At 63.9% G+C, this 56,255-nt stretch carries 53 protein-coding genes and 1 pseudogene; 38 read left to right on the top strand and 16 right to left on the bottom strand.

The features are described 5' to 3' along the window. Nucleotides 1–49: 49 nt before the first annotated feature. The 6 genes from FYB76_RS11700 to FYB76_RS11675 all read right to left on the bottom strand — a co-directional run bounded on the left by FYB76_RS11700 (nt 50) and on the right by FYB76_RS11675 (nt 7,920). Nucleotides 50–1,258 carry a CaiB/BaiF CoA-transferase family protein gene (locus FYB76_RS11700; protein ID WP_154133747.1) on the bottom strand — a complete coding sequence of 403 codons (1,209 nt, stop codon included), beginning with the start codon at nt 1,256–1,258 and terminating at the stop codon, nt 50–52. A 72-nt stretch (nt 1,259–1,330) separates the two neighbouring features. Then, entirely contained in the window at nt 1,331–2,131 is an 801-nt protein-coding gene (locus FYB76_RS11695; protein WP_154133746.1) for an oxepin-CoA hydrolase, alternative type, read from the bottom strand. After that, entirely contained in the window at nt 2,128–3,273 is a 1,146-nt protein-coding gene (locus tag FYB76_RS11690) for an acyl-CoA dehydrogenase family protein (RefSeq protein ID WP_154133745.1), read from the bottom strand. Before FYB76_RS11690 ends, FYB76_RS11695 begins: the two co-directional genes overlap by 4 nt. A 10-nt stretch (nt 3,274–3,283) precedes the next feature. Then, on the bottom strand, nt 3,284–4,480 hold the full coding sequence (locus FYB76_RS11685) for an acyl-CoA dehydrogenase family protein (RefSeq protein ID WP_154133744.1): 1,197 nt from the start codon (nt 4,478–4,480) through the stop codon (nt 3,284–3,286). A gap of 39 nt (nt 4,481–4,519) precedes the next feature. Beyond that, the gene (locus FYB76_RS11680; RefSeq protein WP_154133851.1) at nt 4,520–5,701 is read right to left on the bottom strand and encodes an acetyl-CoA C-acyltransferase; all 1,182 of its coding nucleotides are present in this window, start codon (nt 5,699–5,701) and stop codon (nt 4,520–4,522) included. A 77-nt stretch (nt 5,702–5,778) separates the two neighbouring features. After that, a complete protein-coding gene (locus FYB76_RS11675; protein ID WP_154133743.1) occupies nt 5,779–7,920 on the bottom strand; it encodes a 3-hydroxyacyl-CoA dehydrogenase NAD-binding domain-containing protein in 2,142 nt (713 codons plus the stop codon). 361 nt (nt 7,921–8,281) lie between these two features. On the opposite strand from FYB76_RS11675, the gene FYB76_RS11670 reads away from it, so the two are divergent. From FYB76_RS11670 to FYB76_RS11645, 6 genes are all read left to right on the top strand, one after another. Next, entirely contained in the window at nt 8,282–9,082 is an 801-nt protein-coding gene (locus tag FYB76_RS11670; RefSeq protein ID WP_008326330.1) for an IclR family transcriptional regulator, read from the top strand. Nucleotides 9,083–9,392: 310 nt separating this feature from the next. Beyond that, complete coding sequence (locus FYB76_RS11665) at nt 9,393–10,577, top strand: ABC transporter substrate-binding protein (RefSeq protein WP_154133742.1); 1,185 nt, start codon at nt 9,393–9,395, stop codon at nt 10,575–10,577. A gap of 64 nt (nt 10,578–10,641) precedes the next feature. After that, nucleotides 10,642–11,514, top strand: a complete 873-nt coding sequence (locus FYB76_RS11660; RefSeq protein WP_034340218.1) for a branched-chain amino acid ABC transporter permease — start codon at nt 10,642–10,644, stop codon at nt 11,512–11,514. A 10-nt stretch (nt 11,515–11,524) separates the two neighbouring features. Next, nucleotides 11,525–12,493, top strand: a complete 969-nt coding sequence (locus tag FYB76_RS11655; RefSeq protein ID WP_370516345.1) for a branched-chain amino acid ABC transporter permease — start codon at nt 11,525–11,527, stop codon at nt 12,491–12,493. Continuing rightward, on the top strand, nt 12,480–13,184 hold the full coding sequence (locus FYB76_RS11650) for an ABC transporter ATP-binding protein (protein WP_154133740.1): 705 nt from the start codon (nt 12,480–12,482) through the stop codon (nt 13,182–13,184). Before FYB76_RS11655 ends, FYB76_RS11650 begins: the two co-directional genes overlap by 14 nt. After that, entirely contained in the window at nt 13,185–13,886 is a 702-nt protein-coding gene (locus FYB76_RS11645) for an ABC transporter ATP-binding protein (protein ID WP_154133739.1), read from the top strand. It abuts the gene before it with no gap. A 111-nt stretch (nt 13,887–13,997) separates the two neighbouring features. Here FYB76_RS11645 and FYB76_RS11640 read toward each other — a convergent pair whose 3' ends face one another. Further along, a complete protein-coding gene (locus FYB76_RS11640; protein WP_039786011.1) occupies nt 13,998–16,274 on the bottom strand; it encodes an NADP-dependent malic enzyme in 2,277 nt (758 codons plus the stop codon). A gap of 524 nt (nt 16,275–16,798) precedes the next feature. Between FYB76_RS11640 and FYB76_RS11635 the strand changes: the two genes are divergently transcribed. Further along, the gene (locus FYB76_RS11635) at nt 16,799–17,536 is read left to right on the top strand and encodes a DUF2076 domain-containing protein (RefSeq protein ID WP_154133738.1); all 738 of its coding nucleotides are present in this window, start codon (nt 16,799–16,801) and stop codon (nt 17,534–17,536) included. 81 nt (nt 17,537–17,617) lie between these two features. Here FYB76_RS11635 and FYB76_RS11630 read toward each other — a convergent pair whose 3' ends face one another. Continuing rightward, complete coding sequence (locus FYB76_RS11630; protein ID WP_154133737.1) at nt 17,618–18,319, bottom strand: M24 family metallopeptidase; 702 nt, start codon at nt 18,317–18,319, stop codon at nt 17,618–17,620. A 243-nt stretch (nt 18,320–18,562) separates the two neighbouring features. On the opposite strand from FYB76_RS11630, the gene FYB76_RS11625 reads away from it, so the two are divergent. The 4 genes from FYB76_RS11625 (at nt 18,563) to FYB76_RS11610 (ending at nt 23,092) form a co-directional block, all read left to right on the top strand. Further along, nucleotides 18,563–19,543, top strand: a complete 981-nt coding sequence (locus FYB76_RS11625) for a GlxA family transcriptional regulator (RefSeq protein ID WP_154133736.1) — start codon at nt 18,563–18,565, stop codon at nt 19,541–19,543. A 134-nt stretch (nt 19,544–19,677) separates the two neighbouring features. After that, nucleotides 19,678–20,115: a MarR family winged helix-turn-helix transcriptional regulator gene (locus FYB76_RS11620; protein WP_088755235.1), complete on the top strand. Its 438-nt coding sequence runs from the start codon at nt 19,678–19,680 to the stop codon at nt 20,113–20,115. A gap of 103 nt (nt 20,116–20,218) precedes the next feature. Beyond that, nucleotides 20,219–21,520, top strand: a complete 1,302-nt coding sequence (locus FYB76_RS11615) for an MFS transporter (RefSeq protein WP_088755234.1) — start codon at nt 20,219–20,221, stop codon at nt 21,518–21,520. Between the two features lie 159 nt (nt 21,521–21,679). Further along, nucleotides 21,680–23,092 (top strand): S1C family serine protease, encoded by a 1,413-nt coding sequence (locus tag FYB76_RS11610; RefSeq protein WP_229296952.1) that lies wholly within the window; start codon nt 21,680–21,682, stop codon nt 23,090–23,092. A 43-nt stretch (nt 23,093–23,135) separates the two neighbouring features. On the opposite strand, the gene dkgB is transcribed toward FYB76_RS11610, so the two are convergent. Then, entirely contained in the window at nt 23,136–23,945 is an 810-nt protein-coding gene (dkgB, locus tag FYB76_RS11605; RefSeq protein WP_154133734.1) for a 2,5-didehydrogluconate reductase DkgB, read from the bottom strand. 284 nt (nt 23,946–24,229) lie between these two features. Here dkgB and FYB76_RS11600 point away from each other — a divergent pair, with 284 nt between their 5' ends. The 4 genes from FYB76_RS11600 (at nt 24,230) to FYB76_RS11585 (ending at nt 29,462) form a co-directional block, all read left to right on the top strand. Next, nucleotides 24,230–25,300: a LacI family DNA-binding transcriptional regulator gene (locus tag FYB76_RS11600; protein WP_154133733.1), complete on the top strand. Its 1,071-nt coding sequence runs from the start codon at nt 24,230–24,232 to the stop codon at nt 25,298–25,300. A gap of 163 nt (nt 25,301–25,463) precedes the next feature. Continuing rightward, nucleotides 25,464–26,843 (top strand): glucarate dehydratase, encoded by a 1,380-nt coding sequence (gudD, locus tag FYB76_RS11595; protein WP_154133732.1) that lies wholly within the window; start codon nt 25,464–25,466, stop codon nt 26,841–26,843. Nucleotides 26,844–26,956: 113 nt separating this feature from the next. Further along, a complete protein-coding gene (locus FYB76_RS11590) occupies nt 26,957–28,312 on the top strand; it encodes an MFS transporter (RefSeq protein ID WP_370516342.1) in 1,356 nt (451 codons plus the stop codon). A gap of 226 nt (nt 28,313–28,538) precedes the next feature. Then, nucleotides 28,539–29,462: a DedA family protein/thiosulfate sulfurtransferase GlpE gene (locus FYB76_RS11585; protein ID WP_088755226.1), complete on the top strand. Its 924-nt coding sequence runs from the start codon at nt 28,539–28,541 to the stop codon at nt 29,460–29,462. Here FYB76_RS11585 and FYB76_RS11580 read toward each other — a convergent pair. Both FYB76_RS11580 and FYB76_RS11575 read right to left on the bottom strand, forming a co-directional pair. Then, a complete protein-coding gene (locus tag FYB76_RS11580) occupies nt 29,444–29,830 on the bottom strand; it encodes an OsmC family protein (protein WP_088755225.1) in 387 nt (128 codons plus the stop codon). The two genes, FYB76_RS11585 and FYB76_RS11580, sit on opposite strands and share 19 nt — an antisense overlap. Before the next feature lie 54 nt (nt 29,831–29,884). Next, nucleotides 29,885–30,676: an IclR family transcriptional regulator gene (locus FYB76_RS11575; protein ID WP_088755224.1), complete on the bottom strand. Its 792-nt coding sequence runs from the start codon at nt 30,674–30,676 to the stop codon at nt 29,885–29,887. Nucleotides 30,677–31,021: 345 nt separating this feature from the next. Here FYB76_RS11575 and FYB76_RS11570 point away from each other — a divergent pair, with 345 nt between their 5' ends. The 4 genes from FYB76_RS11570 (at nt 31,022) to FYB76_RS11555 (ending at nt 34,574) form a co-directional block, all read left to right on the top strand. Beyond that, a complete protein-coding gene (locus FYB76_RS11570; RefSeq protein ID WP_154133731.1) occupies nt 31,022–31,789 on the top strand; it encodes an ABC transporter substrate-binding protein in 768 nt (255 codons plus the stop codon). A 94-nt stretch (nt 31,790–31,883) separates the two neighbouring features. Then, a complete protein-coding gene (locus FYB76_RS11565) occupies nt 31,884–32,540 on the top strand; it encodes an amino acid ABC transporter permease (RefSeq protein WP_088755222.1) in 657 nt (218 codons plus the stop codon). Further along, entirely contained in the window at nt 32,537–33,265 is a 729-nt protein-coding gene (locus FYB76_RS11560) for an amino acid ABC transporter ATP-binding protein (RefSeq protein ID WP_154133730.1), read from the top strand. The genes FYB76_RS11565 and FYB76_RS11560 overlap by 4 nt, the downstream gene beginning before the upstream one ends. A 16-nt stretch (nt 33,266–33,281) precedes the next feature. Then, a complete protein-coding gene (locus tag FYB76_RS11555; RefSeq protein WP_154133729.1) occupies nt 33,282–34,574 on the top strand; it encodes an FAD-binding oxidoreductase in 1,293 nt (430 codons plus the stop codon). A 100-nt stretch (nt 34,575–34,674) separates the two neighbouring features. Here the strand turns inward: FYB76_RS11555 and sodB are convergent, their stop codons facing one another. Both sodB and xseA read right to left on the bottom strand, forming a co-directional pair. Beyond that, nucleotides 34,675–35,253, bottom strand: a complete 579-nt coding sequence (gene sodB / locus FYB76_RS11550) for a superoxide dismutase [Fe] (RefSeq protein WP_088755219.1) — start codon at nt 35,251–35,253, stop codon at nt 34,675–34,677. 337 nt (nt 35,254–35,590) lie between these two features. Further along, nucleotides 35,591–36,997, bottom strand: a complete 1,407-nt coding sequence (gene xseA, locus FYB76_RS11545; RefSeq protein ID WP_154133728.1) for an exodeoxyribonuclease VII large subunit — start codon at nt 36,995–36,997, stop codon at nt 35,591–35,593. A 171-nt stretch (nt 36,998–37,168) separates the two neighbouring features. On the opposite strand from xseA, the gene FYB76_RS11540 reads away from it, so the two are divergent. The 16 genes from FYB76_RS11540 (at nt 37,169) to FYB76_RS11465 (ending at nt 52,217) form a co-directional block, all read left to right on the top strand. Further along, nucleotides 37,169–37,774 carry a MotA/TolQ/ExbB proton channel family protein gene (locus FYB76_RS11540; protein ID WP_154133727.1) on the top strand — a complete coding sequence of 202 codons (606 nt, stop codon included), beginning with the start codon at nt 37,169–37,171 and terminating at the stop codon, nt 37,772–37,774. 21 nt (nt 37,775–37,795) lie between these two features. Beyond that, entirely contained in the window at nt 37,796–38,224 is a 429-nt protein-coding gene (locus tag FYB76_RS11535; protein WP_034339343.1) for a biopolymer transporter ExbD, read from the top strand. Between the two features lie 113 nt (nt 38,225–38,337). Further along, the gene (lpxK, locus tag FYB76_RS11530) at nt 38,338–39,366 is read left to right on the top strand and encodes a tetraacyldisaccharide 4'-kinase (RefSeq protein WP_088755217.1); all 1,029 of its coding nucleotides are present in this window, start codon (nt 38,338–38,340) and stop codon (nt 39,364–39,366) included. Further along, nucleotides 39,347–39,535: a Trm112 family protein gene (locus FYB76_RS11525; RefSeq protein ID WP_088755216.1), complete on the top strand. Its 189-nt coding sequence runs from the start codon at nt 39,347–39,349 to the stop codon at nt 39,533–39,535. The genes lpxK and FYB76_RS11525 overlap by 20 nt, the downstream gene beginning before the upstream one ends. A gap of 56 nt (nt 39,536–39,591) precedes the next feature. Continuing rightward, nucleotides 39,592–40,407 (top strand): 3-deoxy-manno-octulosonate cytidylyltransferase, encoded by an 816-nt coding sequence (kdsB, locus tag FYB76_RS11520; RefSeq protein ID WP_154133726.1) that lies wholly within the window; start codon nt 39,592–39,594, stop codon nt 40,405–40,407. 283 nt (nt 40,408–40,690) lie between these two features. Beyond that, nucleotides 40,691–41,347 (top strand): adenylate kinase, encoded by a 657-nt coding sequence (gene adk, locus FYB76_RS11515; protein ID WP_008326404.1) that lies wholly within the window; start codon nt 40,691–40,693, stop codon nt 41,345–41,347. A 276-nt stretch (nt 41,348–41,623) separates the two neighbouring features. After that, a complete protein-coding gene (locus tag FYB76_RS11510; RefSeq protein ID WP_154133725.1) occupies nt 41,624–43,663 on the top strand; it encodes a sodium-translocating pyrophosphatase in 2,040 nt (679 codons plus the stop codon). Nucleotides 43,664–43,867: 204 nt separating this feature from the next. Beyond that, nucleotides 43,868–44,626 carry an SDR family NAD(P)-dependent oxidoreductase gene (locus FYB76_RS11505; protein ID WP_154133724.1) on the top strand — a complete coding sequence of 253 codons (759 nt, stop codon included), beginning with the start codon at nt 43,868–43,870 and terminating at the stop codon, nt 44,624–44,626. Nucleotides 44,627–44,687: 61 nt separating this feature from the next. Next, the gene (locus tag FYB76_RS11500; protein ID WP_088755212.1) at nt 44,688–45,893 is read left to right on the top strand and encodes a patatin-like phospholipase family protein; all 1,206 of its coding nucleotides are present in this window, start codon (nt 44,688–44,690) and stop codon (nt 45,891–45,893) included. Between the two features lie 125 nt (nt 45,894–46,018). Then, complete coding sequence (locus tag FYB76_RS11495) at nt 46,019–46,414, top strand: ribonuclease domain-containing protein (RefSeq protein WP_154133849.1); 396 nt, start codon at nt 46,019–46,021, stop codon at nt 46,412–46,414. 2 nt (nt 46,415–46,416) lie between these two features. Next, nucleotides 46,417–46,944 carry a barstar family protein gene (locus FYB76_RS11490; protein WP_370516341.1) on the top strand — a complete coding sequence of 176 codons (528 nt, stop codon included), beginning with the start codon at nt 46,417–46,419 and terminating at the stop codon, nt 46,942–46,944. Nucleotides 46,945–47,044: 100 nt separating this feature from the next. Further along, entirely contained in the window at nt 47,045–47,656 is a 612-nt protein-coding gene (purN, locus tag FYB76_RS11485; protein ID WP_154133723.1) for a phosphoribosylglycinamide formyltransferase, read from the top strand. A 66-nt stretch (nt 47,657–47,722) separates the two neighbouring features. Next, on the top strand, nt 47,723–48,982 hold the full coding sequence (locus FYB76_RS11480; RefSeq protein WP_154133722.1) for an RsmB/NOP family class I SAM-dependent RNA methyltransferase: 1,260 nt from the start codon (nt 47,723–47,725) through the stop codon (nt 48,980–48,982). Then, a complete protein-coding gene (locus FYB76_RS11475) occupies nt 48,979–49,551 on the top strand; it encodes a phospholipase D family protein (protein ID WP_154133721.1) in 573 nt (190 codons plus the stop codon). Before FYB76_RS11480 ends, FYB76_RS11475 begins: the two co-directional genes overlap by 4 nt. A gap of 28 nt (nt 49,552–49,579) precedes the next feature. Then, nucleotides 49,580–50,938: a mechanosensitive ion channel family protein gene (locus FYB76_RS11470; RefSeq protein ID WP_088755209.1), complete on the top strand. Its 1,359-nt coding sequence runs from the start codon at nt 49,580–49,582 to the stop codon at nt 50,936–50,938. Nucleotides 50,939–51,020: 82 nt separating this feature from the next. Beyond that, the gene (locus FYB76_RS11465; RefSeq protein WP_088755208.1) at nt 51,021–52,217 is read left to right on the top strand and encodes an acyl-CoA desaturase; all 1,197 of its coding nucleotides are present in this window, start codon (nt 51,021–51,023) and stop codon (nt 52,215–52,217) included. Between the two features lie 236 nt (nt 52,218–52,453). Here the strand turns inward: FYB76_RS11465 and rpmG are convergent, their stop codons facing one another. From rpmG to radC, 3 genes are all read right to left on the bottom strand, one after another. After that, nucleotides 52,454–52,621, bottom strand: a complete 168-nt coding sequence (gene rpmG / locus FYB76_RS11460) for a 50S ribosomal protein L33 (RefSeq protein WP_006463731.1) — start codon at nt 52,619–52,621, stop codon at nt 52,454–52,456. Nucleotides 52,622–52,645: 24 nt separating this feature from the next. Further along, nucleotides 52,646–52,882: a 50S ribosomal protein L28 gene (rpmB, locus tag FYB76_RS11455; RefSeq protein WP_006463730.1), complete on the bottom strand. Its 237-nt coding sequence runs from the start codon at nt 52,880–52,882 to the stop codon at nt 52,646–52,648. A gap of 206 nt (nt 52,883–53,088) precedes the next feature. After that, nucleotides 53,089–53,763, bottom strand: a complete 675-nt coding sequence (gene radC / locus FYB76_RS11450) for a DNA repair protein RadC (RefSeq protein ID WP_195724629.1) — start codon at nt 53,761–53,763, stop codon at nt 53,089–53,091. Between the two features lie 269 nt (nt 53,764–54,032). Here radC and FYB76_RS11445 point away from each other — a divergent pair, with 269 nt between their 5' ends. The 3 genes and pseudogenes from FYB76_RS11445 to FYB76_RS11435 all read left to right on the top strand — a co-directional run. Beyond that, nucleotides 54,033–54,488 (top strand): peptidylprolyl isomerase, encoded by a 456-nt coding sequence (locus FYB76_RS11445; protein WP_088755206.1) that lies wholly within the window; start codon nt 54,033–54,035, stop codon nt 54,486–54,488. Between the two features lie 59 nt (nt 54,489–54,547). After that, entirely contained in the window at nt 54,548–55,516 is a 969-nt protein-coding gene (ispH, locus tag FYB76_RS11440) for a 4-hydroxy-3-methylbut-2-enyl diphosphate reductase (RefSeq protein WP_088755205.1), read from the top strand. 615 nt (nt 55,517–56,131) lie between these two features. Beyond that, nucleotides 56,132–56,255, top strand: a pseudogene (locus tag FYB76_RS11435) (branched-chain amino acid ABC transporter permease); the annotation flags it as partial.

Here is a 56,255-nt window from a genome sequence, read left to right as displayed (position 1 = left end):
CTCTACGGTGGCTTGCAGGCGATGTATTTCCTCTCCCGCTCTTTTCTCGCTACAGCACGCCCCGTTCGCGCAACGCGGCGATCTGTGCTTCTTCCATCCCCAGCAGCGACTGCAAGACTTCTCCCGTGCCTTCACCCAGGGAGGGCGGTGCCTTGCGCACCGGCAGGCGTTCGCCATCGAAACGATAGGGCGGTGCCAGCACCTGCACACTGCCCGCTTCCGCATGTGGATGCGTGCTGACCAGGCCGGCAGAGGTGGCGCGCGGACTGGTCAGCGCCTCATGCAGGCCCAGCACTTCACCGCAGGGAATGCCGGCCTGGTGCAGCTTGGCCAGCAGGTCGGCACGTTTGCGGGCCTTGAGTTCGCGGTTGATTTCCGGCACCAGCACATCGCGATGCTGGCCACGGCTGACATTGGTCTTGAAGCGCGCATCCTCGGCCAGGTCGGGACGGTCGATGACGCTGTGGCAGAAACGCTGGTACTGGCTGTTGGTGCCTACCGTGATGACCAGCCGCCCATCGGCCGCATCGAAGACGCCATAGGGAATGATGGAGGGATGCGCATTGCCATAGCGCGGCGGATCGTCGCCCAGGATCAGCGCTTCCAGACCGTAATACGAGGTGATCATGACGCCGCAATCGAACAGCGCCATTTCCACATGCCGGCCCTGTCCGGTCTGCTGGCGCTGGTACAGCGCGGCCAGCACGCCCTGGGCGGAATACATGCCGGTGAACAGGTCCACCGCCGCCACGCCCAGTTTCAGCGGGGGCTGGGTGGCCTCGCCATTGAGCGACATCAGGCCGGATTCGCCCTGGATCACCAGGTCATAGCCGGGCCGCGTGGCTTCCGGCCCGCTGCTGTCGTAACCGGTGATGGAGCAATACACCAGGCCGGGATTGTCGCGGCGCAGGGTCTCGTAATCGAGGCCAAATTTCTGCACGCCGCCGAACTTGAAATTCTGGATCACCACATCGCTCTTGCGGGCCAGCTGGCGCACGATGTCCTGGCCTTCTTCGGTCTGCAGGTCGACGCTGATGGAGCGTTTGTTGCGGTTGACGCTGTTGAAATACGCGGTCTCGGTCGAGCCGATGCGGGTCCCCCAGTCGCGCGTGTCGTCGCCGCGTTCGGGGTGCTCGACCTTGATCACTTCGGCACCCAGGTCGCCCAGCACCATCGCACACCACGGGCCGGCCAGCACGCGCGAGAGGTCCAGTACGCGCACGCCGGCCAGCGGCAGGGATGCAGTTTGTTCAGTCATCTTGTCTCCTCATGGACGGGATGCGTGCTGCGCTTGTTGTTCTGTATGACGTCGTTGCGCATCCCGGTACCGCTATTGTTCCGGTGCCTGCCGCAGCCGCCGGAAATCGGCAGGCCGTTTTTCAAGGAAGGCGTGAATGCCCTCGGCCGCTTCGTCTTCGCCCTGCGAGAGCACCATGTGTTGCGCTTCCAGTTCCAGCTGTTCTTCCAGCGTGGCGCCGTAGGCATGCTGGCACAGGTGCTTGATGCGGGCCATCGCCTGCGCCGGTCCGTCGGCCAGGGTGGCGGCCAGTTGCACGGCGGCTTGGAGTGCCTGTCCCTCCTCGACCAGTTGATTGACTGCGCCCATGGCGTGCAGGCGTTCGCCATTGAATCGCTCACCGGACAGGCACAACTGGGTCAGCACCTGGCGCGACAGGAATTGCGCCAGGAAGGCTGTCACGCCGCCATCGGGCGTGAGCCCGACCTTGACGTAGGCTACCGAGAACTGCGCTTGGCGCGTCGTCACCAGCAGATCGCAGGCCAAGGCCAGCGACAGCCCGGCTCCGGCCGCGCCACCTTCGACAGCGGCGATCACCGGCTTGCTGCAGCGGCCGATATGGCGGATCAGGTCGTGCAAGCCTTCCAGTTTTGCACGCCGTTGCTGGGGGGCCATGCTGCGCCGCTGGGCCAGCAGGCGCAGGTCGCCGCCGGAGCAGAAGAAGTTGCCGCCCCCGGCCAGCACGATGGCGCCCACTTGTGGATCGGCCTGGGCCTCGTCGAGCGCGGCCGCCAGCGCCGCGTACAGGTCGGCGTTGAGGGCATTGCGCGTGGTCGGATCATGGTTGATGAGCACGCGCACCGCGCCGCGCTGCTCGCACAGGACTTCGCTCATGCCGATACTTCGCGGCCCAGCGCGATGTAGCGTTGCAGGTGATGGTCTTCGTCGCCGAGCTGGTGGTCGATCATCACCAGGCGCTTGGCGTAGTGCGACAGCGGCAGTTCCCAGGTCATGCCGATGCCGCCGTGCAGCTGGATGGATTCTTCGGCCACCAGCGTGCCGATGCGGCCGATGCTGAACTTGGCCGCCGACAAGGCACGCTCGCGCGTGATGCGGTCGGCGTCCAATGCAGCAGCGGCATTGATGACCGCCGAGCGCGCCTGTTCCACTTCCAGTAGCAGGTCGGCCATGCGATGCTGCAGGGCCTGGAAGCTGCCGATGGGCAGGCCGAACTGCTTGCGGGTGCGCAGGTAATCGAGCGTGGCCTCCTTGGCCACTTCCATCGCGCCCAGCGCTTCGGCACACAGCGCCAGCACGCCGCGTCCGAGGATGCGCTCCAGCAGCGCAGCGCCTTGGTCCGCGCTGCCCAGCAGGGCGTCGGCGGGCAGGGCAACCTCTTGCAGCAGCAGGTCGGCTACGCGGCCACCGTCGATGGCGTCGCTGCCTTGCAATTGCAGGCCCGCCGTATTGGCCGGGATCAGGAACAGCGAGATGCCGTCAGCGTCATCGCTCGCGCCGCTGGTACGGGCTGAGACCAGCAACACATCCGCCGCTTCCGCTTGCACCACGACCGCCTTGTGGCCTTGCAGGCGCCAGCTTCCGTCGGCTTCTTGCGTGGCGCGCGTGGTCACATGCGTGGGTGCATAGTGGCTGTCGGCTTCTTCATGGGCCAAGGCGGCCAGGGTCTGGCCGGCGATGATCGGTTCCAGCAAGGCCTTCTGTGCGGGCGTGCCAGCGGCCGCGATGGCCTCGCCGACCAGGATGGCACTGCCCAGCAAGGGCTCCAGCAGCAGGCCGCGGCCGATCTCTTCAAACACCACGGCGATATCGAAACCCCCACCGCCGTAGCCGCCGTCTTCCTCACGGAAGAGTGCGCCGATCACGCCCATTTCGGCCAGTTGCGACCACATGTCGCGGCTCATGCCGGGCTTGGATTGCAGCAGGTGCTTGCGGGCTTCAAAACCATACTGTTCGGTAATGAGACGGCGCAGGCTGTCGGCCAGCATGCGCCGTTCTTCGGTGTGCTCGAAATTCATGGGCGTTTCCTCACAGGCCAAGGATCATCTTGGAGATGATGTTCTTCTGGATTTCATTGGAGCCGCCGAAGATCGACAGCTTGCGATTGTTGAAGTAATGCGCGGCCGCACCGGCAGCGGCCTCCGGGCCGAGCGTGTGGCCATCTTGGCCTTCATCCTGCGCCTGCCACTGATAGGGGCGCGCGTAAGGGCCCATGGCGCGGCGGGTGAGGGCGGTGATTTCCTGGCGGATCTCGGTGCCGCGTATCTTGAGCATGGAGCTTTCCGCACCGGGCGCACCACCGCCGGCCACCGCCGAGATGACGCGCAGGTTGGTGGTCTTCATGTTCTCCAGATCGATTTCCACGCGGGCCATGCGGGCCGCGAAGAGCGGGTCTTCGGCCAGCGGACGGCCATGGCTGCGTTGCGTGGCGGCGATTTTCTTGAGCCGTTGCAGTGCGGCTACCGAGAAGCCGATGCCGGCGATGTTGGTGCGCTCATAGGTCAGCAGGTACTTGGCGCAACTCCAGCCGCGATCTTCCTCGCCGACCAGGTTTTGTACCGGCACGCGCACATCGGTGAAGAAGACCTCGTTGACTTCGTGCTCGCCGTCCAGCGTGATGATGGGACGTACTTCCACGCCCGGTGCATTCATGTCGATCAACAGGAAGCTGATGCCTTCCTGCTTCTTGGCTTCGCGATTGGTGCGCACCAGGCAGAAGATCATGTTGGCGTAGTGGCCCAGCGTGGTCCAGGTCTTCTGGCCATTGACGATGTAATGGTCGCCGTCGCGGACCGCATGCGTCTTTACGGCAGCCAGGTCGGAGCCTGCGCCCGGTTCCGAATAGCCCTGGCACCACCAGTCCTCGCCACTGAGGATGCGCGGCAGCCAGTATCGCTTCTGCGCTTCATTGCCGTACTTGATCAGCACCGGTCCCAGCATGTTGACCCCGAACGGCACCACGCGCGGCGCATGCGCCAGGCAGCATTCGTGTTCGAAGATGAATTTCTCGATTACGGTCCAGCCGGTGCCGCCATATTCGCGGGGCCAGTGATTGGCCAGCCAGCCGCGTTCGTTGAGGATGGCGTGCCATTGTTCCATCTCGTCGCGGCTCAGGTGCTTGCCGCTGGCCACCTTGTCCGACAAGGCCTTGGGCAGCTTCTCGGCGAGGAAGGCGCGCACGCTGTCGCGGAAGGCTTCTTCTGCCGGGGTGAAATTCAGATCCATTCCAGTCTCCTTGGGGATGCAGTGCAGCGATGCTGCGCTTCAATAGATTTCAAACAGGCCGGCCGCACCCATGCCGCCGGCGATGCACATGGTCACCACGGCGTAGCGCACACCGCGCCGCTTGCCCTCGATGAGCACGTGCCCGGCCAGGCGCGCGCCGGTCATGCCGAAGGGATGGCCGATGGAAATGGCTCCGCCGTTGACGTTGAGCAGTTCGTCCGGAATGCCCAGGCGGCGCTGGCAGTAGAGGGCTTGCGAAGCGAAGGCTTCGTTGAGTTCCCACAGGCCGATGTCTTCCATGCGCAGCCCGTGACGCTGCAGCAGGCGCGGCACCGCGAAGACCGGGCCGATGCCCATTTCATCGGGCTCGCAGCCAGCCACGGCAAGGCCACGGAAAGCGCCCAGCACCGGCAGTCCCGCCCGTTCAGCAGCGCGGGCTTCCATCATCACGCAGGCCGAGGCCCCGTCGGAAAGTTGCGAGGAATTGCCGGCCGTGATGAACTTGTCCGCGCCCATCACCGGGGCCAGCTTGGCCAGCGCCTCATCAGTGGTGCCTGGGCGATTGCAGTTGTCGGCCTCCACCGTTACCTCGCGCAGGCTGGTCTGGCCGCTGGCCTTGTCGGTGACTTGCATGGTGGTGGTGCAGGCCACGATCTCGTCACGGTAGCGTCCGGCTTCCTGTGCCTCGGCGGTCTTGCGCTGGCTGGCTGCGGAGAAGCGGTCCTGGTCTTCGCGCGAAATGCCGTAGCGTGCGGCCACGATGTCGGCGGTCTCGATCATGGGCAGGTAGAGGTCGGGCCTGTGCTCGACGATCCACGGGTCCATGCCGCTGTCGGTGGCGCTGCGGCTGCGGATCTGCGAGATGCTTTCCACACCGCCTGCGATCATGGCGTCAGCACCATCGACCACGATGCGGCCGGCCGCCATCGCAATGGCTTGCAGGCCCGAGGCACAGAAGCGGTTGACGGTGGTGCCGGCGATGCTGATGGGCAGCCCCGCGCGCACGATGGCCTGGCGCGCGATGTTGCGCCCGGTAGTGCCTTCCGGATAGCCGCAGCCGAGGATGGCATCCTCGATCTGGCCCGGATCGATGCGCGCACGCTCGACGGCCGCGCGCACCGCAAAGGCCGCCAGGGTCGGACCGGGCGTGACGTTGAATTCGCCGCGATGGGCCTTGGTCAAGGGGGTACGCGCAGTGGATACGATGACGGCTTCCCGCATCATGGAATTCTCCTGGAAGGATGGTGCAAGGTGGAGACCGGCGATGCGCGCGGTCTCCGGCGATTCCGGTTTGGCGATCAGCCGGCCTGGTTCAGCGATTCAAAATTGGCACCGCGTTCGACCAGCTCCACCAGCAGCGGCGAGGGTGTCCAGAACAGCGGATCTTCGGCGGCGAAGGCGCGGATGTCGGCCAGCACATTGGGCAGGCCCACCATGTCGGCATATTTCATGGGCCCCCCGCGATGGCGCGGGAAACCGTAGCCGTACAGGAAGGTGACATCCACATCCAGCGGACGCAGGGCAATGCGCTGATGGACCACATTGGCACCTTCATTGATCATCGCGGCCAGGTAGCGGCGCTGGATGTCTTCCTTGCTGAAGCTGCGCGGCGTGATGCCGGCGCGTGCACGTTCCTCGTCGATGAGCGCCAGCACTTCCGGATCGGGTGCGCCGCTGCGCGGACCATCGGGATAGCGATAGAAGCCGCGTCCGCTCTTCTGTCCAAACCAGCCGCGCTCGCACAGGCGGTCGGCAATGTGGACGTAGCGCGCACGCGGATCGCGGGTGGCGGCGCGGCGCTTGCGGGTGGCCCAGCCGATGTCGCCACCGGCCAGGTCCACTACCTGGTACGGCCCCATGGCAAAACCGAAGTCACGCACGGCGGCATCGATCTCATAGGGTGAAGCGCCATCTTCCATCAAGTAATCGGCTGCCTGGCGATACACGGCCAGGATGCGGTTGCCGATGAAGCCATCACAGACCCCGGCGCGCACCGGCACCTTGCGCAGGCGCTTGGCCAGTTCGAAGGCGGTGGCCACAACCTCGCTGGCGACCTGGCGCGGTACCACGATTTCCAGCAGCTTCATCACATTGGCGGGGGAGAAGAAGTGCAGGCCGATCACGTCCGCAGGACGGGAGATGCTGGCGGCAATCGCATCGATGTCGAGGTAGGAAGTGTTGGTCGCCAGCACGGCACCAGGTTTGCAGACGCGGTCCAGTTCAGCGAAGACGGCTTGCTTCACGTTCAGATCTTCGAACACGGCTTCGATCACCACATCGGCGGCGGACAAGTCTTCATAACGGGTGCTGCCGTGCAAGCGCGCCAGCACGGCATCGCGGGCCTCTTGCGTGAGGCGGCCCTTGGCCACCTGGGCGTCGTAAGTTTTTTCCACATGGCTGCGTCCGCGTGTCAAGGCTTCGTCGTCGCGTTCAATCATGGTTACCGGCAAGCCGGCATCGAGCACCGCCACGGCGATGCCCGCACCCATGGTGCCACCGCCGACCACGCCGATCTGCTCGATGCGGCGCGGCTGGGCGTTGCGGGTCTCGGGGGCTTTCTGCACTTCGCGTTCGGCGAAGAATGCGTGGATCAGGCCGGCGCGTTGCGGGCTGTCCAGGCATTGCAGGAAGAACTGGCGTTCCAGTGCGAGTCCTTCCTCGAAGGGCAGGGTGGTGGCGGCTTCCACGGCATCGATGATCTTGTGCGGGGAGAACAGGCCGCGTGATTTCTTGCCAGCCTCGGCGCGTGCGGCCGCAATGGCCGCCTGGGTGGCGGCGGTATCGGCCAGCCCTTTGCCATCGCGACTGCGGCGTACCGGGGCGTGCTTGTCCAGCAGGGCCTGCAGTTCGCGCAAGCCGGCCGCGCGTGCGTGGTCGGCGCTGTCGCCTTCGACCAGTTGATCCACCAGGCCGAGCGAGAGGGCTTCCTTGGCGCCGAGATGGCGTCCGGTCAGCATCATGTCCAGCGCGGCCTGCGCACCGATGAGGCGCGGCGTGCGCTGGGTGCCGCCGGCGCCGGGCAACAGGCCCAGTTGTACTTCGGGCAGGCCCAGGCGAGCGTTGCCGAGCGCCACCCGGTAATGCGCAGCCAGCGCCACTTCCAGCCCGCCACCGAGGGCCGCGCCGTGGAGGGCGGCCAGTACCGGCTTGCTGCAAGCCTCGATGCGATTGCACAGTTCGGTCAGCAGGGGCGATTGCGGCGGCTTGCCGAATTCGCGGATGTCGGCCCCGCCGATGAAGTTGCGGCCTGCGCCGGTCACCAGGATGGCGGCTACGCCGGCATCGGCTTCGCCCTCCTCAATGGCCGACATCAGGCCCCGGCGCACCGCCACCCCCAGCGCATTGACCGGCGGGTTGTCGATGGTCACCACCAGGATGGCGCCTTCGCGCGCCAGATGGACGGGGGGCGTTTCGCCCGCAGCCGTGGATGGCTTGGACATGCAGCAGTCTCCTGTTCTAGTTGGTTCGCATAGCGAAACTCAAGTTCGCAAATGGCTTTTGTCGGCAACGATACCGCATTTGCGCCGGATGTGTAAACCGCGCATACCGCAGCGCTCCAATCTGCACAATTGTCAGCAAGGGTCAGGCAGGGCGGGCGTTTGCGGCCGATGGCCAAAAGGGCAGGCTGAGCCGGGGGGCGCTGTTGACGTTGTTGAAACGCCACATTGGGCGTATGTGTTTTGCACAGCGGAACACGCGTTCGCAAATAATTGACACTGCGATTTCAGGTGTGTACATTCCACAGCCAATGAGGGGCGACGTGACCATGCGGCACGGCCCTGCCACGCGGAGATGTGACGGATGGATGAGATTGTGTCGTTCAAGGGTGAGGATGAGAGCCACGACCGGCAGTTCGTCAATGCCCTGGCGCGTGGATTGGAGATCCTGCGGTGCTTCCGCCCCGGGGAGATCTACCTCACCAACACCGAACTGGCCAAGCGTACCGGCCTGCCCAAGCCGACCATCTCGCGCCTCACGCATACCCTGACCCGGCTGGGCTATCTCGAATATTCCGAAGACCAGGGCCGCTATCAGCTCGGCTCCGGCGTGCTTGCGCTGGGCTACTCGCTGCTTTCGGGCATGGATGTGCGCAAGCTGGCGCGTCCGGCCATGCAGGAGCTGGCCGACTATTCGCAATGCAATGTGGCGCTGGGCATCCGTGATCGCCTGAGCATGGTCTACATCGAAGCCACGCGCGGCCAGTCCGCCGTGACCTTGCGCCGCGATGTCGGCTCGCGCATTCCGCTGGCCACCACCTCCATGGGCCGCGCGCTGCTGTGCGCCTTGCCCCAGAACGAACGCGATTTCCTGATGGACCACATCCGCCTGCGCAATGAAGAGCAGTGGCCCAAGGTCAAGGCCGGCATCGAGCAGGCCTTCAAGGATTACCAGGATCATGGTTTCTGCATCTCGGTTGGCGAATGGGAAAAGACCATCAGCGCCGTGGGCGTGCCCATGATCGATGCCAACGAAGAAAAGATCATGGCCTTCAACTGCGGTGGCCCGGCCTTCATGTTGACGCGCGAGATGCTGATGGAAGACCTCGGCCCGCGCCTGGTCAACGTGGTGCGCACGGTGGAAGCGAGCATGGGCCGCCACTGAGCGGCAGGCAGCAGAGCACGAGCAAAAAACGAGCAACAACGAGCACGGAGACAGACGCGCCGCCATGCCGCAGGCATGAGCGGTGCGCAGCAAGGCAGTACCGCAGGTCCATCACAAAAACAAAACCAGAAGTCAGCACCATCGGGGTCATGCAGACCCGTTTCAGCCATGGGTGTCCGGTGCTGTCCGGCCGGGATGCGCACGTTCGCAGGCAGCGTCGTGCGCCTGGCATCCATCGCTGAACCGGGACGTCCCCGGCCAGGACACAGCAACATCACTCAGATTCACTCAGATGAAAAAGGTGGAGACAATGACGAACAAGCATCAAGGCATCAAGCGACTGGCCCTGCTGGCCTGCATCGCCTCGGCACTGGCCGGTGGCGCAGGCAGTGCGGCCGCCGACGAACTCAAGGTCGGCGTGGAAATCCCGCTGACCGGCAGCCTGGCACGCGTGGGCTCGGGCATGCAGGAGGGCATCAACGTGGCGGCCGACGTCTTCAACAAGACCAACGGCAAGCACAAGATCAAGCTGGTCACCATCGATGACGAATCCGCACCGGCCAAGGCGATTGCCGCCGTCGAGAAGCTGGCAGGCGAAGGCGTGCTGGCCATCACCGGTGGCTACGGCTCCAACAACATCGCACCGGCCGCCGATGCGGCGGGCAAGGCCGGATTGGTCTACATGACCTCCGGTGGGGTGGACGACAACCTGGTCAACAGCGGCCGCAAGAACTTCTTCCGCATCAACAACGTGGCCGGTTACCAGAAGGCCATGGTGGGCCTGCTGGACGACATGAATGCGCGCTCGGTCTCCATCGTCTACTCCACCAAGGAAGCCACGGCAGCGCTGGCCAAGGACCTGGAAAAAGCCTGGGGTGCCAAGGGACTGAAGGTCACTTCGCACGCCTTCGATCCGGCCATCAGCGACTTCAAGCCCATCGTCAACAAGATCAAGCTGCAGGACAAGCCGGAAGTCATCGCCATGATCGGCTACGAGAATGACTACGTCGGCATCCTGCGCGCAGCGCGCGTGTTGAAGCCGGCGGTCAAGGCCATGGTCGGCGTGTGGTCGCTGGCCACCCCGAAGATGGCGCAGGACTTCCCGGACCTGGTGCCCAATGTGTATGGCACGGCGCTGCTGCCGTACCCGGCGCAGTTCACCACGGCTGACGGCAAGCTCTTTGAAGAAACCTATCGCCGCCTCTACAAGAAAGACCCGGACTACCTGGGCCAGTTCGGCTACGTGCAATCGATGCTGTTGTTCGAAGCCATCGCCCGCGCCGCCGACAAGGGAACGCTCAAGAAGGATGGCGTGGCCGAAGAAATGCGCAAGACCGATCGCGACACCTTGATCGGCCGCGTGCAGTTCGGTGCCAATGGCGACAACCTGAACTTCACCCACCACATGGGCCAGCACCAGGGCGACAAGGTCGCCATCGTCTGGCCCAAGGCGGCTGCTACCAACAAGATGAATTATCCGGCCGTGCCCTGGTAATGCCCGGGCGGCGCGCACCTCGCACGGACGTGCGCGCCGTTGCCCACTCCAACGGAATGCAGACATGAATGAACTGATACTGCAAGCCCTGTACTCGGGGCTGCTGCAGGGGGGCTCCTACGCCCTCATTGCCCTGGGCCTGGCGCTGGTATTCGGTGCCATGCGGGTCATCAACCTGGCGCAGGGCGAGCTGGTCTTGCTGGCGGCCTACATTGCTTACTCGGTGGAGTCGGGCTTGGGCCTGAACCCGGTACTGGCCATCCCCATCGCGCTGGTGGTGGTGTGCCTGACCTCGGCCATCGTGTATTTCGTGGTCAGCCGCATCAAGAAGGACCGCGAGATCAATTCGCTCATCCTCACCTATGGCATCGGTGTCATCCTCACCAACGGCATGCTGCTGATCTGGAAGGCCGACATCCGTTCCACCAGTTCCGAATGGCTGCAGGAAGCCTTCGTGCTCGGCCCCTTCTACAGCATGCGCAGCGAAGTGCTGTTCTTCGGCGTGAGCCTGTTGATGATGGCTGCGCTCTGGTGGTGGCTCTCGCGCAGCTGGTATGGCCGCGCGGTGCGTGCCGTCTCCAGCAACCGCGATGCGGCCAAGCTCATGGGCATCAATCCCGGCTATACCGAACTGGTGTCCTTCATCGTGGCGGGCATCCTGGCGTCCTTCGCCGGGGTGGCCTTGTTCAGTTATGGTGTTATCAGCCCAGCTTATGGCGGGGTGCTCACGGTCAAAGCTTTCATTATTACTGTATTGGCCGGTGTGGGCTCGATTCCGGGCGTGCTGATCGGCGCGATCCTGCTGGGCGTGGCCGAGGCGCTGACCGTGACCCTGGCCAGCTCGGCGCTGCAGGAGCTGGCCGGCATGGGGCTGTTCCTGCTGGTGCTGTTCATCATGCCCAACGGCTTGTTCGGCGTGCGTGCGAGAAGGGGATGAGATCATGACGATGAACAAGAACAAGTTGCCCGCATTGCTGCTGCCGCTGCTGTTGATCGGTGCACCGCTGCTGCTGGCGCAGGACCATTACTTGATGAGCCTGCTGGTGGCCTCGATGGTGATCGGCGGCATCGCGCTGTCGTGGGCGCTGCTGGGCAACCTGGGCGGCATGATCAGTTTCGGTCACGCGGCTTTCTTCGGGGTGGGAGCTTATACCTCGGCGGTATTGAGCATGAAATTCGGCGTGCCGGTATTGCTGGGCCTGCTGCTGGGCGGCGTCGGTGCATTGATTGCAGCACTGGCGATGCTGCCGGTATTGCGCCTGCGCGGTCCGTATTTCGCGCTGGCGATCCTGGCGTATGCGCACATCTTCCGCATCCTGGCCACCGAGTGGACATCGATGACCGGTGGTTCGGGCGGGCTCTCCAACATTGCGCGCCTGCCGACGGTCATGGGGGTGGATCTTTCGAGCAAGATCGGCGCGTATTTCGTGATCCTGCTGATCGTGGCGCTATTCGCGCTGGTGTATGCGCGGCTGCGCGAAAGCCACTATGGATTGGCCCTGCGCGCCATGCATGAGAGCGAGGACGCGACCCGCGTGGTGGGCGTCAACAGTACCGTGCTCAAGGGCATGATGCTGCTGCTGTCGGCCTTCATGTGCGGTGTGGTCGGTGCCTTCAATGCGCACTACATCAGCTTCCTGGAACCGGACTATGCCTTCAGCGCCCTGTGGGTCACCATCCCCATCGTGGCGGCCATCTTCGGGGGTTATCGCAGCATCACCGGGCCGGTGGTCGGCGCAGTGGTGGTCTACCTGCTGGACCAGCTGGTGTTCAAGAACATCATTCCTTCCGGCCATCAGCTGGTGCTGGGCGCCTTGCTGGTGGCGATGATCGTCTTCAGTCCGGACGGCTTGCTGCCACTGCTGCGCAAGCTGGGCAAAGGGAAATCCGCAGGAGGCAAGCATGCTGCAACTTGAAAAAGTCTCGGTGCGTTTCGGCGGCCTGACGGCGGTCGATGAAGTCACGCTGCAGGTCGGCACCGGCGACGTGGTCGGGCTGGTCGGAGCCAATGGTGCGGGCAAGACCACGCTCTTCAATGCCATCTCCGGACTGGTGCGTCCGACTGGCGGCAGCATCCGCTTCAATGGCGCCGATATCCTCCACGCGCCGCTGCACCGTCGTGCGCGCCTGGGCATCGGCCGCACTTTCCAGATTCCGCAGCCCATGCATGAACTGACGGTGCGGCAGAACCTGGTCGTGGCGCAGCGCTTTGCCACCGGCCGGGTGGATGCGGCCAAGATCGATGAAGTGCTGGCCTTCACCGGCCTGGCCGAAAAGGCCGGGCGCGATGCCGCCACCGAACTGGCGCTGACCGAACTGAAGGCGCTGGAAGTGGCCAAGGCCCTGGCCACGCAGCCCAAGTTGTTGTTGCTCGATGAAGTGCTGGCCGGGCTGGAGACCAACGGCAAGCGCCGCTTCATGCAAATGCTCAAGGGGCTGCACGAGGCCTTCGCGGTGGGCATCGTCATCATCGAACACGACATCGAGACCATCAGCAACCTGTGTCCGCGCGTGGCCGTGCTCAACTTCGGCCAGCTCATCGCCGAGGGCGCGCCCGCGCAGGTGTTCAATGATCCGGCGGTCATCAAGAGTTATACGGGAGCGTGAATGCTTGAAGTCACCAACCTGCGCGCCGGCTACGGCGCCATCAATGTGCTGTGGGACGTCTCGCTGACGGTGGGGCAGGGCCAGCTGACCACCATCATCGGGCCCAACGGTGCGGGCAAGACCACGCTGCTGCGTGCCATCATGGGCCTGATCCCGATCGGGCAGGGGCAGGTCACGCTGGAGGGCAAAGTGCTCAATGGCATGCCGACCTGGGAAATGTCCAAGGTCTCGATGGCCATGATTCCGGAAGGGCGCATGATCTTCCGTGCCATGAGCATCGAGGAAAACCTCATCGTCGGCGCCTTCGCCCCGCAGCACCGCGCGCGCGTGAAGGACAACCTGGAGCGCGCCTACACCATGTTCCCGCGCCTGCGCGAACGTCGCCGCCAGCTGGCCGGTTCGCTCTCGGGCGGCGAGGCGCAGATGCTGGCGATGGCGCGCGGGCTGATGTCCGAACCCAAGCTGCTCATCATCGATGAACCCTCATTGGGATTGGCCCCGGTGGTGGTGAACGAACTCTTCGAGATCCTGGCGCGATTGAAAGCAGAGGGCCGCACCATCATCCTGGTGGAGCAGAACACCGAACGCGCCGTGGGCGTGGCCGATCATGTCTACCTGATGCAGGGTGGCAAGGTGATCCTGTCGCAGAAGGCCAGCGAGGTGGCGCTGGATCACCTGCATGACCTTTATTTCGCACGATGAGGCGGGGCGGCGATCTGCGCCGCACAGGTCTCGCCCGGCGTGAAGCTTGCTGCAAACAACAACGCCCCGCCGTCTCACGACAGCGGGGCGTTGTTCATGCTATCAACCGATTCAGGCCTTGGACTTGCCGTCCTGTGCCTTGGCGGCTGCCAGCGCGGTCATGTTGATGACGCGGCGCACGGTGCTCGACGGGGTCAGCACGTGCACGGGGGCGGCCGCACCCAGCAGGATGGGGCCGATGGTGGTGCCCTGGCCGCTGCTGGTCTTCAAGACGTTGAAGAGGATGTTGGCGGCATCCAGGTTGGGGCAGACCAGCACGTTGGCCGCACCCGTCAAGCCACTGTCGGCCAGGCCGGCGTTGTTGCGGATCTTCTCCGACAGGGCGGCGTCGCCATGCAGTTCACCGGCGGACTCGACGTCCGGTGCCAGCTTCTTGAAGGCTTCATGCGCGGCGGCCATCTTGCGGGCCGAAGGACGCGAGGAGCTGCCATGGTTGGAGTGCGACAGGAAGGCCACCTTCGGCGGCACACCAAAGCGCGCCACCTCTTCGGCGGCGGCCTTGGCGATGCGCGCCAGCTGCTCGGCGTCCGGGGTGTCGTTGACGTAGGTGTCGGTGATGAAGAGCGTCTGTTCCGGCAGCAGCACGGCGTTGAGGGCAGCGAATTCCTGCGCGCCGTCCTTCAAGCCAATCACCTTTTCCACATGGGCCAGGTGGCCGTCGTAGTTGCCATCCAGGCCGCACAGCATGGCGTCGGCGTCACCGGCCTTGACCATCAGCGCCGCCAGCAGGCTGCCGCTTGCGCGCACGTCGGCTTCGCTGCCGTCCTTGTATTGGGCGGCGTACTGCGCCACGCGGGCATCGCTGGCCGGGTCGATCACTTGCACGTTCTGGCCGATCTTGATGCGCAGGCCGGCCTTCTTGATGCCGGCTTCGATGGCGGCGGGCTGGCCGACCAGGATCGGCGCGGCCAGGCCTTCGTCAGCCACGAACTGCACGGCGCGCAGCACGCGCTCATCCTGGCCATCGGCGTAGACCACGCGTTGCGGCGCGACCTTGGCGGTGTTGAAGACGGGCTGCATGAACATGCCGGTCTGGTAGATGAACCGGGTCAGTTCTTCGCGGTAGGCGGCGTAGTCCTTGATGGGACGGGTCGCCACGCCGGACTCGGCGGCCGCCTTGGCCACGGCCGGGGCGATTTTCAGGATCAGGCGCGAATCGAACGGGGTCGGGATCAGGTAGTCGGCACCGAACACCAGTTCCTTGCCGGGGTAGGCGGCGCTGACTTCGGCGCTGGTCTCGGCCTTGGCCAGGTCGGCGATCTCGCGCACGCAGGCCAGCTTCATGGCTTCGGTGATCTTGGTGGCGCCGCAGTCCAGCGCGCCACGGAAGATGTAGGGGAAGCACAGCACGTTATTGACCTGGTTCGGGTAGTCCGAACGGCCGGTGGCGATGATGCAGTCCGGACGGACCGACTTGGCCAGTTCGGGACGGATTTCCGGTTCCGGGTTGGCCAGGGCCAGGATGATGGGCTTGTCGGCCATGGTCTTGACCATCTCGGCGGTCAGCACGCCAGGGGCCGAGCAGCCCAGGAACACGTCGGCGCCATTGACCACGTCGGCCAGGGTGCGCGCTTCGGTCTTGATGGCATAGCGTTGCTTGGAGGCGTCCAGGCCACCGGGGCGGCCTTCATAGATGACGCCCTTGCTGTCGACCATGTAGACGTTCTCGCGCTTCACACCCAGTCCGATCATCACTTCCACGCAAGCGATGGCGGCAGCACCCGCGCCGGAGACGGCGATCTTGACCGCGCCGATGTCCTTGCCGACCAGTTCCAGGCCGTTCAGCAGGGCGGCCGAGGAGATGATGGCGGTGCCGTGCTGGTCATCGTGGAAGACCGGGATGTTCATGCGGGCCGAGAGCTTCTGTTCGATGTAGAAGCATTCCGGCGCCTTGATGTCTTCCAGGTTGATGCCGCCCAGGGTCGGCTCCAGTGCGGCGATGATCTCGACCAGCTTGTCGGGGTCGTTTTCGGCCAGTTCGATGTCGAAGACATCCACGCCGGCAAATTTCTTGAACAGGCAGCCCTTGCCTTCCATCACCGGCTTGGAAGCCAGCGGACCGATGTTGCCCAGGCCCAGCACGGCGGTGCCGTTGCTGATGACGGCCACCAGGTTGCCGCGCGAAGTGTAGTCGAAGGCCTTCAGGGGATCGGCTTCGATGTCCAGGCAGGGATAGGCCACGCCCGGCGAATAGGCCAGCGACAGGTCGCGCTGGTTCGACAGCGGCTTGGTGGGACGGACTTCGATCTTGCCGCGCGACGGGGTGCGGTGGTATTCGCGGGCGGCGTCACGCAGGAGTTGCTCGGCGGCAGAAATTTGTTGGGTCATGGTCTCGGTGAGGGATGAAAAACGGTCTTGAGGCAGCAGCTTGCACGACGTCCGATGTCGCTGCAGCCAGCTTGCACTGTTCTGGTTTCCTGGTCTTGAATGCGGCGGGCCGATCGGGAAGGATGGTGGTTTCTCGTCGGTCCGGAGTGGGGTGCGGAAACCGGCTTCCGATATCGGTTGCCGGGTGGCCGCGCCTGCCTCCGCCCGCTCCGGGCTTGTGGCCGCGGGAACGGGTGCGGGGAGGGGGATATTACCTAAAAATTCACGCTTCGGGTTTTTTGCGGCCATGCCGTTTGAGTTCAGGGGGCCGTCGGCGGCTGTTACAAGCTGTTTCCAAGTCGACGATTGTTGACACAAATCTGCAAGCAAGAGGCGCGCATAATGTCGTTGAGCCCGCTGATGAGGTGCATGCCGGTCATCCGTGGGAGCGGTGAGGCGCGTTGTGTCTACAGTCTTCGTTTCAATCGCGATTCACGCGTTTTTATCGTTTTTTTTTATTTTTCAACTTTGTCGGGAGCATCGTCATGAGTCCGCAAGAAACCCAAGCCCTTCAGGATTTCCTCCAGCAACTGACCCAGGTGCGGGGCATCAGCAAGGATGCCCAGGCCGACGCCATGATCCAGGCCGCCGTGGCCCAGCAGCCCGATGCTGCCTACCTGCTGGTGCAGCGCGCCCTGCTGATGGAGCAGGCCTTGAACGCCACCAAGGCGCAGGTGACGGCCTTGCAGAACCAGGTGCAGTCCCTGCAGGCCAATGCAGCGGGTGGTGCGCGGACCTCGGGCTTTCTCGATGGCAACGCCTGGGGCAATGCGCCGGCGGCAGCTTCGGTGCGAGCGCAGCCAGCCGCCCCGGCCTATGTGCCGGCCGCAGCGCCTGCCTATGCTGCGCCCCAGCCAGCTGCACCGGCTTACCAGGCCGCCCCGGCCCCTTCTTCGGGATTCTTCGGCGGCGGCATGGGCAGCATGCTGGGGACGGTGGCCGCCACCGCAGCAGGCGTGGCCGGTGGTGCCTTCCTGTATCAGGGCATCGAACACCTGTTCAACGGCAACAGCGGTTCGGGACTGGCGCACCAGAACGGCTTGAGCGCCCCGGTGGAAAATATCGAGAACACTACCGTCAACAACTATTACGGCGGTGAGGGTGATCGCAAGTCCGACCTGGCCAGCAATGACAGCGGCAGCGGCGACACCAGCAGCGACCTGGCTGATCTCAGCAATTTTGACCTGGATGACAGCGGCGGCTACGACGATACGCTGGTGTGAGCCGCCGCACCGTTTGCTTCACCCCTCAGCCCGCAGGCATGCGCCTGCGGGCTTTTTCATGGGCATGACCGTCTTTTTGCTTCATGTACGCGGGTAGAAGCTGTCTTCCAGCAGCATGTCCTCGAAGAAGGCGCCGAAACGGTGTTGGGGATCGCGCAGGTGGATTTCCAGGATCCAGCGCATGGCCGAGGGTGCCTGGTCGAAATCGGCCAGGGAGCCGGTGTGGATGGCCGCGTGCGGGAAGTCGGACACGCGGTGGCCCGGCAGGTCGAAGTTGAGTTCCCAGCCCATGGCCTGCGCGGTCTCGTGGGCGAACGCGTACAGCTGGCGGCCGCTCAGGCCCTGCCGGTCCCAGACCGCGCGCACTTCATGGAACAGGGTCTCGGCGTCGCGCGCACAGCGGGCGTACCCGGCATGGGAGCCGACCGTGAAGCTTTGGCCGCCATCGCCTTCCCACTCGCCCACGCGGGGCGCGATGTCAAGGAAGAACAGGTCGTTCTCCTGCAGGACCACGCCGGGCACCGAGGCCTGCTTCATGGGTTTGATGGTGTTGCTGCCAAAGCGCACGCGGGTGGGATGCCAGCTTTGCGCCAGTCCCATGCCGGCCATCAGCTGGCGGGCCATGGCCACGGCGTCTTCTTCCACCATGCCCGGCGTGATGCGCGCGGCGATGCGCTCGATGGCCAGGCGGGTTTGCTGGCGGGCCAGCAGCATGCCGTCTACGGAAAAGGCCGGACCGATGCGTTCGGCAGGATGGGGGGCGGGGTGATCGGTGGCTTGCATGCATTCTCCTCGGAGTGGACCCGCAGCGCGGGCAAGGACTGCAGTATCGCGGTGGGCTCCCCCGGCGTGGGGCGCTGGCAGCAGGCGATTGCGGCCAGGCAGCGCTGCTTTCGCGCCATCGCGTCGGCTGGCGTGAATGGCCTGCGATCTGGCCGGTATGCGCTCCTGTTGACCCCTGCTGCTGCTGCCTGCCCATGGCACAATGAGCGCCAGCTCCCGCTTACCTGATGACCCGGTTCCCCGATGACGATAGTGACGATGGTGGTATTCGATGGCGTACAGGCGCTCGACGTCTCTGGCCCGCTGGATGTGTTCGCCGAAGCCAACCGGTTTTTGATGCCGTCCGACCGCTATCGGCTGCAGACCGTCAGCCTCGATGGCGCGGCCGTGACCTGTTCCAATGGACTGGTCCTGCAGGCGGGGCAGACCTGGCAAGACGGCGTGCCTGTATCGGATCTGTTGCTGGTGGCCGGTGGCCCACCCGTTCCCGGACGTTTGCTGCCGCAGGATCGGCAGGCCTGGTTGCGCCAGGCCTGCCAGCAGGCGCACCGCTTCGGGGCGATTTGCAATGGCATTTTCCTGCTGGGCCATGCCGGCCTGCTGGCGGGGCGCACCGTGACCACCCACTGGAACGATGCTGCCGCCCTGGCCCAGCTCTGCCCGCACGCCCGGGTCGAGGCCGATCGCATCTACGTGGAAGATGGCAACCTCTACAGCTCGGCGGGCGTGACGGCCGGCATCGATCTGGCGCTCTACCTGCTGCGCCGCGATCACGGCCCCGAGGTGGCGCGCAATGTGGCCAAGCGCCTGGTGGTGGTGATGCAGCGTGCCGGCGGCCAATCGCAGTTCAGCCCGTGGCTCGATGCCATGGCCGACCCGGCCTCGCCAATCGCCGAGGTGCAGCGCCAGATCCTGGCACAGCTGCGCCAGCCCTGGCCGGTGGCCGAACTGGCGCGCCTGGCCAACATGAGCCTGCGCAGCTTCACCCGCAGCTTCAGCCGCGAGACCGGCATGGCACCGGCCCAGTTCATCCAGCGCGCCCGCATCGAGGCGGCGCGCAACCTGCTGGAAAGCGGCGACCTGCCCATCAAGGGCATCGCCTATGAATGCGGTTTCGGTGACGCCGGGCGCATGCGCCAAGCCTTCGTACGCGCCCTGGGCGTGAGTCCGCAACGCTATCGCGAGGCTTTCCGGCAACGCGATCCGGCCTGCAGGCTTGCTTGACTTGTGGCTGAGTCGGCCATATGATGCATATACATCGATGCATATGCATGGTTTATCGCAGCTGACGGGATCGGCAGAACCGGCCCCGTCAGTTTGTTTATCCGGCTGCCGCCCGCGCCCTTTCTGGAATGCCCATGAGCAAGGATATCTGCACCTGCGCCCCCCTGCGCCGCCTCACCCGCAGGATCACCATCATCTATGACCATCACCTGCAGGACAGCGAACTGAGCATCACCCAGTATTCGCTGTTGAGCCGCATCGGTCGCAAGGGGCCGATTGCCAACATCGTGCTGGCGCAGGACATGGGCATGGACCGCAGCACCCTGAGCCGTGCCTTGAAGCCGCTGATGGCGGCCGGCTGGATCGAGACCGTGGACCTGCCCGACGAGGCCCTGCTGGACAAGCGCTCCTTCGCCCTGCAACTCTCCCGGTCCGGCCGCGCCAAGCTGGAGGAAGCCCGGCCGCGCTGGCGCCGCGCCCAGGACGAGATCGACCGCCGCCTTGGTCCCAAGCTCGCCCGTGAATTCAATGACCTCATCGAAGACGCCTATGCCCGCCTGCAGGACGCCTGAGGCGCCAGCATGCCCGCTTTGAAGGTGCAATGAACCTTGCCTCACCCGACGATTCGCTCCCACCCATCCAACAAGCTCGCTCTGCCCTCCTGACAGGATCGCAATGAACAAACTGACCCAATCGCTGGCCAACGCCGTCACGCCCCGCTTCCACTATGCCTGGGTGGTGGTGGGCGTGATCTTCCTCGTGCTGCTCTGTTCGGCCGGCATCCGCGCCACGCCCTCGGTGATGATCCTGCCGCTGGAGCAGGAATTCGGCTGGAACCGCTCCACCATCTCGGTGGTGATCTCGGTCAACATCGCCCTCTATGGCCTGATCGGCCCGTTCTCGGCGGCGGCCATGCAGCGCTTCGGCATCCGCCGTGTGGTGCTGGGGGCGCTGGTGCTGCTGGCCACCGGCACGGCGCTGTCCACGCTCATGCACATGCCCTGGCACATGCTGCTGTCCTGGGGGCTGCTGGTCGGTGCCGGTACCGGTGTGGCCGCCAATACCCTGGGCGCCACCATCGTGAGCCGCTGGTTCGAGACCCGCCGCGGCCTGGCGATGGGCTTGCTGACCGCCAGTGCGGCCACCGGGCAGATGGTGTTCCTGCCCCTGATGGCGGCCATGGTGGGCAGCTACGGCTGGCGCTCGGTGGCCTTCCTGGTGTCGGCCGTGGCACTGCTGGCGATCCCGCTGGTGTGGCTGTTGCTGCCGGAAGGCCCGGCTTCCATCGGCCAGAAGATGGTGGGCCAGACCAGCGAGACGGCCGATGATGGCCGTTCCAAACGCAATCCCCTGGCGATCGCCTTCGATGCGCTGCGCACCTCGGTACGCATGCCGGACTTCTGGCTGCTGTTCATGAGCTTCTTCGTCTGCGGGCTCTCCACCAATGGCTACATCGGCACGCAGTTCATCGCCATGTGCAATGACTACGGCATCAACGAAGTCAGCAGCGCCTCCATCCTGGCCGCCATGGGCATGCTGGACCTGGTCGGCACCACGCTCTCGGGCTGGCTCTCGGACCGCTACAACCCGCGCGTGCTGCTGTTCTGGTATTACGGCCTGCGCGGCCTGGCATTGATCTTCCTGCCCTATGCCTTCGGCCTGCAGTATTACGGGCTGGCCATCTTCGCCATCTTCTATGGCCTGGACTGGATCGCCACGGTCCCGCCCACCGTGCGCCTGGCCAATGACGTCTTCGGTCGCCTGGCTGCGCCCATCGTGTTCGGCTGGATCGTGGCCGGGCACCAGCTCGGGGCCGCCACGGCGACCACCGTGGCCGGTTACATGCGGGCTACGCTGGGCAACTACACGCTCTCCTCCATCATGATGGGCATCGCCTGCCTGGTCGGTGCGGTGCTGGTGTTGCGCATCAAGGGACAAACAGGGCAGCCCCAGCAGCCGCAGGTGGCCAGCGCGTAAAACATTTCACCTGGGTGTTTTGGAGAAGGCCATCTTTCTTGTGGAAGGTGGCTTTTCTTTCACTTAACGGGCATTTGGGGCAATCGCGGGTGCAGGGTGCCCGTGCGAGAATGTGCTCATCGGCCAGCAGGGGCGCTGGCTCATTTTCCTCGCTCGATGATGATCAAGACACTCCGGCAATCCCGGCGGCCGCGCGTGGCGCTGCTGCCTCCCATGGCGGTGCTGCTGGCCTGCGCGCTCGGCCTGGCACCTGAGGCCCAAGGCAGCGAAGCGCTCATGCCCGCGGTGGAGAACAAGACGCCGCTGCAGATGCCTGCGCAAGCGGCGGCCCGCCCGGCTTACCTGGCACGTGCCCAGCGCCGCTTCGACCAGGGCAGCCAGGGCAGCCAGGTGATCGGGGAGTTGCAGGGCGGCGTTTTCTGCACCCGCAAGAACGAGATCGTCTGGAACCAGAACAGCGCCGAGGTCATGTTGCCGGCCAATGCGCTGTTCCAGCGTTTTCGCAGCGAGCTGCAGCAGCATGGCTATCCGGTGCCCTCGGCGCCGGCCGAACCGCTGTTCCGGGAACAAGGCGCAGAAGCCGCCGCCGAACGCGCGCGTCCTCCGGACTTCAACCTGCAGGTGGGCGTGATCATCGACCAGTTGCAGACCAACCTGTGCGGCAAGGGCAGCGACGGCTGGACCGGCGAGGCCTATGTGCGGCTGGAATGGCAGGTGTTCGCGCCCGAGCAGCGCAAGGTGATCTATCGCGGCACCAGCGAAGGCGTGTTCCGTTCGCGCGAGCGCAGCCTGCAGGGCAACGCGCCGCCGATTCCGCTGGAGGCCTTCGGCGTGGCGGTACGCAATCTGCTGGCCGACCCGCGCTTTGCGCTGGCGCTGCAATCGCCTTATGACAGCGTGGCCGCCGCCAGCGGCATTGCCGACAGTGCGGTGGCGCGCAGCGCCGCGCCCCCGGGCCGGCCACTTTCCATCGACAACCAGGCCGCCGAGCGGGGCAGCAGCGAGATCGCCAAGCGCATGCCCGAGCTGCGGTCGGCGGTGGTGACGGTGCTCACCGAGCGCGGTTCCGGGACCGGTTTCTATATCGGCAGTTCGGGCTGGCTCCTGACCAACCAGCACGTGATCGGACAGGCAGGTGTCGTGCGCGTGCGCCTGCCGACCGGCCGCGAACTGCAGGCGGAGGTGGTACGGGTGGATGCGGCACGGGACATTGCGCTGCTCAAGACCGAAGCGCCGGGCGTGCGGCCCATGCCGCTGCGCATGGGTGAGCCGGGCATCGGCGAAGATGTCTATGCACTGGGTTCGCCGCTGGGGGATGCGTTCAACACGACGCTCACCCGCGGCATCCTCAGCGGCGTGCGCAAGGTGCGCGACCTGGACTTCCTGCAGAGCGACGTGGCGATCCTGCCGGGCAGCAGCGGCGGTCCTTTGCTGGACAAGTCAGGCCAGGTGATCGGCATCACCGTGGCCGGTCTGGGCGCCAAGGGCCTGGCGGGGATGAATTTCTTCATTCCGGTGGGCAGTGCCCTTGAGCGGCTGCAATTGAAGTTGCAGAACCAGGATCAGCGCTAGGGCGCGTGTTCACATTCAATCTGCGCTTGCCGCATGGCAGCGTTCAATCCCACTGCGGCGCAAATTCCGGATTGGCGAGCCGCTCGCCGCGATCCAGACCGGCGATGGCCTGCATCTCCGCCTCGGAGAGCCGCAGCTGTTGTGCCTGCAAATTGGCCGCCAGGTTCTCGCGACGGGTCGAGGAGGGGATGACCGCAAAGCCCTGCTGCAATGACCACGCCAGCGCCACTTGTGCCGCCGAGACGCCGTGGCCGGCGGCGATCTCCAGCAGCGTCGCATCTTCCATCACCTTGCCGTACGCCAGCGGCATGTATGCTGTAAGGTGAATGCCCTTGGCGCGAGCGAAGTCGACGAGCTTGCGATTCTGCAGGAAAGGGTGGATCTCGACCTGGTTGGTGCTGATGGCATCGGCGCCGACGGCGGCGATGGCCTGCTCCATGTGCGCGATGGTGAAATTGGAGATGCCGATGAGGCCCGTGAGGCCCTGCGCCTTGGCCTCGGCCAGTGCTTGCAGGTATTCAGCCACGGGCAGTTCATCTTTGGGTGACGGCCAGTGGATCAAGGTCATGTCAACCTGGTCGAGGCGCAGTTTGTGCAGGCTCTCCTTGAGGCTGGGGATGAGCTTGTCGCGGGAAAGATGCTCCGTCCAGATCTTGGTCGTGATGAAGAGATCCTCGCGCGGCAGGCCGCTGTCGGCGATGGCTTGGCCAATAGCGGCTTCGTTGCCGTAGATCTGCGCGGTGTCGATGTGGCGATAGCCGAGGTCCAAGCCGTTGCGGACCGAATCGATGACCTGCTGGTCCTTGAGGCGGAAGGTGCCCAGGCCCAGGGCGGGGAGGGTGGAGGTGTGCATGGCTTGTCCTTTGCAGTGATGATGGGGCCGGAGGGCTGGTGTTGCCGCAGCGGCCGGGATCAGGGTGCTTCAGTATCGGTCAACTGCTTTGTTGCTTGAAGCCGCGGATGGGCAAAACATTATTGATTCCAGGTCAATAATTGCTGCGCGCGTGTCGTCCTTCTTGGACTGCCGCTGCGTAGCGCCTCCACGCCGCGCACCGCTTGTCAACTTGGTAACGCTACCAGCTGCAATGCTAGAATGCGCCCATGTCCGAAAAGCGAATGCCTTCTCCCGATTCCCCAATGCACGCGACCAGCGCCGAGCGCGACGACGACAGCGCCGAACCGCGCCGCCGTGGTCCGCGCAAGAGCGGCGGTGGCATCACGCTGCGCGATGTCGCCCAACTGGCGGGCGTGGCGCCGATCACCGCATCGCGCGCGCTGAACACGCCCTCGGCGGTCTCGCCCAAGGTCTTGCAGAAGGTGCGTGAGGCGGTCGAGAAAACCGGTTACGTGCCCAACCTGCTGGCTGGCGGACTGGCCTCCAACAAGAGCCGCCTGGTGGCGGTGGTGGTGCCCACCGTCATCGGTCCGGTGTTCCAGGAAATCGTCCATACCCTCACCGAAACGCTGGCCGCGGCCGGCTACCAGGTCATGCTGGGCCAGAGCGGCTACGAGAATTCGCGCGAAGATGCGCTGCTGGAAGCCATCATCGGACGCCGTCCAGATGGTGTGGTGCTGACCGGCATCATGCGCTCGGCCGAAGCGCGCAAGCGGCTGCTGGCCAGCGGTATCCCGGTGGTGGAGACCTGGGACCTGACGCCGAGCCCCATCGACATGCTGGTCGGTTTCTCTCACGAAGCCATTGGCCGCGAGGTGGCGCGCTACCTGCACGCACGGGGACGCCGCAAGGTGGCCGTGGTGGGCGGACGCGATGAGCGCAGCCAGCGGCGCATGAACGCCTTCGCCCAGGAGTGCGCGGCGCTGGGCATGCAGAAGGGCAGGGGCGAGGTCCCCATGCATCACGTTGTCGCCCCGACGACACTGGGGCAAGGCCGCCAGGGATTGGCCGAACTGCTGCAGGCGCAGCCTGACCTGGATGCCATCTTCTGCAGCTCCGACTTGCTGGCGCTGGGCGTGATGATCGAAGCGCAGAGCCGCGGCATCGCCATTCCCGGGCAACTGGCCGTGGTCGGCTTCGGCGATCTTGAATTCTCGCGCGACCTGCAGCCGCGCCTGACCACGGTGCGCATCGATGGCACCGGCATCGGGCAGCGCGCTGCGCGCTTCATCATCGAGCGCGCCTCGGGCATCGAGGTCCGGGAGCGCATCGTCGATGTCGGCTTTTCCATCGTTGCGCGCGACAGCGCCTGATATTTCCCCTTGCTCCCTTGCGCGTCCTGAGGCCTTGATGCCTTGAGGCAAGCAGCATTTTCCCGTTGACAGTCAAATTTGGTACCGCTACCATGCATTCAATTCAAATTTGGTACCGCTACCAAATTGCAGCCTCATCGTTTTTGTCCGGAGAAAACGCGCCATGATCCAGAACCCAGCTTCCGCCTCCTCCCTTGCCTCTTTGCCCTCCCAGCACAAGGGCGCGCCGCGCGTGACCGACATGCGCGTCATCCCGGTGGCCGGGCATGACAGCATGCTGCTGAACCTGTCGGGAGCGCATGGTCCGTATTTCACGCGCAATATCGTCATCCTCACCGACAGCGCCGGCAACACCGGCGTGGGTGAAGTGCCGGGCGGGGAGGGCATCCGCCAGACGCTCGACGATGCGCGCTCGCTGGTGGTGGGGCAGTCCATCGGCAATGTGCAGGGCATCCTCAACCGTGCGCGTACTGCCTTTGCCGATCGCGATGTGGGGGGACGCGGCCTGCAGACCTTTGACCTGCGCATCGCCATCCACGCCGTGACCGCGTTGGAGGCGGCCCTGCTGGACCTGCTGGGCAAGTTCCTCGACGTGCCCGTGGCCGCCTTGCTGGGCGAGGGCCAGCAGCGCGATGAGGTGGAGATGCTGGGTTATCTCTTCTACGTGGCCGATCGCCACAAGACCGACCTGCCATATCTGGCAGCAACGGACGCCGACGATGACTGGCTGCGCCTGCGTCACGAAGCAGCCTTGACGCCGGAAGCGGTAGTGCGCCTGGCCGAAGCGGCCTATGCGCGCTATGGCTTCAACGACTTCAAGCTCAAGGGCGGCGTGATGCGCGGCGAGGAAGAGATCGCCGCCGTCACTGCCCTGGCCGAGCGCTTCCCCAAGGCGCGCATCACGCTCGATCCGAATGGCGGCTGGCTGCTCAAGGATGCGATCCGCCTGTGCCGCGACCAGCATGACGTACTGGCCTATGCGGAAGATCCCTGCGGTGCCGAGGATGGTTATTCGGGCCGCGAAGTGATGGCCGAATTCCGCCGTGCTACCGGCCTGCAGACAGCGACCAACATGGTAGCGACCGACTGGCGCCAGATGGGGCATGCGATCTCGCTGCAATCGGTGGACATCCCGCTGGCCGATCCGCATTTCTGGACCCTGCAGGGCTCGGTGCGTGTGGCACAGATGTGCCATGACTGGGGCCTGACCTGGGGGTCGCATTCGAACAACCACTTCGACATCTCGCTGGCCATGTTCACCCACGTGGCGGCAGCCGCGCCGGGCAAGATCACGGCCATCGATACCCACTGGATCTGGCAGGACGGCCAGCGCTTGACGCGTGAACCGCTGCAGATCGTCGGCGGCAAGGTCAAGGTGCCGGCCAAGCCGGGCCTGGGTGTGGAGCTGGACATGGAACAGGTCGAGGCGGCGCATCAAACCTATCGCAACATGGGCTTGGGCGCACGCGACGATGCGGTGGCCATGCAATACCTGATCCCCGGCTGGAAGTTCGATCCCAAGAAACCTTGCCTGGTGCGTTGAGCACAGGTCTTCATTCCTTTTGACGAGGCCGTGACAAGAGCGCGATGAACGCGCCAGCGGCCTGCACTTTCTTTCATCAACCGGTAGTACGGGCTCAAACGAGGAGACAACCCGTGAATCCATCCCAGTCCTCCCCCGCAGCGAACCAGGTCCTCACCTCGGCGGTGAGCAAGATCAAGTGGCGCATCCTGCCGCTGTTCGTGGCCATGTTCATCATCAACTACATCGACCGCGTCAACATCGGCTTCGTGCGCAGTCACCTCTCGACCGATCTCGGCATCGGCGCCGCAGCCTTCGGGTTGGGTGCGGGCTTGTTCTTCGTCGGCTATGCCATCTTCGAAGTCCCTTCCAACATGCTGCTGCAACGCTATGGCGCGCGCGCCTGGCTCACGCGCATCATGTTCACCTGGGGCCTGGTAGCGGCGTGCATGGCCTTCGTGCACAGCGAGACCAGTTTCTATTTCATGCGTTTTTTGCTGGGTGTGACCGAGGCCGGTTTCTTCCCGGGCGTGGTGTATTACTTCACGCAGTGGCTGCCCAATCATGAGCGTGGCCGGGCGATGGCGGTATTCCTCTCGGGCTCGGCGATCGCTTCGATTCTCTCCGGTCCGATCACCGGTGCGCTGCTGTTGATTGAAGGTGGCGGACTGCATGGCTGGCAATGGATGTTCATCATCGAGGGCGGTGCGTCGATGCTGTTCTGCGTGGTGGTGTGGATGGTGCTGGACTCTACACCACGCGATGCCAAGTGGCTCTCGCCGGAGCAACGCGAGGCCCTGGTCACGGTCATCGCGGCCGAGCAGGAGCAGCGTGCGGCCAACCGTCCCCCGCACGTCTCGGCGCTGACCTTGTTGCGCGATCCGCAGATCGTGCTGTTCTGCCTGATCTACTTCGCCATCCAGCTGACCATCTATGGCGCCACCTTCTGGCTGCCGACCATCATCAAGAAGATGGGGCACTTCAATGATTTCCAGGTCGGGCTGTTCAATTCGATCCCGTGGATCGTGGCCATTGCAGCGATGTATGTCTTTGCGGTGCTGGCCGCGCGCTACAAGAAGCCGCAGTTCTGGGTGGCAACCACGCTGGTGATTTCGGCCGCCGGCATGGCCATCTCGGCCTCGGCCGGCCCGGTGATCGGTTTCGTGGCGGTGTGCTTTGCGGGCATCGGTTTCAAGGCGGCTTCGTCCTTGTTCTGGCCCATTCCGCAGGCTTACCTGGATGCGCGCATTGCAGCGGCGGTGCTGGCGCTGATCAATTCCTTGGGCAACCTGGGCGGCTTCTTCGCGCCGGCGACCTTCGGCTACCTGGAGCAGAAGACCGGTTCCATCCAGGGCGGCCTGTATGCCTTGTCGGCGGCTTCGCTGGTGGCGGCGGTGCTGGTGTTCCTGGCACGCACGCGGCCATCGGTGCAGGATGGCGGCGGTTCGGCTGAAGGTCGCACGGAGCCGCTGGCCAAGCACGCGCTCTGAGCGCATTGCGTCGTTGATTTCTCCGAGGTCTTTCCTCGTTTGCGTCCGCTCGCCCGTCTTCTCGCGGTGCGCCGGGCGCATTTTTGTGCCGCGTTGTGGCGATGGCGCACGCCGCATTTGTCCAAGCGCTGGGGCAGGTCACGCGCCTATAATGGCATCCTGCAATCCGCCATCACGGCGGAACAGTCGCCGCCTCCCAGGCGGTGAGACATCAAGGCAGCCGGCCATGGACACCCTCTACCACCTGATCGAACAATACGGTCTGATCCTCGTTTTCATCAACGTGCTGGTCGAGCAGCTGGGCGCGCCGGTGCCGGCCTATCCCACGCTGATCATCACCGGTGCGCTCTCGGCAACCGGCCGCTATTCGCCGGCGCTGCTGCTGTTGCTGGCGGTGAGCGCGGCCCTTATTGCCGACTACTGCTGGTATCTCGCCGGGCGCCGTTACGGGCGCCAGATCATGTCGCGGCTGTGCCGTATTTCGCTCTCGCCCGACTCCTGTGTGCGCCAGACCGAATCGATTTACCTGCGCTGGGGCGCACGCTCGCTCCTGCTGGCCAAGTTCATCCCGGGCTTCGCCTCGATTGCCAGCGCGCTTTCCGGCACCATGGGCACGCGCCGCATCAGCTTCGTGCTGTGGGATGCGGCCGGCAGCGCATTGTGGGCGGGACTGGGGATCTTCCTCGGTTCGCTCTTCAGCTCGGCCGTGGATGACCTGCTCAACGTACTGGCACAGTTGGGGCATTACGGCATGCTCATGATCGCCGTGGCGCTGGCGGCCTTCGTGGCCAACAAGTGGTGGCAGCGCCGGCGTTTCCGCAAGTCGCTGGAGATGGCGCGCATTTCGGTCGATGAATTGAACACGATGCTGGAAGAGGGCAATGCGCCCACCATCATCGATGTGCGTTCTCCGCTGTCGCAGCAGGATGGCCGCATTCCGGGAGCGGTCACGATTTCCAACCAGGAGATCCAGACCTTCGTCTTCGATGGTCCCGTCGAGGGGGAGGTGGTGGTCTATTGCGCCTGTCCCAACGAGGCCTCGGCGGCCATGGTGGCGCGCCAGCTGATGCGGCGCGGCTATACGCGCGTACGGCCGCTCACCGGCGGCATTGATGCCTGGCGCGCTGCGGGTTACGCCATCGATGTCTGAATCGCGGTGCCCTGGCGGATGGTCTTGGTGACCGGGGTCTTTTCGCAGATCTCGGCCAGGCGCGTGAGCTGTTCTTGCGAGAGCGCATTGCCGAAGCTGATCTTGCGGGTGATGGTTTCCAATCCGCTGTCGTCTCGCCCGAAGTGGGCATCCACCGAAATGCTGCCAAGGTCCCAGCCCTTGCGGTCGGCATACATGCGCAGCGTCAGCGAGGTGCAGGAGGCCAGTGCGGCCAGCAGCAACTCATAGGGGGCGGGACCGGTGTCCTTGCCGCCATTGCTCTCGGGTTCGTCGGATTTGAGCTGGTGGATGCGCGCCTTGATGTCCTGGGCGTAGCCGGCGGCGTTGTGCAGGGTGACGTGGGCCATGGGGGGTCTCCGTTGGGCAAGTGATCAATGTGACCGGTGATTGTGTCACAAGGCTCACACCAGCGTGCGTACCGAATTGGAAATGGCGCGCGCGCACTCCAGCACCAGGGGACCCAGCTTCTTCTCGGCATCTTCCACATTCCAGCGACTGGTCGGTGCAACCACATGGACCGACGCCACCGGCCGACGCTCGCTGTTGAACACCGGGGCGGCGATGGTCATGTCTCCCAGGAACAGCTCTTCCCGGTTGCTCGCAAAGCCGCGTTCGCGGCTGGCTTCCAGCAACTGCATGATGTCTTCCACGTTGGTACGGGTGTGCGGCGTGTGCTGCGTGCGTTCGCTGGCGGCCAGGATGGCTCGTGCCTCGGCAGGGTCGAGGCCGCTCAGGTAGGCGCGTCCGGAGGCCGTGCAATACATCGGGATACGGCTGCCAATGGGCATGTGGATGGGGATGAATTTGCTGGCCACGAAGCGCGCCACGTAGACCATCTCGCAGTCGTAGGGCTCGGTCAGGTTGACGGTTTCACCGGTGATGTTGGCCAGCTCAGAGAGAAAGGGATTGGCCACGTCCACCAGGATGTCGGCAGCCAGATAGTTGTAGCCCACTTCCATGACCTTGGGCGTGAGCTGGTAGCGGCGCGTCTTGGGATGCTTGCAGACATACCCCAGCATTTCCAGCGTATGCACCATGCGCTGTGCCGAACTCTTGGACATGCCAGTGGCGCTGGCAACGTCGCCCAGCGTCATGGTGCGGTGCTGGGCATCGAATGCGCGCAGCACTGCCAGCCCCTTTTCCAGCGATTGATTGAACAGCAGGTCCGAGGCGGTCTGGTCGGGCTCGTTCATGCGCGCTCCTGGAAGAGTGAAGTAGATAAAGAGTACAGGCGCTGATTCTACGGTAATTCAGGCCTACCGTATCGAATATCGATACATAAATATCTATTGACGATTCGAGTAAATTAAATATACTTATTTCAATGCGTCATATTGATATTTTCGCCACGCATCGAGGCCATACCGGGTAGTTCGATGCGAGGCCGCTTCCAGTGTTGCAGCATCGGCTCCGTGAGGGGTCGCCGCAGTCCTTGCAGGTCCACGCACCGCCGAGGGTTTTTCCAACACCGTCGCGCGGACTTCCAGCCGTCCATTCTGATCGCGCCTGGTCGCGGTCTAGCGCCAAAGGGGAGTCGTATGAAGCCGTTCCATTGCCTGTTCAAACACCTGCTGGGCAGCGTCGCCCTGGCCGCTACGCTGGGTGCCGTGCCCGCCATGGCCCAGTCAAGCTACAACGTAGGGGCGACCTCCACCGGTGTGCCCTTCACCTTCCTCGACATCAAGACCAACAAGCTGCAGGGCATGATGGTCGATACCGTCACCGCCGTGGGCAACAAGGCCGGTTTCTCGGTCAACATCCAGCAGACGCCCTTTGCCGCGCTGATCCCTTCGCTGACCGGGAACAAGATCGACATCATCGCCGCGGCCATGTTGAAGACCGAGGCCCGTGCCCAGATCGTGGACTTCAGCGATCCGGTGTATTCCTATGGTGAGGGCCTGTTCGTCAATGCCCAGGACACCAAGAGCTACAAGACCCTCGATGATCTCAAGGGTGAAATCGTCGGTGCCCAGGTCGGTACCGTGTTCGTCGATGCCTTGAACAAGAAGGGCGGTTTCAAGGAAGTGAAGACCTATGATTCGGTAGCCGACATGATGCGCGACGTTGGCCTGGGCCGCATCAAGGCTGGCTTCGGCGACCGTCCCATCGTGGCTTACCAGTTGTCGCAAGGCGCCAATCCGCAGGTACGCCTTGTCAAGGAATACCAGTCCACTCTCATGGGCGATGTCTGCCTGGTCATCCGCAAGGCTGACCCCAAGCTCATGGAACGCTTGAACAAGGCCATCGCCGAACTCAAGGCCGATGGCACGCTGGCACGCATCGTGGAGCAGTGGAAACTGAACTGAGCCCGACGCCCGGCGTTTTCATCCTCCGCCCAAGAGGCGCCGCTCCACCGGCGCCCTGCTGGCCTGCTCCCATTCCTGCCGCCCTACTGCGCCCATGCTTCTGCAAACCGTGCTGGACTTCCTGCCGATCCTCCTGAAGGGAGCGTTGGTCACCGTCGAAGTCACGATCGCTTCGTTCCTGCTCAGTTCAGTGATCGGACTGTTGCTGGCCCTCATGAAAGTCTCCCGCTTGAAGCCGGTGGCACTGGCCGGCGCCACCGTCATCAACATCATCCGCGGGTTGCCCATCATCGTGCAGCTGTTCTACATCTACTTCGTTCTGCCCGACATCGGCATCCAGCTCTCGGCTTTCCAGGCAGGCGTGGTCGGCTTGGGCATCGCCTACTCGGCCTATCAGGCAGAAAACTTCCGTGCCGGCATCGAGGCGGTGGATGTGGGACAGATCGAGGCGGCACAGTCGATCGGCATGCGCGGGCCGCTCATCATGCGTCGCGTAATCCTGCCGCAGGCCTTTCGCATCGCCTTGCCGCCCTATGGCAATACGCTGGTGATGATGCTCAAGGATTCCTCACTGGTGTCCACCATCACGGTGCTGGAAATGACCCGTGCCGGTCAGATGATCGCCTCCAGTACCTTCCAGAACATGACGGTCTACACCACCGTGGCGGTACTGTATTTGCTGCTGTCGCTGCCGCTGGTGTTCTTGATCCGCCGCCTGGAGATCCGTCACGGCAAGGGGAGGGCACGATGATCGAGGTCAAGCATATTTCCAAGTGCTTCGGGCAGCACGAAGTGCTCAAGGATGTTTCCCTGTCGGTGGCCGAGGGGGAGGTGGTCTGCCTGATCGGACCGTCCGGCTCGGGCAAGTCCACGGTACTGAGGTGCATCAACGGACTGGAGTCCTACGAGCGCGGCGATATCTTCATCGACGGCGAGCGCGTTGACCGCGAGGGTGCCGACATCCACCGCTTGCGCACCCGCGTGGGGATGGTGTTCCAGCGCTTCAACCTGTTCCCGCATCGCACCGTGCTGGAAAACGTCACCGAGGGGCCGGTCTTCGTCAATGGTGTGCCGCGCGATCAGGCCCGGGCCCAGGCCATGGCGCTGCTGGACAAGGTGGGCCTGGCCGCGCGCTGTGATGCCTATCCTTCCCAGCTCTCCGGTGGCCAGCAGCAGCGCGTGGCCATTGCGCGCTCGCTGGCCATGCAGCCTGAAGCGATCCTGTTCGACGAGCCGACCTCGGCGTTGGACCCCGAGCTGGTGGGCGAAGTACTGGCAGTGATGCGTACGCTGGCCGCCGATGGCATGACCATGATCGTGGTCACGCACGAAATGGGTTTTGCGCGCGAGGTGGCCGACCGCGTGTGCTTCCTGCACAGCGGCAGCATCGTCGAATCCGGCGCGGCAGCCCAGGTGCTGTCAGAACCGCAGCATGCGCGTACACAGGATTTCCTGCGGCGCGTGATCGGCAAGTGAGAACGAGACCTGAGCCATGACACAGCAATCCAATGCGGCCTTCCCGCCGTCCCTGTGGGCGGCCACCGGCGGTGATCCGCTGGAGACCCCGCCCCTGCAGGCCAGCGCGCGCTATGACGTGGCCATCGTCGGTGCCGGCTACACCGGCCTGTCCACTGCGCTGCACCTGGCCGAGGCCGGTGTGTCGGTGTGCGTGCTGGACGCCCATGCGCCGGGCTGGGGGGCGTCCGGTCGCAACGGCGGACAAGTCATCCCCGGCCTCAAATACGATCCCGACCAGTTGCGGGTCATGTTTGGCAGCGCCAAAGCCGATCCCCTGATTGCGGCGATTGGTTCGGCAGCCGATACGGTGTTCGACCTGATCAGCCGATACGGCATCGATTGCGAAGCACAGCGTTCCGGCTGGATCCAACCCACGCATTCGCCCAAGGTCATGCGCGCGCTGGAAGCACGTGCCCATCAATGGATGGCCGAAGGCGCGCCGGCCCGCTTGATGGACGCGGCTGAAGTGACGCGCCACATCGGCACCGGCGCCTATGTCGGAGGATGGAAGGATGAGCGGGCAGGCAGCCTGCATCCCCTGAAGTATTGCCGTGGACTGGCGCAAGCGGCGCAGCGGCTGGGCGTGGCCATCCATGGCGGCACCCCCGTGGCGCGCCTGGAGCGCCGCACCAGCGGCTGGCGCCTGCATTGCGCACACGGACCCCAAATCGACGCCGAGCGGGTGGTCCTGGCCACCAATGGCTATACCGATGACCTGTGGCCGCATCTGCGCCAATCGGTCATCGCCGCCAACAGTTTCATCGTCGCTACCCGGCCGCTCCCGCCAGCGCTGGGGGCCAGCATCTTGCCCGGTGGCGAGGTCACTTCGGATTCACGCCGCTTGCTGTTGTATTACCGGCGCGATGCGCAGGGCCGCCTGCTCATGGGGGGACGCGGCCCCTTCCGCGATCCGCGCGGACCAGCCGATTTCGCCCACCTGGAACGCTCGGTGGCCCTGCTGTTCCCTCAACTGGCCGGAGTGGAGTTCGACTACCGCTGGTCGGGGCGGGTGGCCATCACGCGCGACTTCCTGCCGCACGTCCATGAACCTGCTGCCGGGCTGAGCATTGCATTGGGCTACAACGGCCGTGGCATCGCCATGGCCAGTACCATGGGACGCTGCCTGGCGCAGCGCCTGAGCGGCCAGGCGGGCAGCGTGTTTCCTTTCCCGGTCAGCACCATCCAGCCTGTTCCGCTGCATGGCCTGCAGCGTTTCTACATCGCGGCCGGCGTAGCCTGGTACAGTGTGCTGGACCGCTTTTCCTGAGCACTGCGGCAGTTGCGGCATTTGCAGCAGTTGCGACCGTTGCGGCAGACGAAAAAAAACCACGCTCACGCGTGGTTTTTTTCGCCGGGAGGCAGGGTGATCAAGCGAAGTTCTTGGCCACGAAGTCCCAGTTGATGATGCCCCAGTAGTTCTCGACGTACTTGGCACGTGCGTTGCGGTAGTCGATGTAGTAGGCGTGTTCCCACACGTCCACGGTCAAGAGCGGCTTGCTGTCGGTGGTCAGCGGGGTGCCGGCGCCGGTGGTGTTGACGATGTCCAGGGAACCGTCAGCCTTCTTGACCAGCCAGGTCCAGCCGGAACCGAAGTTGGCCAGGCCTTGCTTGGTGAACTCGGCCTTGAAGGCGTCGAAGGAACCCCACTTGGCGTTGATGGCATCAGCCAGCGCGCCGCTCGGAGCGCCTTGGCCCTTCGGGGTCAGGCCGTTCCAGTAGAAGGTGTGGTTCCACACCTGGGCAGCGTTGTTGAAGATGCCGCCGGAAGATTTCTTGATGATCTCTTCCAGGGACAGGTTTTCGAATTCGGTACCCGGGATCAGGTTGTTCAGGTTGGTCACATAGGTCTGGTGGTGCTTGCCATAGTGATACTCCAGGGTTTCCTTGGAAATCGTGGGCGCCAGCGCGTCCAGATCGTAAGGCAGTGCCGGAAGGGTATGTGCCATGATGAATCCTTTCAGTCTTGTTGGTTTGCTACGAAGGGGTCTTTTCCGAACCTGCGATTCTAAAGCGGAAGACAATTCTTTGCACTCGGTCAAATCTGACGCGCGTCAGTCGCGCACCGGCCTCCAGTGCGGAAATGCGAATGGTTCCCAATGGGAGTGGCCGGTCGCCGGCGCAGGCAAAACCGTAGATGCCAGTCCCCACAAGACGTTCCAGCTCATCCGCACATTCGCATCCGGCCGCAACAGGTGTCATACGGCAGGCTGGCCTGTATTTCACCGGAAAATGCTTATGCCAAAAAAGTCTGCCACAGCTGTCAAGCCGGACGGCCGAACCGGCTCAATCCAGCCGTGGCTGCACGCTGGCAATGCCGACCTCGGCACTGCCTTCAGCCAGGCGGATGGTGACCTCGCTGCGGGCGGCCAGCTCGGCCGGAGTGTGCAATACACGGCCCTGGCGATCGCTGACGATGGCGTAGCCGCGTTCCAGCGTGCGTTGCGGATTCAGCAGTTCGAGCTGCGTAGCCAGTCCCGCCAGCGCCTGCCGCTGGCGCAGCTGCCGGGCCGCCTGGGCCCCTTGCAGCCGTCGCGTCAGGTCCAGCAGGTCGCGGCGGGCGTGGGCGGTGTCGGGAATCTGGTGCGACAGGTGGGTGGCCAGTTGCTGCAGGCGATGGCGCATGCGGGTCAGCGGCACGCGGGTGGCGTGGGCGAGCCGGGTTTGCAGTGCGGCCAGCTTGACGCGTTCGTGCTGTATATACGCGCTGGGGTTGACCAGGCGGCGCGAAAGCCAGTCCACGGTCTGCGCTTTATCGGTCAGGCTGCGTCGCAGCGCGCGCGTGAGGTCATTGGCGTGGCCGCGCAGTTCAGCCAGCCAGTCCTCGCGGGCGGTGGCGGCCAGCTCGGCGGCGGCCGTGGGGGTGGGCGCGCGCAAGTCGGCGGCAAAGTCGGCGATGGTGAAATCGGTTTCGTGGCCGACACCGGAAATCACCGGCATGCTGGCCTCCACGATGGCACGCGCCACCACTTCTTCATTGAACGACCACAAGTCCTCGATGCTGCCACCGCCCCGGCAGACCAGCAGTACATCGCATTCGGCGCGCCCGGAGGCGGTCCGGATGGCATTGGCGATGCGCTGTGCCGCGCCTTCGCCCTGTACCGGCGTGGGGTAGAGCACCACTTCCACGTGCGGTGCGCGGCGGCGCAGGGTGGTGAGCACATCGCGCAAGGCGGCGGCCTGCGGGCTGGTGACGATGCCGATGCGGCGCGGGAAGCCCGGCAGGGGGCGCTTGCGGTCGCGGTCGAACAGGCCTTCGCGTTCCAGTCTTTCCTTCAACTGCACGAAGGCGGCGTAGAGGTCGCCCACGCCGGAGCGGCGGATCGCTTCCACGTTCAACTGGTAGTCGCCGCGCGGGGCGTAGAGCGTCACCAGGGTGCGGACTTCAACCTTGTCGCCTTCGCGCGGCATGAAGCCGGCGTATTGTGCGCGGCCCTTGAACATCACCGCGCGCACCTGGGCGCCGTCATCCTTGAGGTTGAAATACCAGTGGCCGGAGGCGGCCCGGGTGAAATTGGAGATCTCGCCCTTGACCCAGATCAGCGGGAAATTGCGCTCCAGCATGCGTGCGACCGCCTGGTTCAGGCCGGAGACGGTCAGGATGGGCGGACCGCCCTCGCTAGTGGCGGCGGCCGGCAGGGCCTCCGGACGCGGGCGGGCAGCAGGGAAGGGCGGGAACTTGTCGGCAGGCATGGGACGCGGGGACTCCAGGGGCGATACAATGCCGCATTGTAAAGCCAAGCCGGCTGCGCTTGCCGAGCCGCACGCAACCGGCTACATTCTGCACCGCAGAAACGGACGTGCCTGGAAAGACCGTCGACTGCACCAGATTCACCGCTCATCCGCATTTCTTAGGAGTACGTTTTGCTCGCCATCATCCTCGCCGCCGGCTGGCCGATCTGGCCTTTGCTGATCGCTTCCATCATCGGCCTGGCGCTGGTCATCGAAAGACTGGCCTACCTGCGCCGCACGCGCATCCTGCCGCCGGACCTGCTGGGCGAAGTGGTCCGGGTCTACCAGAGCGGACGCGTCAACGAGGACGTGATCGACAAGCTGGAACAGAACTCCCCCCTGGGCCAGGTGCTGGCCGCCGGCCTGCGCAATGTCGATGCCCCGCGCGAAGTCATGAAGGAAGCCATCGAGGAAGCTGGCCAGGCCGCCGCGCATCGTCTGGAACGCTTCCTGACCACACTGGGGACGATCGCCTCGCTGGCGCCGCTCATGGGCCTCTTCGGCACGGTGGTCGGGATGATCGAGATCTTTGCTTCGCAGAACGCCGCCGGAACCAATCCGGCGCAGCTGGCGCACGGCATTTCCATTGCGCTCTACAACACCGGCTTTGGCCTGGCCATTGCGATGCCGGCGCTGGTGTTCTATCGCCACTTCCGCGCCCAGGTGGATGGCTTCGTGGTCGACATGGAGCAGCAGGCCGTCAAGTTCGTGGACATCGTCCACGATGTGCGCCGTTGATCCTGGACGCTGGAGAGCCGCATGAACTTCCGCAAGGGCCGTCCCCGCGAAGACCTGGAGATCAACCTGATCCCCTTCATCGACGTGCTGCTGGTGATCGTGATCTTCCTGATGGTGACCACCACCTACAGCAAGTTCACCGCCCTGCAGGTCACCCTGCCCACGGCCGATGCCCAGAAGGCGCTGGAACAGCCCTTCGAGATCAACATCGCCATCGACGCCAATGGCCGCTACGCCATCAACAACAAGCGCATCGCCGCGCGCGATGCCCAAGGGCTGTCGGAAGAAATGCAGGCAGCAGTGCGCAGCAGTGGCAGCAAGGCCGACCCGGTCATCATCATCAATGCCGACGCGCTGGCCACGCACCAGACCGTGGTCAACGTGATGGAGGCGGCACGCATGGCGGGTTATCCCAAGCTGACCTTCGCGGCGCAGTCCAGCAGCAAGTAGCCGGTCGCGCGCCATTCTGTAAATTTGCCAATAGCTTCACGTCATCCCGTAGCGATGGCGCCCCGGCCAGGTCCCGCCTGGCCCGGATTTTTTTTATTCACTGGAACCCGAAAATGGCCGAATCCAGGCCCACTGCCGAAGCCATCCTGACCCGCGCCTGGCAACGGCGCGGCCTGCTGGCTTGCCTGCTGTGGCCGTTGTCGCTGCTCTTTGGCGCCCTCGCGGCGTTGCGCCGGGGGCTCTTTGCGCTGGGCATCAAGCGCGCCGAACGGCTGCCGGTGCCGGTGATCGTGGTGGGCAACGTCTTCGTTGGCGGTACCGGCAAGACGCCCTTTGCGATCTGGCTCATCGAGGCCTTGCGCATGGCGGGCCTGCATCCCGGCGTGATTTCGCGCGGTTATGGCGGCGGTGTGGCGCAGACGCTGGCGGTCACGGCTGATTCGGCAGCGGCCCAGGTGGGCGACGAACCCTTGCTGATCGTCCAGCGCACCGCTGTGCCGCTGGTGGTCGGGCGGCGCCGGGTGGAGGCCGGGCGCGCCTTGCTGGCGGCGCATCCCGAGGTGGATGTGATCATTTCCGACGATGGCTTGCAGCATTACGCGCTGGCGCGCGACATCGAAATCGTGCTCTCCGATGCGCGCGGCGTGGGCAACGGCTGGCTGCTGCCGGCCGGGCCGCTGCGGGAACCGGCGTCGCGCCGGCGGGATTTCTCGGTGGTCAATGTCGGCGCGCAGGGCAGCGCCTCCGGTGGCGCGCACGCCATGCGGCTGCAGGCGGACCAGGCCGTGCAACTGGCCCCGCCCGGTGCGCACAAGCCGCTGGAACGGATGGGCGAGGGCGGCGTGCGGCTGGCGGCCGTGGCCGGGATCGGCAATCCCGAACGATTTTTTGCCACCCTGGCAGCGGCGGGGTTGTCCTTTGCGCGCCATCCCTTGCCAGACCATTTTGATTTTGCCATCGATCCTTTTGCAGGCCTTGCGGCCGATGTCATCCTGATCACGGAAAAGGATGCAGTAAAATGCAGGGCTATCGAGGCCATCCGAAACGACCCGCGCATCTGGGTCGTGCCTGTCTCGGCGCGCATCGATGGCGCGCTGGCTGAACATATAGTGGAGAAACTCCGTGAACGCCCGACTGCTTGATATCCTGGTTTGCCCCATCTGCAAGGGCCCGCTGGACTACGACAAAAAAGCCCAGGAACTGATCTGCAAGGCAGACAAGCTGGCTTACCCCATCCGCGATGGCATCCCCATCATGTGGGCCGATGAAGCGCGCGAACTGTCGGCGGTGCCGGCAGCGCCTGCGGCCTGACGCGGGTCCGCGAACTTTTGATTCCTGATTTCTGCCTTCCTGCTGCGGTTGATTCCATGACCTTTACCGTCATCATCCCTGCGCGCCTGGCTTCCACGCGCCTGCCCAACAAGCCCCTGGCCGACCTCGGCGGCAAGCCCATGATCGTGCGCGTGGCCGAGCGTGCCGCGCTCTCCGGGGCCACCCGCATCATCGTGGCCACTGACCACCACGACATCCACGCCGCCTGCGAGCAGCATGGCATCGAAGTGGCCATGACCCGCGCCGATCACCCCTCCGGCACCGACCGCATCGCCGAAGTGGCCGCCGCGCTGGGGCTGGCCGAGGATGAGGTGGTGGTCAACGTGCAGGGCGATGAGCCCCTGATCGATCCGGGCCTCATCGCCGCCACCGCCGCCCACATCAAGGACGGCGTACCCATGGCCACGGCTGCGCACGCCATCGGGACCGCCGAGGACGCCTTCAATCCCAATGTGGTCAAGGTGGTGTTGAACAAGGAAGGCTGCGCCATGTATTTCTCGCGCGCCACCATCCCCTGGCATCGCGATGCGTTCGCCAGGTCGCGCGAGTCGCTGCCCGACGCCAGCGGTCCGGATCATGCCAATGAATATGTGCCGCTGCGCCATATCGGCCTGTATGCCTACAGCAACCGCTTCCTGCAGCTCTACCCGACGCTGGCCCCGGCCCCGCTGGAACGCATCGAGGCGCTGGAGCAATTGCGCGTGCTGTGGCACGGCCATGCCATCGCCGTGCACGTGACCTCGCTGGTGCCCGAAGCCGGGGTGGATACGCCCGAAGACCTGTTGCGCGTGCGCAAGCATTTCGAGGCCCCGCCGGATAGCCCGCTGGTGCAGACCATCTCCGCGCTCTGATCCCTAGTCCGGACGGCAGGCATGATCCGGCGCAAGGGTGGCCGGATCGGCTTGCTGTAAGTTCCATGTCAAGCTGACACGACACAATCGGAGTCCGGAGACTGCTTAAAAATCAGGCGTTTGTCATGGTTCGGTAAGATTTTGTGGTAAGTTTCGTCCCAGAGCTGATGCAAACGGCGCGCAAACAAGCTGCATAACCGTCCAGATGGTAGCGATCCTCTGCCATCACGTCGCAAAAGAATTCAAGCATTCATATTCAGAAACCCTCAATTTAGGAAACGACATGCGCCTCATCCTTTTAGGAGCGCCTGGTGCCGGTAAAGGCACGCAAGCCACTTTTATCAAGGAAAAATTCAACATTCCGCAGATCTCCACCGGCGACATGCTGCGCGCGGCCGTGGCTGCGGGCACCGAGCTTGGCATCGCTGCCAAGAAGGTGATGGATGCGGGCGGTCTGGTTTCCGACGACATCATCATTGGCCTGGTCAAGGATCGCCTGCAACAGGCTGACTGTGCCAATGGCTACCTCTTCGACGGCTTCCCGCGCACCACGCGCCAGGCCGATGCGATGAAGGAAGCCGGCGTGGCCATCGACTACGTGCTGGAAATCGACGTCCCCGACAGCGCCATCGTCGAGCGCATGAGCGGCCGCCGCGTGCACCCGGGTTCGGGCCGCACCTATCACGTCAAGTTCAACCCGCCCAAGGTCGAGGGCAAGGATGACCTGACCGGCGAAGCGCTGATCCAGCGTGACGACGACAAGGAAGAAACCGTCAAGAAGCGTCTGGCCGTGTATCACGAGCAGACCGAAGTGCTGGTGGGCTACTACGGTGATTGGGCCAAGTCGGGCCAGCCGGGTGCGCCGAAGTATCGCAAGATCGCCGGCGTCGGTCCGGTGGAAGAAATCAGGGATCGTGCATTTGCCGCCCTGGCGGAGTAAAGTGAAGCGGACTTCGGTCCGCTTTTTTTATGCTGTCGCTGTTGATGCAGTCAGCACGGCAGTACGCAAAAACTAAGTAAATAAACCGATCACCGGTAGTGACGCCCGCCCGAGGGCGTAGCACCGGCGGCCCGGCAAGGCACAACAACTCCAATAAAGAAGGGCGACGCAATTTGCAGGCGCAGTATCGGCCGCGGCGAACCGGAACAGCAGAACCCGGACGGCGCGGCGGATGTTCGTGATTGTTGATGAGTCGTGATAACAAAGGAGACGAAGATGGCACTTGCCCTGTCGTTTGCCATTGCCTGCGGCTTGGTCGCGGTGATCTATGGCCTGGTTTCTCGACGCTGGATTCTCAAGCAGGACCCCGGCAACCCCCGCATGCAGGAAATCGCGCTGGCCATCCAGCAGGGGGCTGCGGCCTATCTGGCGCGGCAGTATCGCACCATCGCCATGGTGGGCGTGGTGCTGCTGATCCTCATTGCACTCATCCCCGGGTTGGGCTGGCTTACCGCCATCGGCTTCCTGCTGGGAGCGGTGTTGTCCGGGGCTTGCGGTTTCATCGGGATGAACGTGTCCGTGCGCGCCAATGTGCGCACCGCCCAGGCCGCCACGCGCGGCATGAACGATGCACTGGGCGTGGCTTTCCGGGGCGGGGCCATTACCGGGATGCTGGTGGTGGGGCTGGGTTTGTTGGGGGTGTCGCTGTTCTTCTGGGTCCTGTATGTCTACGGACAGGGACGCGCCGTCAGCCTGCACGATGCCATCCAGCCCTTGATCGGACTGGCGTTCGGGGCGTCGCTCATCTCGATCTTCGCGCGGCTGGGCGGGGGCATCTTCACCAAGGGCGCGGACGTGGGGGCCGACCTGGTGGGCAAGGTCGAGGCCGGCATTCCTGAGGATGATCCGCGCAATCCTGCGGTCATCGCCGACAACGTCGGGGACAACGTGGGCGATTGCGCCGGCATGGCCGCCGACCTGTTCGAGACCTATGTCGTCACGCTGGTGGCGACGATGCTCCTGGGCAGCCTCATGCTCAAGGGTCTGGAAACCTTGGCGGTACTCTATCCGCTGGCGCTGGGCGGGGTCTCGATCCTGGCCTCCATCGTCGGCTGCGCCATGGTCAAGGCGCAGCCGGGCAAGAAGATCATGTCGGCGCTCTATACCGGGCTGTGGTGGTCAGCCGGCTTGTCGCTGGTCGGCTTTGCGGTCGTCACCTGGCTGCTGTTGCCGCCCGAACTGCGGGTGCCGCTGATGGGCGCGGCCGTGGTGGGCATCGTGCTCACCGGTCTCATGGTCTACATCACCGAGTACTACACCGGCACCGACTTCAAGCCGGTGCGCCATATTGCCGAAGCCTCCACCACCGGGCATGGCACCAATATCATCGCCGGTCTCGGGGTGTCGATGAAGTCCACCGCGTATCCCGTGCTGGCGGTGTGCGCGGCGATCCTGGCATCCTACTGGCTGGCAGGCTTGTACGGCATTGCGATTGCGGCGACCTCCATGCTGTCCATGGCTGGCATCGTGGTGGCGCTGGATGCCTATGGACCCATCACCGACAATGCGGGCGGCATTGCAGAGATGTCGGGATTGCCCGATTCGGTGCGCGCCATCACCGATCCGCTCGATGCGGTGGGCAATACCACCAAGGCCGTCACCAAGGGCTATGCGATCGGCTCGGCAGGCCTGGCAGCACTGGTGCTGTTTGCCGATTACACGCATGCGCTGGAGTCCGTCGGCAAGACCGCCAGCTTCGACCTGTCCAGCCCGGCGGTGATCATCGGGCTCTTCATCGGCGGGTTGATTCCCTATCTCTTCGGTGCCATGGCGATGGAAGCCGTCGGACGCGCGGCCGGTGCCGTGGTGGTGGAAGTGCGTCGCCAGTTCCGCGACATCGCCGGCATCATGGATGGCAGCGGGCGTCCCGAGTATGACCGCGCGGTGGACATGCTGACCTCGTCGGCCATCCGTGAAATGATCCTGCCGTCGCTGCTGCCGGTGATCGTGCCTATCCTGGTCGGGCTGCTGCTGGGGCCGTCGGCACTGGGTGGCCTGCTGATGGGGACCATCGTCACCGGGCTCTTCGTGGCCATCTCGATGACCACCGGCGGTGGTGCCTGGGACAACGCCAAGAAATACATCGAGGACGGCCACCACGGCGGCAAAGGATCGGACGCCCACAAGGCCGCCGTCACGGGCGACACCGTGGGCGATCCTTACAAGGATACGGCCGGGCCGGCCGTCAATCCGCTCATCAAGATCATCAACATCGTGGCGCTGCTGCTGGTGCCTTTGCTGCCGGCGGTCTCCTGACCCGATCTGACCGCAGTGCTGATTGTCGCCGCACGGATAGTCTGCCGTGCGGCGACCTGCGCATAATCCTCCACCGCGAAGGGAAAGCCTGCATTGCCAGGCTGGCCGATTCGTCAAATAATGGCCCCTGATGTATCCCATCATCAATGGCTCGCCGGCCTGGCCATCCGCCTGGCTGCGCGCAGAGAAAAAACAGGAGACTCCATGCGTATCGAAGGAAATGTATTCATCGTCACCGGCGCAGCATCCGGCCTGGGCGCGGCCACAGCCCGCATGATCGCCGCCGCCGGTGGCAAGCCGGTGCTGGCCGATCTCAACGAGGAGGCCGGCAGTGTGCTGGCCCGGGAACTGGGCGGTGTCTTCGTGCGCTGCGATGTCAGTTCGGAAGACGACGCCCAGGCCGTGGTGCATGCCGCGCAAGCGGCCGGCAGCCTGCGCGGACTGGTCAATTGCGCCGGCATCGCCCCGGCCGAGAAGCTGGTCGGCAAGAACGGCCCGCACAGCATGGCGCTGTTCATGAAGACGCTCAACATCAACCTGGTCGGCAGCTTCAACATGGCCCGCTTTGCGGCCGACGCCATGGCCAAGACCGAGGCGCAGGAAGAGGGCGAGCGCGGCATCATCATCCACACCGCCTCGGTGGCCGCCTACGATGGCCAGATCGGGCAGACGGCCTATTCGGCTTCCAAGGGGGCCATCGTTGCCATGACCCTGCCGATGGCGCGTGATCTCTCGCGCAGCGGCATCCGTGTCATGACCATCGCCCCCGGCATCTTCGAAACCCCCATGATGCTGGCCATGCCGCAGGAAGTGCGCGATTCGCTGGGGCAGGCCGTCCCCTTCCCGCCGCGCCTGGGCCGTGCCACCGAATACGCCCAGCTGGCCCGAACCATCATCGAGAACGTGATGCTCAACGGCGAGACCATCCGCCTCGATGGTGCCATCCGCATGCAGCCCAAATAGACGGCATTTGCCTGCCAATTCTCTTGTCCACAGTGAGGGGGCTGCTGATAAGCTCCCCCTCATGGAGACCATGGAACACAAAACAGGCTTGATCCTGACCGGCGGCGGTGCGCGGGCGGCTTATCAGGTGGGTGTGCTCAACGCCCTCTCGATGATCCTGCTCGAAGCCGGCTGGCCGGTGCACAGCAATCCCTTCCCCATCATCTGTGGTACCTCGGCCGGGGCCATCAACGGCACCGCCCTGGCCTGCCGGGCGGACGACTTCGGCGAAGCCGTGCGCGAGCTGATGGCGGTGTGGAGCAATTTCCAGGTGGAGCAGGTGTACCGCGCCGATTCGCTGGGCGTGATCCGCTCGGGGGCACGCTGGCTGTCGCTGTTTTCCTTCGGCTGGCTGCTGCGCAAGTGGCGCGCCAATCCGCCCAACTCCCTGCTGGACAACACTCCCCTGGTGAGCATGCTGCATCGCCTGCTGGACCTGCCACGGCTGGATGCCGCCCTGGCCGAAGGGCAGTTGCATGCGCTGGCGGTGACCGCCTCGTCCTATACCAGCGGCCAGCACATCACCTTCTACCAGTGCGCACAAGAGATCGAGCCCTGGCGACGCACCCAGCGGCTGGCCATGCGCGACCAGATCGGCATCGACCATTTGCTGGCCTCTTCTGCCATTCCTTTCATCTTCCCGGCCATTCCGGTGTACATCGACGGCCGCTGCGAGTATTGCGGCGATGGCTCGATGCGCCAGATCGCCCCGATTTCCCCGGCCATCCACCTCGGTGCCACCAAGGTACTCATCATCGGCGCCGGCCGCATGGGCGAGAAGGGCGAGCAGGCCCCCACCAATACCCCGCATTACCCCAGCCTGGCGCAGGTAGCCGGACATGCGATGTCGGGGATCTTCCTCGACGGCTTGTCGGCCGACATCGAACGCATCAACCGGGTCAACCAGACCTTGTCGGTCCTGAACGATGAGCAGCGCCGGCATACGCCATTGAAACCCATCCGTACCCTGGTGATCTCGCCCTCGCAGCGCATCGACAGCATCGCCAGCCGCCACGTCGGCAACCTGCCGCGCCCGATCCGCACCATGCTGGGCGGTATCGGTGCCACCGAGGCGCGTGGCTCGGCGCTGGCGTCCTATCTGTTGTTTGAACAAAGCTTCACACGCGAGCTGATCGCCCTGGGCGAAAGCGATACCTACGCCAAGCGCGAGGAGGTGCTGGCCTTTTTTGAACCGGATACCGCCCAGCTGCTCCAAGCCTCTGCCTGATTTGCTGCCGGTCAAGTTCCTGGCCTGCCGTGGTTGCCTAGCCGAAAGCAACGCGTTAATCTACCGAGTGCTGTTGCCATTAATTGACAAAATTGCAATTAACAGAATCAATGCAGACGATGCAGATGCGAGCCCGCTTCATTTCTTCCTTCTTCACCCGTTACTGGCTGGTGCTGCTGACGGCCCTGATGCTGGCCGCGCCGGTGCAAGCCAAGGGGCCGGTGCCGGGCAACTTGCCGGAGGTTAATCTTGACCAGCTGCCGCGCGAAGCCCAGCAGACCATGGCCCTGATCCGTCAGGGTGGGCCCTTCCCGTATGAAAAGGATGGCGCGGTCTTCGGCAACTATGAAGGGGTTTTGCCCAAGCAAAAGCGCGGGTATTATCGCGAATACACGGTCAAGACGCCGCGCGCCCGCAATCGCGGGGCCCGTCGCATCGTCAGCGGGGGAGAACCGGCCACGTCGGGCGAATACTATTACACCAGTGACCATTACAAGACCTTCCGCCGGATACGCGACTGATCTTGTACAGCGCAGGGCAGGGCGCGCGAGTTCTGTTGCAGCAAGCCACACAGCAGGCCAGCCATCACCATCACGACAATTACGACAACCACGACAGCCACACAGCCCCGCCTATGAATACTGAAGGCAAAATGAGTTTGTTCAAAACGGTGCCGCCCAATATCGTGCAATCGATCCGCGCCTTCCGCGTGACCGAGCTGCAGCAGGAGGCCGCGCACCTGCAGCAGCACTTTCTCTATGCCTATTGCGCCGAGGCCGTGACCAAGCAGCAGGTGCTGACCACCATCGCCACTGCCTTCCAGTTTCCCCGGCACTTCGGCAAGAACTTCGATGCCCTGCATGACTGCCTGACCGACCTGACCCACAAGGCCGGCAAGCAGATCGGTTTCGTCGTGGTGCTGGAGCAACTGCCCAACACCCAGAAATTCGACAAGGAAGCGCGCGAGACCTTGCTCGACGTCTTCCGCGATGCGGCCGATTACTGGGCTGAGAAGAAGGTGCCGTTCCGCGTTTTCTATTCCTTCCAGTAAATTTTCTTCACATTTTGATAAACCTTTTACGCCACGCCGGACCTTTCACATCGTGAAAACCGGCGGCGGAGGGGCTGTCAGCAGGTACAATGCGCACACCATGAGAAGCATTGTCATCCTGATTTCCGGACGAGGCAGCAATATGGAAGCCATCGTCCGCGCTGCACAGGCCGAGCGGTGGCCTGCCCGAATCGCCGCCGTCATCAGCAACCGCGCCGACGCCAGCGGCCTCGAATTCGCCGCCAGCCACGGCATTGCCACGGCCGTCGTGGCCAACCGCGACTATCCCACGCGCGACCAGTTCGATGCCGCCTTGCGCGAGCAGATCGACGCGTTCGCGCCGGACCTGGTGGTGCTGGCCGGTTTCATGCGGATCCTGACGGCACCGTTCGTCAATCATTACCAGGGCCGCATGCTCAATATCCACCCGTCGCTGCTGCCCAGTTTCCCGGGGCTGGCGACGCACCGGCAGGCACTGGCGGCCGGCGTGAAGCTGCACGGCGCGACCGTGCACTTCGTCACGCCCGACCTCGACCACGGTCCCATCGTGGCCCAGGCTGCCGTGCCGGTGCTGGAAGAGGACAGCGAGGAGACGCTCGCCGAGCGGGTCCTGGAACAGGAACATGTGATCTATCCGCGTGCCGTGCGCTGGTTCGTGCAAGGCCGCCTGGCACTGGACGGCGCGCGCGTGCGCCTGGCCGCCGACGCCTGAGGCGCAACGAGCAAGCGCCGCCGCGCACCCCTTATCTTGAATTGAATTGAATCTGAAGGACCTAGCATGAGATTGCCTCCCGCGATCATCCCCCATACCGAAGAACTGCTGCGCGAAGTGCTGCGCTTCACCGGCCCGGCCGACGTGACCCTGTCGCGCTACTTCCGCGACAATCCCCGCCTGGGCAGCCGCGAGCGCGGCGTGATCGCTGAAGCGGTCTACGGCCTGCTGCGCAACAAGACGGTCCTGACCAACTTCGCCGAATCCGGCAGCGGCCCGATGATGCGCCGCCTGGCGCTGCTGGGCCTGGCCGATGCGGTCGGCGCCGAATCCATCGCCGGCCTGCAGGAAGGCGAAGCCGAGTGGCTGGAGCGCGTGGCCCAGATCGACCGCACCCAGCTGGCGCCCCAGATGCGCAGCAACCTGCCGCCCTGGCTGTGGGAAAAGCTGGTTGCCCGCATGGGCGAGGAAGCCACCCTGCAACTGGCCGATGCCATGAACCGTCCGGCGCCGCTGGACCTGCGGGTCAATGCCTTGAAGGCCGACCGCGATACCGTCATCGCCGAACTGGCCAAGGCGCCGGTGGCCTGCGAACCGACCCCGTATTCCCCGCTGGGCCTGCGCGTGTTCAAGAAGCCGGCCCTGCAGAACCTGCCGCTGTTCAAGGATGGCGCCATCGAAGTGCAGGATGAAGGCAGCCAGCTGCTGGCCCAGATCGTCGGCGCCAAGCGCGGCGAAATGGTGGTCGACTTCTGTGCCGGCGCCGGTGGCAAGACCCTGGCGCTGGGCGCGCTGATGCGCAATACCGGCCGCCTGTATGCCTTCGACGTGTCCGAAAAGCGCCTGGCCAAGCTCAAACCGCGCCTGGCGCGCAGTGGCCTGTCCAATGTGCATCCGGTGGTGATCGCCCACGAGAACGACGCCAAGGTCAAGCGCCTGGCCGGCAAGCTCGATCGCGTGCTGGTCGATGCACCCTGCAGCGGCTTGGGCACCCTGCGCCGCAACCCCGACATGAAATGGCGCCAGAGCGTGGAGACGCTCACCGAAATGCGTGCCAAGCAAGGCTCGATCCTGGCCAGCGCCGCGCGCCTGGTGCGTCCGGGCGGCCGCCTGGTGTATGGCACCTGCAGCTTCCTGGAAGAAGAGAACGATGAAGTCATCGCCGACTTCCTGGCCTCGCATCCCGACTTCACGTTGCGCCCCATGAGCGAAGTGCTGGCCGAGCAGAAGATTGTGCTGGATACCGGCGATTACCTGAAGCTGTTGCCGCACCAGCACCAGACTGACGGTTTCTTCGCGGCCGTCCTGGAGCGCCGCGCTGCATGAGGCGGCGGCGCTTGCTGCCTGGCCTGGCCGCCGCCCTGCTGGCAGTGGCCGTCGCTGGCCTGCAGGCCGGGGAAGCGCTGCCGCCACCGCCGGTGATGGCAGCGCAGGGGACGGTGCAATCCGCTTTCGCGCCCTGGGATGACATCGAAGCCCTGATCGTCGGCCAGCTCCAGGCCGCGCAACGCCAGATCCTGATGCAAGCCTATCTGCTCACCAGCCGTCCTATTACGGACGAACTGGTGGCCGCCCGCAAACGAGGCATCGACGTGCGCGTGCTCATGGATGCCGGCCAGCTCGACAAGAATTCCGAAGACCGCCTGCGCCAGCTGCGCGCGGCCGGCATTCCGGTCTGGCTGGAAACGGCTTACCGCAATGCCCACAACAAGGTCATCATCATCGATGCGGCCTTGCCCACGGCCACCGTCATTACGGGCAGCTACAACTTCACCTGGTCGGCCCAGCACAAGAATGCCGAGAACGTGCTCATCCTCGGCAAGAACCCGCCGCTGGCTGCACGCTACGCCAGCAACTGGCAGCGCCATCGCCAGGATGCCCAGGCGGCGCCCTGATTTGCCCTGATTCTTCATCCGGCCAGCCATGACCGATCATTTCCTTTCCCTCTTCACCGATATCAGCGCCGTTGACCTGCTGCGCCAGCTGGTCGTCATCGCGCTCTCGTTGCTGGGCGGCATCGGCCTCTCGCGCTGGCTGCGCGCGCGTTTCGTGCTGCCCGCCGATGGCGAGGAGCAGTCGCTGGTCATGCAGATCGGCGTCAAGAGCTTTGCCCGCGTGCTCTCGCCGCTGCTGGCCCTGGGCCTGCTCACGGGAGCCTATTACATTCTCAAGCGCGGCCACCATGCGGTCACTTTGTGGGAAATCATGTTTCCCCTGACCATTGCCCAGGTGGCGATGCGTTTCGTGTTCTACGTATTGCGCGGCATCTTCGTGAAGGATGCGACAGTGGGCGCGCTGCTGCACCTGTCGGAAAAAGTCATCGCGCTGCTGGTCTGGCTGTGCGTGGTGCTGTGGATTACCGGCCTGTGGCCGGATTTCGTCGATTATCTGGATACCACCACGTTCCCGCTGGCACGCCACAAGGTGTCGTTGTTGACGATGTTGCAAGGTGCGGCCTCGGTGCTGGTCACGCTCATCATTGCCCTGTGGATAGGGACGGTGGTGGAAAACCGCCTGATGAAGTTCAGCGGCATGCATTCCTCGCTGCGCACGGTGGTGGCGCGCATGATGCGGGCCCTGCTGATCCTCATCGCTTTCCTGGTCAGCCTGTCGCTGGTGGGGATCGACCTGACGGTGCTCTCGGTCTTCGGCGGCGCGCTGGGCGTGGGGATCGGCCTGGGTTTGCAGAAGATCGCCAGCAGCTATGTCTCCGGCTTCGTGATCCTGCTGGAGCGCAGCATGGTGATCGGCGATATGGTTGCAGTCGAGAAATACTTCGGCAAGGTCACCCAGATCAATACCCGCTACACCATCCTGGAAGGGCTGGACGGTATTGAGTCGGTGTTGCCCAATGAGCTTTTTGTCTCCAATCCGGTACAAAACTATTCCTTGACCCATCGCATTGTACGTTTGGCTACACAGCTTACAATTCTGTACCAGGACGATGTGGAAACGGTCTTGTCCATCATGGAACAGGCCGCACTTGGGGTCCAACGGGTCTCCCAGCAGACCGCCCCGCAGGCCTTGCTGATCAAGATCGGCGCCGACGGGCTGGAGCTGGAACTGGGATTCTGGATCACCGACCCGGAAAATGGACGGCTCAATGTGCTGTCCGACGTCAATCGTGCCATCTGGGCCGCCTTCAAGCAGCACGGCATCCAGGTGGCCCATCCCAAGCGCGACATCCGGATCATGGATGAGCGCAGCTTCCGCCAAAGTACGCGCCAGGAAATTCCTGATGGCCCAGAGTCGCAGAATTCGCGTACAATGCCCGGCAATTAAAAGAAAATAAAACCATTTTCACGGAACAAGTAATAATCCTGTTTTGTAGTCCGATAGTTGTTTTCTATTTGGAGTTGTACTGATGACCCTTGATGCGATCCTCGACTTTGTTGCCAACGGCCTGCTGCACGCGTCCGGTTGGCAGATTGTCATTTACACACTGGTGATGACGCACATCACCATCGTGGGCGTGACTCTCTACCTGCATCGTTGCCAGGCGCATCGCGCGCTCGAACTGCACGCGATCCCCAGCCACTTCTTCCGTCTCTGGCTGTGGATGACCACCGGCATGGTGACCAAGGAATGGGCCGCCATCCACCGCAAGCACCACGCCAAGTGCGAGACCGAAGAAGATCCGCACAGCCCGCAGACCCGCGGCATCAACAAGGTGATGTGGCAGGGTGCCGAGCTGTACCGCATGGAGTCCAAGAATGCCGAGACCATGGAGAAGTTTGGCCACGGCACCCCGGACGACTGGATTGAACACAACATCTACAGCAAGTACGGCTGGCAGGGTGTGGGCATCATGCTGATCATCGACGTGCTGCTCTTCGGCGCCATCGGCCTGACCGTGTGGGCCGTGCAGATGGCCTGGATCCCGTTCTGGGCGGCTGGTGTGGTCAATGGCCTGGGTCACTTCTGGGGCTACCGCAATTACGATTGCAACGATGCAGCGACCAACCTGTTCCCGATCGGCATCATCATCGGCGGCGAGGAAATGCACAACAATCACCATACCTTCGGCACCTCGGCCAAGTTCTCGGCCAAGTGGTACGAATTCGACATCGGCTGGATGTACATCCGTATCCTGGAAACCTTCGGCCTGGCCAAGGTCAAGAAGGTGGCACCGGTGCCCAAGTTCGACAGCCAGAAATCGGTGATCGACTTCGATACCCTGCAGTCCGTGATCGCCAACCGCTACGACGTGACCGCCAAGTACGCCCGTTCGCTCAAGAGCGCCTGGAAGGACGAGCTGGATCACCTGATCGAGAAGGCCCAGCTGGAATCGCGTTTCCTGAAGTCCTCCAAGAAGCTGCTGCAGCGTGAGCCTGCTCGCCTGGAAGATGGCCAGAAGCAGCAACTCTCGGAGCTGTTCGCCCACAGCAAGGCCCTGCAGACCATGCATGAAATGCGCATCGAGCTGGGCGCCATCTGGGAGCGTTCGCACTCGACCCGCGAACAGCTGCTGCAGCAACTGCAGGACTGGTGCACCCGCGCCGAAGCCTCTGGCGTGAAGGCCCTGCGTGACTTCGCCCTGCGCCTGCGCAGCTACGCCTGATCTTCGCTGGCTGACCCGGTGGAAACCGGGGGCTGAATAAAAAATCCCCGCAGAGCGATCTGCGGGGATTTTTCTTTGGGCGCTGGCGCGGGCTGGTGAAGATTTCTTTCAGGACGGCGCGGCCAGGGGACATCGTCGGCGCTCCAAGCGAGCCAAGCCAGCCAAGCCAGGAAAACCCGGGCAATAAAAAACCCGCAGAAGACTCTGCGGGTTTTTCATCGGGAGACCGGGATCAATTACTTGATCTTGGTTTCCTTGTATTCGACGTGCTTGCGCGCCTTGGGATCGAACTTCATGATGCTGATCTTTTCGGGCGTAGTACGCTTGTTCTTGGTGGTGGTGTAGAAGTGACCAGTACCTGCGGTCGACTCCAGTTTGATTTTGTCGCGGCCGGATTTCGCCATGATAGATTTCCTTTACTCTGCTAATTAGACTTTTTCGCCACGAGCACGCAGATCGGCCAGAACGGCATCGATGCCGATCTTGTCGATCACGCGCAGGCCGGCGTTGGACAAACGCAGCGAAACCCAGCGGTTCTCGGATTCGACGAAAATGCGGCGGTTCTGCAGGTTGGGCAGGAAACGACGCTTGGTCTTGTTGTTTGCATGGGAAACGTTGTTGCCGACCATCGGCCCCTTCCCGGTGACTTGGCAGACACGTGCCATGTGAGACTCCTTAAAAATTTCCGAATTTGGGAAAAACGAGAGTATATGGAAAAAACTCAGGTTTTTCAATGACTTGCGAAAAACAATTGTGTCTTCGATGTCGACGTTGATTTAACAATTCCGGAAACATTCAGTCCACCGCCCTGGCGCAGGAAGGCTTCGCCCAGTCCTGGCAAGGGTTTGCGGCCGATTGCCGGGGCTGCACATCAGACCTGGGCATGGTCGGCAAAGGAGTAATGGCGTGTCCCGGCCACCACGACATGGTCCAGCAATTCCACATCGATGAGTTCCAGCGCCTTCTTGAGCGTGCGGGTCAGGGCCAGGTCCGCCTCGCTGGGCTTCGGGTCGCCCGAGGGGTGATTGTGGGCGACGATGACCGAGGCGGCATTGTGCCGCAATGCCGCCTTGACCAGTTCACGGGGGTAGACCGTCGTATGGTTCAGCGAGCCCCTGAACATTTCTTCGGTGGCCAGGAGCTGGTTGCGCATGTTCAGGAAGACGGCGACGAAACATTCATGTTCCTTGCCCGCGAAGATCAGTTTCAGGTAGTCGCCCACGGCACGGGTGGAATTGAGCGCGGACTCCTGCCTCAGGTTGCCGTTGATGGCGCGCTTGGCCAGTTCCAGGGACGCCCATATCTGCGCGCATTTGGCCGGCCCCAGGCCATTGCCCAGGCAAGGGTCGCGCTGGACCGCATTGCACAGGGCCCCGAGCGAGCCGAAACGCTGCAGCACGTCCATGGACAGCTCCATCACGCTTTTGCCGGGCGTGCCCACGCGCAGGAAGATGGCCAGCAATTCCGCATCGGAGAGGGCGGCCGGGCCCAGCTCCAGCAAGCGTTCGCGTGGCCGCTGTTCCTTGGGCCAATCCAAGAGGGTCATGGTCATGGTGTGAGTCTCCTTAGACTTGAGGGGGGATAACGCTGGCGACCCCGCCCGGGATCGCGCCGAAAAGAACGTTTGGACCGCCGCAGTCCGCTTGCGCCGGCGCAAGGAAAGGCAGGATGCTGCATCCGGCAGCGTGTGGCGATGAAGCTGCCGGCGGCGTATCGGGCCAACGTGGCTTACAATAGCGGGCTCTTGTGCAGGCTCCGGTATTGCTGCCTGTTTCCTGCCCGTATTTCAGCCCGTCTTTCAGTCTGCTTCCAGCCATGTCCAGCCCAACTGTCCCCGTCGTCACCGAAAACGCCTACCTCACCTTGCATTACCGCCTGGCCTCGCTGGACGGAGAAGACATCGTCAGCACCTTCAACGAGAACCCGGCCACCCTGCAGTTCGGCCAGGGCCAGCTGGCTCCTTTCCTCGAAGCCTGCCTGCTGGGCCTGCCCGAAGGCACGCACCAGACCTTTGAACTGAGTCCGACCCAGGCTTTCGGCGAGCGCAGCGAAGAGCTGATCCAGCGTATCTCGCGCGCCACGCTGGAAGAAAACTCCTCCATGGATGAGGACTATCGCGTCGGCGACCTGGTTGACTTCGCCGCCCCCGGTGGCGGCCGCTTTGCTGGCATCCTGCGAGCGATCGATGATGATGGCGCAATTTTCGACTTCAATCACCCGTTGGCCGGCCAAACGCTGAAGTTCGAAGTAAAAATCATCGGAATCCTGTAAGAGCCTCGTCATTTGGCGAGTTGGCCCTCGCAATGTTTTGAAGAATCAAGGAAATGACCATGACCATGGAACAAGCCGAACCTGAAATCCTGCTGGCCCAGCCCCGTGGTTTCTGTGCGGGCGTGGACCGCGCCATCGAGATCGTCGAACGTGCGCTGGCGCAGTTTGGCGCCCCCATCTACGTACGCCATGAAATCGTGCATAACGCCTACGTCGTCAACGACCTGCGGGCCAAGGGCGCGGTCTTCATCGAGGAGCTGGCCGACGTGCCGGCCGGCAATACGGTCATCTTTTCGGCCCACGGCGTATCCAAGGCGATCCAGGCCGAGGCGGCCGAGCGCGGCCTGACGGTGTTTGACGCCACCTGCCCGCTGGTCACCAAGGTGCATATGGAAGTGGCCAAGATGCGCCGCGAAGGCCGCGAGATCATCATGATCGGCCACGCCGGCCACCCCGAGGTCGAAGGCACCATGGGCCAGACCGAGGCCGGCATGCACCTGGTGGAAACCGTGGAAGACGTGCAGCGCCTGCAGGTAGCCGATCCCGGCCTGCTGGCCTATGTTTCCCAGACCACGCTGTCGGTGGATGACACGGCCGACATCATCGCGGCCTTGCGCGCGCGCTTCCCGGAGATTGCCGAACCCAAGAAGGGCGACATCTGCTACGCCACCACCAACCGCCAGGAAGCCGTGAAGTTCATGGCCCCGCAGGTGGAGGTGGTGATCGTGGTCGGCAGCCCCAACAGCTCCAACTCCAACCGCCTGCGCGAGCTGGCCGAGAAGAAGGGCGTGCCCGCCTTCATGGTCGACAACGCTGCCCTGATCGACCCGCAATGGGTACAGGGCCGCCAGCGCATCGGCGTCACCGCCGGTGCCTCGGCGCCGGAAGTGCTGGTGCAGGCCGTGATCGATCGCATCAAGGAAATCGGTGCCCGCAGTGTGCGCGTGCTGGACGGTATTGAAGAAAACGTCACCTTCCCCCTGCCCAAGGGACTGGGTTCCCGCGCGCCCTCGGCCGAATCGGCGTGAGGCTGCATCGACCCTGTGACCAAGGGTGAATTTTCGGACGAAATCCTCGTCCGCCGTTTGCGCAAAGAGGCCTGCTGATGCAGGCCTTCTTCATTTGCGAGACAGGTGTTGTGAAGTCACCGACGATTCATTGGTCTTACCGCACTTTCTTCTGTAACAGGCGATTGTTTGTGCTCGATTGTTGGAATCTTCTGCGTATAATTCCGCACCATTATCGACGGCCCGCCCAAAAGGCGGCCGAGCGCTAGCCCTCACCAAAGAGGGCAGGGCGCCGCCAACGCGGCGTCAACCAGAGACGGGAGACATTCATATGCAAGAGCATCTGCCCACCGGCTCCATCCGGTGCATCCGGCGAAGACCTCCCTGGCGAACGCCCAACGCGTACGCCGCCCATGGCCCAAGCCGCTTGTGCGGCCACAGCGGCTGATTTTCCCTTCATTTCCCCTGCCAGCGAGCGATGCTCGCGCGGAACGCCTGCACCCTTTTTATGAAGAGTGATAACGCGATCCCGGCTTGCGGGAACGGATTTTGCTAATCGACATGCTTTCGCGCGGTGTCCGCTTTGGTGCAGGCCCACGTGTTTTTCTTGTTTCCATTTAGATCGAAGAGTTATTCATGGACATTTTCATCCAGCAGATCATCAACGGATTGGTGCTAGGCAGCATGTACGCACTGATCGCCCTGGGCTACACCATGGTGTACGGGGTGCTGAACCTGATCAACTTTGCCCACGGCGACA

Origin of the sequence: Herbaspirillum sp. CAH-3 (genome assembly GCF_009668275.1) — a bacterium.
Classification (GTDB): domain Bacteria; phylum Pseudomonadota; class Gammaproteobacteria; order Burkholderiales; family Burkholderiaceae_D; genus Herbaspirillum; species Herbaspirillum aquaticum.
Note: the sequence above shows the minus strand (reverse complement) of the source record. Positions and strands in the feature narration are given on the sequence as shown.

Excerpts from the sequence above, each read along its gene's own strand:
- FYB76_RS11675 (WP_154133743.1), bottom strand. The coding sequence starts at position 7,920 with ATGTCCAAGCCATCCACGGCTGCGGGCGAAACGCCCCCCGTCCATCTG.
- FYB76_RS11610 (WP_229296952.1), top strand. The coding sequence starts at position 21,680 with ATGATCAAGACACTCCGGCAATCCCGGCGGCCGCGCGTGGCGCTGCTG.
- FYB76_RS11625 (WP_154133736.1), top strand. The coding sequence starts at position 18,563 with ATGACGATAGTGACGATGGTGGTATTCGATGGCGTACAGGCGCTCGAC.
- FYB76_RS11585 (WP_088755226.1), top strand. The coding sequence starts at position 28,539 with ATGGACACCCTCTACCACCTGATCGAACAATACGGTCTGATCCTCGTT.
- FYB76_RS11475 (WP_154133721.1), top strand. The coding sequence starts at position 48,979 with ATGAGGCGGCGGCGCTTGCTGCCTGGCCTGGCCGCCGCCCTGCTGGCA.
- FYB76_RS11615 (WP_088755234.1), top strand. The coding sequence starts at position 20,219 with ATGAACAAACTGACCCAATCGCTGGCCAACGCCGTCACGCCCCGCTTC.
- FYB76_RS11555 (WP_154133729.1), top strand. The coding sequence starts at position 33,282 with ATGACACAGCAATCCAATGCGGCCTTCCCGCCGTCCCTGTGGGCGGCC.
- FYB76_RS11690 (WP_154133745.1), bottom strand. The coding sequence starts at position 3,273 with ATGAATTTCGAGCACACCGAAGAACGGCGCATGCTGGCCGACAGCCTG.
- FYB76_RS11505 (WP_154133724.1), top strand. The coding sequence starts at position 43,868 with ATGCGTATCGAAGGAAATGTATTCATCGTCACCGGCGCAGCATCCGGC.
- FYB76_RS11495 (WP_154133849.1), top strand. The coding sequence starts at position 46,019 with ATGCGAGCCCGCTTCATTTCTTCCTTCTTCACCCGTTACTGGCTGGTG.
- FYB76_RS11650 (WP_154133740.1), top strand. The coding sequence starts at position 12,480 with ATGCTGCAACTTGAAAAAGTCTCGGTGCGTTTCGGCGGCCTGACGGCG.
- FYB76_RS11560 (WP_154133730.1), top strand. The coding sequence starts at position 32,537 with ATGATCGAGGTCAAGCATATTTCCAAGTGCTTCGGGCAGCACGAAGTG.
- FYB76_RS11700 (WP_154133747.1), bottom strand. The coding sequence starts at position 1,258 with ATGACTGAACAAACTGCATCCCTGCCGCTGGCCGGCGTGCGCGTACTG.
- FYB76_RS11665 (WP_154133742.1), top strand. The coding sequence starts at position 9,393 with ATGACGAACAAGCATCAAGGCATCAAGCGACTGGCCCTGCTGGCCTGC.
- radC (WP_195724629.1), bottom strand. The coding sequence starts at position 53,763 with ATGACCCTCTTGGATTGGCCCAAGGAACAGCGGCCACGCGAACGCTTG.
- FYB76_RS11645 (WP_154133739.1), top strand. The coding sequence starts at position 13,185 with ATGCTTGAAGTCACCAACCTGCGCGCCGGCTACGGCGCCATCAATGTG.
- gudD (WP_154133732.1), top strand. The coding sequence starts at position 25,464 with ATGATCCAGAACCCAGCTTCCGCCTCCTCCCTTGCCTCTTTGCCCTCC.
- dkgB (WP_154133734.1), bottom strand. The coding sequence starts at position 23,945 with ATGCACACCTCCACCCTCCCCGCCCTGGGCCTGGGCACCTTCCGCCTC.
- adk (WP_008326404.1), top strand. The coding sequence starts at position 40,691 with ATGCGCCTCATCCTTTTAGGAGCGCCTGGTGCCGGTAAAGGCACGCAA.
- FYB76_RS11565 (WP_088755222.1), top strand. The coding sequence starts at position 31,884 with ATGCTTCTGCAAACCGTGCTGGACTTCCTGCCGATCCTCCTGAAGGGA.
- FYB76_RS11600 (WP_154133733.1), top strand. The coding sequence starts at position 24,230 with ATGCACGCGACCAGCGCCGAGCGCGACGACGACAGCGCCGAACCGCGC.
- FYB76_RS11620 (WP_088755235.1), top strand. The coding sequence starts at position 19,678 with ATGAGCAAGGATATCTGCACCTGCGCCCCCCTGCGCCGCCTCACCCGC.
- FYB76_RS11570 (WP_154133731.1), top strand. The coding sequence starts at position 31,022 with ATGAAGCCGTTCCATTGCCTGTTCAAACACCTGCTGGGCAGCGTCGCC.
- rpmB (WP_006463730.1), bottom strand. The coding sequence starts at position 52,882 with ATGGCACGTGTCTGCCAAGTCACCGGGAAGGGGCCGATGGTCGGCAAC.
- FYB76_RS11660 (WP_034340218.1), top strand. The coding sequence starts at position 10,642 with ATGAATGAACTGATACTGCAAGCCCTGTACTCGGGGCTGCTGCAGGGG.
- FYB76_RS11480 (WP_154133722.1), top strand. The coding sequence starts at position 47,723 with ATGAGATTGCCTCCCGCGATCATCCCCCATACCGAAGAACTGCTGCGC.
- FYB76_RS11470 (WP_088755209.1), top strand. The coding sequence starts at position 49,580 with ATGACCGATCATTTCCTTTCCCTCTTCACCGATATCAGCGCCGTTGAC.
- FYB76_RS11465 (WP_088755208.1), top strand. The coding sequence starts at position 51,021 with ATGACCCTTGATGCGATCCTCGACTTTGTTGCCAACGGCCTGCTGCAC.
- FYB76_RS11640 (WP_039786011.1), bottom strand. The coding sequence starts at position 16,274 with ATGACCCAACAAATTTCTGCCGCCGAGCAACTCCTGCGTGACGCCGCC.
- FYB76_RS11500 (WP_088755212.1), top strand. The coding sequence starts at position 44,688 with ATGGAGACCATGGAACACAAAACAGGCTTGATCCTGACCGGCGGCGGT.
- xseA (WP_154133728.1), bottom strand. The coding sequence starts at position 36,997 with ATGCCTGCCGACAAGTTCCCGCCCTTCCCTGCTGCCCGCCCGCGTCCG.
- FYB76_RS11695 (WP_154133746.1), bottom strand. The coding sequence starts at position 2,131 with ATGAGCGAAGTCCTGTGCGAGCAGCGCGGCGCGGTGCGCGTGCTCATC.
- FYB76_RS11445 (WP_088755206.1), top strand. The coding sequence starts at position 54,033 with ATGTCCAGCCCAACTGTCCCCGTCGTCACCGAAAACGCCTACCTCACC.
- FYB76_RS11685 (WP_154133744.1), bottom strand. The coding sequence starts at position 4,480 with ATGGATCTGAATTTCACCCCGGCAGAAGAAGCCTTCCGCGACAGCGTG.
- FYB76_RS11630 (WP_154133737.1), bottom strand. The coding sequence starts at position 18,319 with ATGCAAGCCACCGATCACCCCGCCCCCCATCCTGCCGAACGCATCGGT.
- FYB76_RS11655 (WP_370516345.1), top strand. The coding sequence starts at position 11,525 with ATGAACAAGAACAAGTTGCCCGCATTGCTGCTGCCGCTGCTGTTGATC.
- lpxK (WP_088755217.1), top strand. The coding sequence starts at position 38,338 with ATGGCCGAATCCAGGCCCACTGCCGAAGCCATCCTGACCCGCGCCTGG.
- sodB (WP_088755219.1), bottom strand. The coding sequence starts at position 35,253 with ATGGCACATACCCTTCCGGCACTGCCTTACGATCTGGACGCGCTGGCG.
- FYB76_RS11510 (WP_154133725.1), top strand. The coding sequence starts at position 41,624 with ATGGCACTTGCCCTGTCGTTTGCCATTGCCTGCGGCTTGGTCGCGGTG.
- FYB76_RS11680 (WP_154133851.1), bottom strand. The coding sequence starts at position 5,701 with ATGCGGGAAGCCGTCATCGTATCCACTGCGCGTACCCCCTTGACCAAG.
- FYB76_RS11535 (WP_034339343.1), top strand. The coding sequence starts at position 37,796 with ATGAACTTCCGCAAGGGCCGTCCCCGCGAAGACCTGGAGATCAACCTG.
- FYB76_RS11670 (WP_008326330.1), top strand. The coding sequence starts at position 8,282 with ATGGATGAGATTGTGTCGTTCAAGGGTGAGGATGAGAGCCACGACCGG.
- FYB76_RS11635 (WP_154133738.1), top strand. The coding sequence starts at position 16,799 with ATGAGTCCGCAAGAAACCCAAGCCCTTCAGGATTTCCTCCAGCAACTG.
- purN (WP_154133723.1), top strand. The coding sequence starts at position 47,045 with ATGAGAAGCATTGTCATCCTGATTTCCGGACGAGGCAGCAATATGGAA.
- ispH (WP_088755205.1), top strand. The coding sequence starts at position 54,548 with ATGACCATGGAACAAGCCGAACCTGAAATCCTGCTGGCCCAGCCCCGT.
- FYB76_RS11580 (WP_088755225.1), bottom strand. The coding sequence starts at position 29,830 with ATGGCCCACGTCACCCTGCACAACGCCGCCGGCTACGCCCAGGACATC.
- kdsB (WP_154133726.1), top strand. The coding sequence starts at position 39,592 with ATGACCTTTACCGTCATCATCCCTGCGCGCCTGGCTTCCACGCGCCTG.
- rpmG (WP_006463731.1), bottom strand. The coding sequence starts at position 52,621 with ATGGCGAAATCCGGCCGCGACAAAATCAAACTGGAGTCGACCGCAGGT.
- FYB76_RS11575 (WP_088755224.1), bottom strand. The coding sequence starts at position 30,676 with ATGAACGAGCCCGACCAGACCGCCTCGGACCTGCTGTTCAATCAATCG.